We start from the raw sequence: 45,713 nt of genomic DNA on the forward strand, positions 1-45,713 counted from the left end.
CTCTGCCTCTTGGCTTGACTGGAGTTCATAGGTGTGCTCTACCCACCCCCCGCCGACCGCGTGTCGGCGGGCCCCTTCGACGTTCGGACGGCATGCGGAAGGGGCCGGACCGCAGGTGCGGTCCGGCCCCTTCAGGCGCTTGGGATCAACCGCTGTGCTCGATCAACCGATGAGCGAGCGCAGCACGTACTGCAGGATGCCGCCGTTGCGGTAGTAGTCCGCCTCACCGGGGGTGTCGATGCGGACGACCGCGTCGAACTCCTTGTCACCTGCCTTGACCTTGACGGTCTTCGGGGTGCGGCCCTCGTTGAGCTCGGTCACGCCGGTGATGGAGAAGGTCTCCTCGCCGGTCAGGCCGAGGGAGTCGGCGTTCTGGCCCTCCGGGAACTGCAGCGGCAGGACGCCCATGCCGATCAGGTTCGAGCGGTGGATGCGCTCGTAGGACTCGGCGATGACGGCCTTGACGCCAAGCAGCGCGGTGCCCTTGGCGGCCCAGTCGCGGGACGAACCGGAGCCGTACTCCTTGCCCGCCAGGACGACCAGCGGGACGCCGGCGGCCTGGTAGTTCTGCGAGGCGTCGTAGATGAACGACACCGGGGCGTCGGCCTGGGTGAAGTCGCGGGTGTAGCCGCCCTCGGTGCCCGGCGCGATCTGGTTGCGCAGGCGGATGTTGGCGAAGGTGCCGCGGATCATGACCTCGTGGTTGCCACGGCGCGAGCCGTAGGAGTTGAAGTCACGCTTGTCGACGCCGTTGGCGGTCAGGTACTGCGCCGCCGGGGTGCCCGGCTTGATGTTGCCGGCCGGGGAGATGTGGTCGGTGGTGACCGAGTCGCCCAGCTTGGCCAGGACGCGGGCACCGGCGATGTCGGTCACCGGGCTCGGGGTCTTGGCCATGCCCTCGAAGTACGGGGGCTTGCGGACGTAGGTGGACTCGGCGTCCCACTCGAAGGTGTTGCCGGTCGGGACCGGGAGCGACTGCCAGCGGTGGTCACCGGCGAAGACGTCCTGGTAGCCCTTGTCGAACATGGCCTCGTCGATGGAGCCGGCGACGGTGTCGGCGACCTCCTGCTCCGACGGCCAGATGTCGGCGAGGAAGACGTCGTTGCCGTCGGCGTCCTGGCCCAGGGCGTCCTTGGTGATGTCGACGTTCATGTTGCCGGCGAGGGCGTAGGCGACCACCAGCGGCGGGGAGGCCAGGTAGTTCATCTTGACGTCGGGGTTGATCCGGCCCTCGAAGTTGCGGTTGCCGGAGAGCACCGAGACGACCGCGAGGTCGGACTCGTTGACGGCGGCCGAGACCTCCTCGGGCAGCGGGCCCGAGTTGCCGATGCAGGTGACGCAGCCGTAGCCGACCAGGTTGAAGCCCAGCTTCTCCATGTACGGGAGCAGGCCGGCCTTCTCGTAGTAGTCCATGACGACCTTGGAGCCGGGCGCCAGGGTGGTCTTGACCCAGGGCTTGACGCGCAGGCCCTTCTCCACGGCCTTCTTCGCCAGCAGGGCGGCGCCCAGCATGACGGAGGGGTTGGAGGTGTTGGTGCAGGAGGTGATCGACGCGATCACGACCGCGCCGTTGTCGATCTCGTAGGTCGAGCCGTCGGGGGCGGTGACGGTGGTCGGCTTGGAGGCCTCGGCGGAGTAGGTCGGCAGCGCCTCGGCGAACTTCTGGGCGGCCTCGGCCAGGACGACGCGGTCCTGCGGGCGCTTCGGGCCGGAGATCGACGGGACGACGGTGGAGACGTCCAGCTCGAGGTACTCGGAGTAGACCGGCTCGACCGACGGGTCGTGCCAGAGGCCCTGCTCCTTGGCGTAGGCCTCGACCAGGGCGAGCTGCTGCTCGTCGCGGCCGGTCAGGCGCAGGTAGTTGATGGTCTCGGCGTCGATCGGGAAGATCGCGCAGGTCGAGCCGAACTCCGGCGACATGTTGCCGATGGTGGCGCGGTTGGCCAGCGGGATGGCGCCGATGCCGTCGCCGTAGAACTCGACGAACTTGCCGACCACACCGTGCTTGCGCAGCATCTCGGTGATGGTGAGCACCAGGTCGGTGGCGGTGGTGCCGGCCGGCAGCTCGCCGGTCAGCTTGAAGCCGACCACGCGCGGGATCAGCATGGAGACCGGCTGGCCGAGCATGGCGGCCTCGGCCTCGATGCCGCCGACGCCCCAGCCCAGCACGCCCAGGCCGTTGACCATGGTGGTGTGCGAGTCGGTGCCGACGCAGGTGTCCGGGTAGGCCTGGCCGTTACGGACCATGACGGTGCGGGCCAGGTGCTCGATGTTCACCTGGTGGACGATGCCGGTGCCCGGCGGGACGACCTTGAACTCGTCGAAGGCGGTCTGGCCCCAGCGCAGGAACTGGTAGCGCTCCTTGTTGCGGCCGTACTCGATCTCGACGTTCTGGGTGAACGCGTCCTTGGTGCCGAACTTGTCGGCGATGACCGAGTGGTCGATGACCAGCTCGGCCGGGGCCAGCGGGTTGATCTTGGCCGGGTCGCCGCCCAGCTCCTTGACGGCCTCGCGCATGGTGGCGAGGTCGACCACGCACGGCACGCCGGTGAAGTCCTGCATGATCACGCGGGCGGGGGTGAACTGGATCTCCTGGCTCGGCTGGGCGTTCTCGTCCCAGTTGCCGAGGGCGCGGATGTGGTCGGCGGTGATGTTCGCGCCGTCCTCCGTGCGGAGCAGGTTCTCCAGCAGCACCTTGAGGCTGTAGGGCAGCCGCTCGGAACCCTCGACGGCGGAGAGCTTGAAGATCTCGTACGACTCGTCGCCCACCTGCAGCGAGCTGCGGGCGTCGAAGCTGTTCGCGGACACGACTGACTCCTTCTGGGTGCTTCGTGCGATATCCGGCCGCCACGCGGTGGTAAGGTCAGCCTTACTTAGGCCCGCCTCGCCCGCATCGCCGGTGAGCGCCTCTCGGCAAGTATCTTGATGTCGAGATATATCGTAAGGGGCAGTTATCTCGATGTCGAGATAAACCATAGTGCATGCGGCCGCCATCACCACCGCAGGCATGCCCCGATGCGTTTCGGTGCAGGTCAGCGGCCGTCCGGGCCGCGACGCTTGCGCTCCAGCCGGATCAGCCAGACCGCTCCCGCCACGATCGCGGCGGCCAGCAGCAGCACCACCACGAGCTCACCACCGGAGCCGCTGACCGGCGCGGGGGCGACGTCGGCCAGCAGGGTCGTCGTCCTCATATACCTTCACCTCCTTCCGGTCCGTCCGCACCCGGTCGGCGCCGGAACGCCCCTCCGGGCCCCAGGTCATCGCCCAGGTCATCGCCCAGGCCGAGGACCAACATCAGCAGCACCGGGAACTCCAGATACGCGTGGTAGCTGGCCAGCGCCGCGTACACCGAGCGACCCTGGGCGTAATCCACGGCGAACAACAGGGCCAGCAGCGCACCCGCGCCCGCCCCCAGCGCCCACGCCCGCCGACCCCGCAGGCCCGGCACCCGGGCGTCGAAGCGCTCCGCCGCCTCCGGCGCGTACCTCGGCAGGAACCACACCCACACCACGTAGTGCATCGTCTGCAGGAAGGCGAACACCGCCAGGAAGCGCAGGCCCACCTGAGGCGTCAGCCAGCCCGGCGGGGTGTAGACCGCCGCCAGCCGGTCCGTCCAGCCACCCGGCCGCTGGGACAGCAGCCCGTCCAGCAGCCCGCTCAGCAACAGCGCCGGAACCAGCAGCACCCAACCGCACTGCAGCGCCAGGAACGCCGCACGCCCCCGCGCCAGCCTGCGCGACCACTCCGCCAGGAACAGCAGCGGCACCACGTTGTGCAGGTGCGCCAGCACCACGAAGTGGTACGCCGGGAAGGCCAGCGAGGCCGCACCCGCGCCCGCCAGGCCGACGGCGCTCGCCGCCAGCAGCCGCGGCCGGCCGCGCAGCCCGTACCGGCAGGCCGCCGCCAGCAGACCGTAGGCGAGCAGGATCTCCGCCGACTGGGACAGCCGGGACGGCGGCAGCAGCCGGCACAGCACGATCCCGGTCACCAGCGCCAGCAGCAGCCGCAGCAGCGGACCGGCCAGCACCGCGGCGAAACGGCCCGCCACGTAGCGCAGCTCCAGCACGTTGTGCAGCAGGCCGAACACCGCCAGGCCCAGCACCGCCAGACCGGTCGGCGCCCGCAGCGCCAGCACCAGCGCCGAGCCGGCCGCCAGCGCGAAGCCCGTGAACGGCGCGGCGGACAGCCGGGCCGCCGGACCGGGCGCGGGCCAGGTTCCCGGCCCTCCCCCGCAGCCGGCCCGGATCCCCGTGGTCGCCATGCTCCCCCTCCCCGTGGCACGATCCCCGCCGTGCGCTACCCGGTGGCCCTCGCCCTCACCCTGCTGACCGAGACACCCGTCTACACCGCCGCCCTCACCCGGATCGGGCGGGTCCGCCCGGCACGGGCGGCCGCGGCGGGCGTACTCGTCAACCTGGCGACCCATCCATTGCTCTGGTGGACCCTCCGGCACTGGACCGACGGGCCCGCCGCAGCGTACTGGACCGGCTTCGCGCTCAGCGAGGCGGCGGTCTGCGCGGTCGAGGCGCTGCTGCTGTGCCCGATCACCGGACTGCGCCCCCGCGACCCACTCCCCTGGATCGCCTCCGGCACCGCCAACGCCACCTCGCTGCTGGCCGGACTGCTGCTCGGCGGCTGAAACCGGATCCGGGCCGCCCGTAACGCGGACGTCCGGCTCGCGCGTCCAGTCGGGCACAGGGCGGACACGCCGGCGACACGGGGCGGGAACGCCCGCACACGGGGCACGAGGGGAACAGCGTGATCGGGAAGACGCGACGGGCCGAGGAGAGCGCGGAGTTCGAGGACTTCGCGTACAGCCGTGGACAGCGGCTCTTCCGCACCGCGCTGCTGCTCTGCGGCGACTGGCACCTCGCCGAGGACCTCACCCAGGTCACCCTCGCCAAGCTCTTCGCGGCCTGGCCCAAGGTCCGCCGGGCCGACAGCCAGGACGCCTACGCCCGCGGCACCCTGGTGCGCAGCTACCTCTCCCACCGGCGGCTGCGCCGCAGCGGCGAACGGCCCGCGCTCGGCGAACTCCCCGAGGGCGTCGCCCCCGGCGACGACCCGGCGCTGCGGGTCACCCTGCTCGCCGCCCTCGCCGAACTCCAGCCCCGGGACCGGGCGGTGCTCGTCCTGCGGTACTGGGAGGACCGCAGCGTCGAGGAGACCGCCGCCGAACTCGGCGTCAGCGCGGGCGCGGTGCGCGCCCAGTCGGTGCGCGCCCTCGGCCGGCTGCGCGCCGTCCTCGGCCCCGAGGCGGCCGAACACCTCACCCGCTCCTGAGTCCACAGCAACTGCTCCGGAAGGAACGACGACCATGAACGAGCCCGACGTGGACGGCCGCGAGCTGTCCGCCGTCTTCGAGCGCACGATGAACGGCCTCGGCCCCGACCTCGGCCCGCTGGTCGCCGCGAGCGCCCGGCAGGGCCGCTCGATCCGGCGCCGCCGTCGGCTGACCGTCGTCGGCGCGGTGACGGCGGTGGCCGCGCTCGCCGTCGGCGGCAGCCTCGCGCTGCGCGGCGGGGACGGGACCGGGAACGGCGGTCAGGCCGCAACCGCCGCCTCGGCCACCGGTTCCCCGGCCGCCTCCCCGACGGCCTCGACCGCGCCGGCTTCCGGCCGGCGGTACCCGCGACCGGTGGAGCCGACCGACGACAACCCGGAGCAGCCCCAGCCGGGCACCGGCCCCAACACCGGCAAGGTCGCCATGACCGGCCACGCCGCGCTGGCCGCCCTGGCCGAAGCCCTGCCCCCGGACAGGCGGATCTACGACTACTCCGGCTCCTCCCAGCTGACCAGGACCGGCAGCACCGACCCCGGGCACGTGTCGATCGTGGCCGACCTGCTCTACGACGACGGCTCCGGCCCGGCCAACGTCCGGCTCTGGTTCGAGGGCGGCTTCGGCGCCCGCCTGGGGCCCGACTCCCACCCCAGCGCCGACGACGTGTTCAGCTGCGCGAAGGTGAACGCCCACGGCCTGTTCAGCTCCTGCTCCGACAGCGTGCTCCCGGACGGCACCCGGCTGACGCTCACCGAACGGACCTCTCACGGCGCCCTGGAGCGCGAGGTCGACCTGCTGCGGCCGGACCAGGCCAGGGTGACGGTCAGCACCAGCAACGCGGCGCAGGTCGCCGGATCGGACCAGGCCCAGGTCGTCCGGGACGGGCTGCCGCTCAGCCTCGACCAGCTGAAGGCCGCCGCGCTGTCCGCCGGCCTGCAGGAGTGGATCACCCCCGCGCAGGCGCAGCGGGCCGAGCAGACCATCCGGCCGTTCCACAACGGCATGCCGGGGCGGACCCAGCCGTCCGGGACCGCGACCTCCAGGCCCGGCTCCGCCGGGTGAGGGCCGGCCCGGTACGGTGACCGCTGTGGTGACGGGCAGAGGGGGCCGACGATGATCGTGGTGGACGCGTCCGCGCTGGTGCTGGCGCTCGCCGACCGGGGACCGCGAGGGGACCGCGCCCGGGCCGAACTCGCCGTCGACGGCGACTGGGCTGCGCCCGAGCACATCGTGATCGAGGTGATGCAGTCCCTGCGCGGCCTCTACCTCGCCAAGGAGCTGACCGCCGAGCGGGTCGCCGAACTCACCGGCGAACTGGCCGCGGTGACCATCCGCAAGATCGAGGTGGCGCCGCTGCTCGGCCGGATCTGGGAGCTCAAGGACAACCTCACCCCGGACGACGCCGCGTACGTCGCGGTCGCCGAACGGTACGGGGCGCCGCTGGTCACCGCCGACCTGCGGCTGATGCGGGCCAGCGGGCCGCGCTGCGAGATCCGGGGGATCGCGCGCGAGGTCGGCTGAGTGTCCCCGAGGGCGCGGGGCCGTTAGCAGGGCGACCGTCGCCCTGCCCGTGGAAGGCCCGACCCGATGCCCACTCCGCTCGCCGCCGCCCTGCTGCCGCTGGCCCTGCTCGCCCCCGCCGCCTCGCCGGTCTCCGTGACGGAGGCGGCCTTCGACCCGGCGACCGCCTTCGTCCCGCCGGCCGCGATCAGCTACGCCGACGACCTGGTGCCGTACGGCTCGCACGTCCGGGTCGTCACCGACCGCCCGGTGCCCGGGCGGACGGTGCTCACCCTGACGGTGGCCGGGCTCGCCCCCGACCACGAGTTCCCGGTGCACCTGCACACCGGCGACTGCGGGGCCGATCCGGCCTCCTCCGGGCCGCACTACCAGGACGTGGTCGACCCGGTGCAGCCGTCCACCGACCCGGCGTACGCCAACGACCGCAACGAACTGCGGCTGGTGCTGCGCACCGACGGGCGGGGCGGCGCCACCGCGAGGGCCGCGGTGGAGTGGCAGCCGCGGCCCGGCGGGGCGCGCTCGCTGGTGCTGCACGCGGGCACCCCGGCCGGTCGGCACGCGGCCGCCGACCGGGTGGCCTGCGTCAGGCTGGCACGCTGACCCTTTCGCGCGGCTCCTCAGGAGCCGAAGGAGCCGAGGGTGGCGTCAGGAGCCGAGAGTGGCGACCAGGACCGCCTTGATGGTGTGCAGGCGGTTCTCGGCCTGGTCGAACACGATGGAGTGCGCCGACTCGAACAGCTCGTCGGTGCACTCCAGCTCGGTCATGCCGGTCGCCTCGTACATCTGCCGGCCGACCACGGTGCCGAGGTCGTGGAAGGCGGGCAGGCAGTGCAGGAACCTCACGTTCGGGTTGCCGGTGGCCCGGACGGTGTCCATGGACACCTGGTACGGCCTGAGCAGCTCGATCCGCTCGGCCCAGACCTCCTTGGGCTCGCCCATCGAGACCCAGACGTCGGTGTAGAGGAAGTCGGCGTCGGCCACGCCCTCGGCCACGTCCTCGGTCAGGGTGATCCTGGCGCCGGTCTCCTCGGCCAGCGCCTGCGCCGCCTTCCGCACCTCCTCGGCCGGCCAGAGGGTGCGCGGGGCGACGATCCGGATGTCCATGCCGAGCAGGGCGCCGGTGACCAGCAGCGAGTTGCCCATGTTGGAGCGGGCGTCGCCGAGGTAGGCGAGGGCGACCTCGGTGAGCGGCTTGGTGGTGTGCTCGGTGACGGTGAGCACGTCGGCCAGCATCTGGGTGGGGTGCCACTCGTCGGTCAGTCCGTTCCAGACCGGGACGCCGGCGTGCTGGGCCAGCTCCTCGACGATCTCCTGGCCGTGGCCGCGGTACTCGATGCCGTCGAACATCCGGCCGAGCACCCGGGCGGTGTCCTTGACGGACTCCTTGTGGCCGATCTGCGAGCCGGCCGGGTCCAGGTAGGTGGTGCCGGCCCCCTGGTCGCGCGCGGCGACCTCGAAGGCACAGCGGGTGCGGGTGGAGGTCTTCTCGAAGATCAGCGCGATGTTCTTCCCGCGCAGCCGGGGCTGCTCGGTGCCCGCGTACTTGGCCGCCTTCAGACTGGCCGCGAGGTCCACCAGGTAGCGGAACTCCTGGGGCGTGAAGTCGAGCTCCTTGAGGAAGTGCCTGTTCCGGAGGTTGAAGGCCATACCGGGCTCCTGGGGTGACGGGACTGGGGGAAGGTGGCAAGTCTATACGATGACCGGAATTTCTATACAGAATGGTGCCGAGGGAGGGGAGTCCCGGCGCGGGACTCCCCTCCTTCAGCCGGTCTTCACAGGCGCGGGTCGACCGGCTCCGACTCCAGCGCGAGCACCGCGAACACCGGCTCGTGCACCCGCCACAGCGGCTCCCCGGCCGCCAGCCGGTCCAGCGCCTCCAGGCCCAGCGCGTACTCACGCAGCGCCAGCGAGCGCTTGTGGCCCAGCGAGCGCATCCGCAACCGGTCCAGGTGCTCGGTGTAGTCCGGGCCGTAGATGATCCGCAGGTACTCCCGGCCGCGCACCTTAAGCCCCGGCTGCACCAGGCCGCCCGGACGGCCCTCGCCGCGCGCCGTCCGCACCACCGAGGCCAGCGGCTTGACCACCATGCCCTCGCCGCCCGCCGCCGTCAGGTCCTCCCACCAGGCGGTGGCGGCGGCCACCGAGGCCTCGTCCTCGGTGTCCACCAGGACCCGTCCGGTGCGGTGCAGCACGGGCTGCCGCGCGTCGCCGTCCTCCGCCGCGGCCGCCTCGTCGGCGTCCACCAGGCGGTCGATCCAGGCCAGGTGCTCGTCGTGCGGGCGCGCCGCGAGGTTCGCCCCCTCGGCGGCCAGCAGCTGGAACGGTGCGAGCCGGAGGCCCGACAGGCCCTCGGTCGGCCAGCAGTAGCGCCGGTACGACTCGGTGAAGGCCCGCGCGTCGGCGGCGCGGCGGCGCTGACGGGCGGTCAGCTCCCCCAGTTCCAGCCCGCGCGCGGCCGCCTGCTCCAGGGCCGACAGCACCTCGGGCAGCGCGGCGCCGGCCGCCGCGCCGACCGCCGCGTACTGGCGGCGCAGCAGTTCCACCGCCTTCAGCGACCAGGGCATCAGCTCGGCGTCCAGCAGCAGCCAGTCGGTGCCCAACTCCTCGAACAACCCGGCCCGTTCGGCCGCCGACCGGACCCTGCCCAGCACGGCGGCGGTCAGCTCCTCGTCGTCGAGGAAGGCCCGGCCGGTCCGGGTCCAGATCGCGCCCGGGCCCGCCACCCCGAAGCGCCGCTCCAGCGCGGCGCCGTCCCGGGCGACCAGCAGCACCGCGCGCGAGCCCATGTGCTTCTCCTCGCAGACCAGGTGCCGGACGCCGTCCGCGCGGTAGGCGAAGAAGGCCTCCTCCGGGTGCTCCAGGTAGCCCTCCCGGCGGGAGGTCGGGCTCGGCGCCATGGTCGGCGGCAGGTAGGCGAGCAGCCGCGGGTCCAGCGCGAAGCGGCTCATCACCTCCAGCGCGGCCGTCGCGTTCTCCTCCCGGACGGCCACCCGCCCGTGCAGCCCGGTCTCCACGATCCGGCGCCCGGCCACGTCGGCGAGGTCCAGCGGACGGCCCTCGCGGGCACCCGGCGCGTCGGCGAGCAGCGGGCGCACGGGGGCGTACCACTCCCGCTCGGCCTCGACGCTCACCAGCTCGCGCTCCGGGTAGCGCAGCGCGGTCAGGCTGCCGCCGAAGACGCAGCCGGTGTCCAGGCAGATGGTGTTGTTGAGGAAGCTCGCGCTCGGCACCGGGGTGTGGCCGTAGACCACCAGCGCCCGGCCCCGGTACTCCTCCGCCCACGGGTAGCGCACCGGCAGGCCGTACTCGTCGGTCTCGCCGGTGGTCTCCCCGTACAGCGCGTGCGAGCGCACCCGGCCGGAGGCGCGGCCGTGGTACCGCTCCGGCAGACCGGCGTGGCAGACCACCAGGGCGCCGCCGTCCAGCAGGTAGTGGCTCACCAGGCCGCGCATGAAGGCGCGCACCTCGGCCTTGAACTCCTCGGACTCCCCGGCCAGTTGGTCCAGCGACTCCTGCAGGCCGTGCGAGACAGTGACCTTCTTGCCGTCCATCGTCCGGCCGAGCTTGTTCTCGTGGTTGCCGGGCACGCAGAGCGCGTGGCCGGCCGCCACCATGCCCATCACCAGGCGCAGCACGCCCGGGGTGTCCGGGCCGCGGTCGACCAGGTCGCCGACGAACACGGCGGTGCGGCCCGCCGGGTGGGCCGCGTCCACCGGACGGCCCTCGGCGTCCCGGGCGAGGGTGTAGCCGAGGCGGTCCAGCAGGGTCTCCAGCTCGGAGCGGCAGCCGTGGATGTCGCCCACGATGTCGAACGGGCCGGTGAGGTGGCGCAGGTCGTTGTAGCGCTTCTCCAGCTCGATCTCGGCGGCCGCCACCTCGGCCTCGCCCCGTAGGACGTGCACCTTGCGGAAGCCCTCGCGCTCCAGGCCCCGGAGCGACCTGCGCAGTTCACGGTGCTGACGCGGGACCACGTGGGCGGGCAGCTGGCGGTCCGGGCGGGAACGGTTGCGCTCGGCGCACACGCCTGGCGGCACGTCCAGCACGATCGCGATCGGCAGCACGTCGTGCTCGCGGGCGATCGCGACCAGCTGCCGGCGGGCCTCCGGCTGGACGTTGGTGGCGTCCACCACGGTGAGGCGGCCGGCGGCGAGGCGCTTGCCGACGATGTAGTGCAGGACGTCGAAGGCCTCGGCGGAGGCGGACTGGTCGTTGTCGTCGTCGGCGACCAGGCCCCGGCAGAAGTCGGAGGAGATCACCTGGGTGGGCAGGAAGTGGCGGCGGGCGAAGGTGGACTTGCCCGAGCCGCTGGTGCCGATCAGGACGACCAGGGAGACGTCGGTGACGGGGAGGCGGCGGGGGATGGTGGTGCGCTCGGGCGCTTCCGGCTGGGGTGCGTCGGTGTTGGTGGCGTCGGTGCTGGTGGCGTCGTCGGTCATCGGGTCTCGCCTCCTTCGGGCGTCGTGGTGGTCGCGGCTTCGGGCGTCGTGGGGGTCGCGGTGCGGAACAGGGCCAGCTGGGTCGGCGGGCCGACCTCCGGGTCCTCGGGGCCGACCGGGCGCAACTCCACCGTGTACCCGTACGCCGCCGCGACCTTCCCGGCCCAGGCCTCGAACTCGGCGCGCGACCACTCGAAGCGGTGGTCGGCGTGCCGGGCACGGCCGGCCGGCAGGCTCTCCCAACGGACGTTGTACTCGACGTTGGGCGTGGTGACGACCACGGCCCTCGGGCGGGCCGCGCCGAACACCGCGTACTCCAGCGCGGGCAGCCGCGGCAGGTCCAGGTGCTCGATCACCTCGCACAGCACCGCCGCGTCGTAGCCCTTCAGCCGGGCGTCGGTGTACGTCAGCGCGCCCTGCGCCAGCGTCACCCGGGCCGCCTGCCGCTCGGGCAGGCGCGCCAGACGCAGCTTGCGGTTCGCCGCCTGCAGCGCCCGCGCGGACACGTCCACGCCGAGGATCTCGGTGAACCGGGCGTCCTTCAGCAGCTCGCCGATCAGCTCGCCCTGGCCGCAGCCGAGGTCGGCGACCCGGGCCGCGCCGCTGTCGCGCAGGGCGGCGAGGATCGCGGCGCGGCGCTGCTCGGCGAGCGAGGGCTGCCGGGGCTCGGTGGTCTCGGCCGTTTCGGCGGACTCGGCGGACTCGGCGGACTCGGCGGACTCCTCGTCCGGGCGGTCGTCGACCGCGTTGTCGATCTCCTCGACCTCGCGGTCGTCCGCCTCCGCCAGCCGGGCCAGCTCCAGGCGCTCCATCGCGGCCCGGGTCAGCGACCAGCGCCGGGACAGGTAGCGCCGGGCGATCAGGGCGCGCTCGGGGTGGGCGGCCAGCCAGCCCTCACCGGCGGCGAGCAGCTTGTCCACCTCGTCCGGGGCGACCCAGTAGTGCTTGGCGCCGTCCAGCACCGGCAGCAGCACGTACAGCTGCTGGAGCGCGTCGGCGAGCCGGATCGCGTCCGAGGCGAGCACGACCCGCACGTAGCGGGACTCGCCCCACTCCGGGAAAGCCTCGTCCAGCGGGATCGCCGCCGCCTCGACCCGCCAGCCCAGCGGCTCGAACAGCCGGGCCACCATCGCCGGGCCGCCGCCCTCGCCCGCGCCGTTCGCGGGCACGGCGGGCAGCTCGATCCGCAGCGGACGGAGCCGCCCCGGCAGCTCCGGGCGCAGTTGGCAGTCGCCCTTCATCGCGGAGCGGAACACCGTCCGCAGTGCCACCGCGAGCAGCGAGGACGCGGCGTACGGGCGGTCGTTGACGTACTGGGAGAGCGCGAAGTCGGGCGAGCCGCCCCGGCCCTTGCCGTTGCCCCGGCCCTTGCGGACCAGGGCGATCGGGTCGATGTCCAGCAGCAGCGCCGCCGTGCAGACCTCGTCCCCCGCCTCGGGGTAGAAGACGTGGGCCTCGCCGTGCGACGTCGTGAACCGCTGGACCTTGCCGGGATGCTTGTGCAGCAGGAACCCGAGATCCGTGGCCGGGCTCTCGGTGCTGCCGGTGGTGGAAATCGACATGAACACCCGGCCGAGTATTGCCCAGTGGTGAGCGTCCGAGCACCGGGTTTTCCGGCCCGGCACCCCGCTGGCCTGCGGGTCCGACCGGCGTGTCCGGACGCTGGGCGTGTTCGGCAGCGGGGCCCCGCATTGGTTAACGTGCACAGTGTGACTGCTGAATCCACCTCCCCCGCTCCGAACGGCGCCGTCGCCACCGGTCTGGCCACCATCGCCGCCGACGGCACCGTCCTCGACACCTGGTACCCCGCCCCCGCGCTGGCCGCCGAGCCCGGCCCGGCCGGCACCGTGCGCCTGACCCCCGAGCAGGCCGAGGCCGAGCTCGGCGCCGGCGCCGCCGACGCCCTGCGCGCCGACGCCCGCCGCGGCGTCGAGGTGGTCGCCGTGCGCACCACCATCGCCTCGCTGGACGAGAAGCCGCTGGACACCCACGACGTGTACCTGCGCCTGCACCTGCTCAGCCACCGCCTGGTCCAGCCGCACGGCCAGAACCTGGACGGCATCTTCGGCCTGCTCGCCAACGTCGCGTGGACCAGCATCGGTCCCGTCCCGGTGGACAAGGTCGAGCAGGCCCGCCTCGCCGTCCGCGCCCAGGGCGGCCAGCTGGCCGTGTACGGGATCGACAAGTTCCCGCGGATGACCGACTACGTCGCCCCGAGCGGGGTGCGCATCGCCCACGCCGACCGGGTCCGGCTCGGCGCGCACCTGGCGGCCGGCACCACCGTGATGCACGAGGGCTTCGTCAACTTCAACGCCGGCACCCTCGGCACCTCGATGGTCGAGGGCCGGATCAGCGCCGGCGTCGTGGTCGGCGACCACAGCGACATCGGCGGCGGTGCGTCGATCATGGGTACCCTGTCCGGCGGCGGCAAGCAGGTCGTCTCGGTCGGCGAGCGCTGCCTGCTCGGCGCCAACGCGGGCATCGGCATCTCGCTGGGCAGCGACTGCGTGGTCGAGGCCGGCCTGTACGTCACCGCCGGTACCCGGGTCACCACCCCGGACGGCACGGTGGCCAAGGCCGTCGAGCTGTCCGGCCAGGACAACCTGCTGTTCCGCCGCAACTCGCAGACCGGCGCGGTCGAGGTCATCGCCCGCTCCGGCTCCTGGGGCGGGCTGAACGCGGACCTGCACGCCCACAACTGACCTGCGGGCAGCGGGCGTTGACCGCCCGGGGGTCCGGCGCCGAGTGTGCCGGGCCCCCTTCGCCATGCCGCCGGGAGCTCGCGCCGGCGCGGGCTACGGCCGGCGGTGGCGCCCCGGGGCCTTGCGCGGTCGCGGCGCCGAGTAGGGCGGACGCCGGACGCCGTCGCCCTCGATCCCGTGCAGGATCCGCTGGGCGGCGGCGTAGTCCTCGGCCACCGTCTCCGGCAGCCACTGGTAGCCGTCCCAGCGCACGATCAGCCGCGGCCCGTCCGGCGTCACATGGGCGCCGCGCTGCTGCCCGTCCGTGAGCCGTACCACCCTCAACTGACCGACCGGCCGCAGCCGTTGCTCCCGGCGCGCGGCCCACGCCGCCAGCGGTTCGTCCTCGTCCATCGGGCCAGTCTGGCCCGCGGACGCCGGTGACCGACAGCCCCGTCACCCGACCGGGGGACGCGCCGGCCGCCGTACCGCGCGTGGCGCATCAGTTGCTCCGCAGGATGACGAGCTGCCGGGTCGCCCTGGTCATCGCCACGTAGCGGTCGACCGCCCCCTCGACGCCCTCGCCGAAGGCCTCCGGATCGACCAGGACGACCAGGTCGAACTCCAGTCCCTTGGCCAGCTCCGGAGTGAGTGAGCGGATCCGCGACCGCTCCTCGAAGCCCGGAGCGCCGATGACGCAGGCGATGCCCTCGTCGTGCTCGGCGAGCCAGGTGTCCAGCACCTCCGCCAACTCCGCCACCGACCCGTGCCGGACCGGAATGCCGCTGCTGCGCACCGAGGTCGGCACGTTGGCGTCCGGCAGCGCCGCCCGGATGGCCGGCTCGGCCTGCGCCATCGCCTCCTCCGGCGTGCGGTAGTTGATGCCGAGCGAGGCCATGGTGATGCGGTCGAGTCCGATCCGCTCGAGCCGCTCCTGCCACGACTCGGTGAAGCCGTGCCGGGCCTGGGCGCGGTCCCCGACGATGGTGAAGCTCCGGGACGGGCAGCGCAGCAGCAGCATCTGCCACTGCGCGTCGGTCAGCTCCTGGGCCTCGTCCACCACGATGTGGGCGAACGGGCCGGCCAGCGGGTCCGCGTCGACGCCGGGCAGCGCACCCTCGTCGATCAGGGTGTCCTGGAGGTCCCGGCCGCGCAGCATCGTCACCACGCCCTCGCCGTCGTCGTCGGCCTGGAGCAGGTCGCCGATCACGTCCGCCATCCGCTCGCGCTCTGCCGCCACCGAGGCCCGGTGGCGGCCCAGGCGCAGCGTGGCCTCGCGGTCCCCGAGCCGCCGGCGGGCCGCGTCCAGCAGCGGCAGGTCGGAGAGCGTCCAGGCCTGCGGGGCGTGCTTGCGCTGGAGCGTGCGGATCTCCTCGGTGGTCAGGTGGGGCGCGCACATCCGCAGGTAAGCGGGCACCGACCAGAGGTCGCCGACCAGGTCGGTCGCCTCGAGCAGCGGCCAGGCGCGGTTGAGCGTCTCGACCAGCTCCCGGTCCTGGCGCAGCGAACGCCGGAACGACTCGGGCGAGACCTCCTCGTCCTCGTCCTGCTCCAGCTTGTCCAGCAGGATCGCGGCCAGCTCGTCCCAGATCTGCTCGCGCGCCTCGTTGTGCGGGGTGCCCGGGTCCGGGGCGTCGAAGGCCTCGGACCAGTCCTCGGCGCTCAGCCAGAGGTCGGCCCAGTGGGTGGTGACCACCATCCCCTCGGTCGGCGGCTCCTCGTAGAACCGGACGGCCTTCTCGATCGCCCGCACCAGGTCCGCCGACGACTTCAGCCGCGCGACCTCCGGATCGGCCTCCTCCGCCGCCCCCGCGCCCTCCGGCAGCAGATCCCGCAGGGTGCAGGTGCGCACCCCCTCCTCGCCGAGGCTGGGCAGGACGTCGGCGACGTAGTTCAGGTACGGCTGGTGCGGGCCGACGAACAGCACCCCGCCGCGCCGGTGGCCGAGACGGGGGTCGGAGTACAGCAGGTAGGCGGAACGGTGCAGGGCGACCACGGTCTTGCCGGTGCCCGGGCCGCCGTCGACCACCAGGGCGCCGCGCGAGCCGGCCCGGATGATCGCGTCCTGGTCGGCCTGGATGGTGGCGAGCACGTCCCGCATCCGGGCCGACCGGTTGCCGGCCAGGCTGGCGATGAAGGCGGACTGGTCGTCCAACGCGGCGTGCCCCTCCAGGCCCTCCGCGGTGAACACCTCGTCCCAGTAGTCGGCGATCCGGCCGAGGCTCCAGCGGTACCGGCGACGGCTCACCAGACCCATCGGGTCGGCGTGGGTCGCCGCGAAGAACGGCTCGGCCGCGGGCGAACGCCAGTCGACCAGCAGCCGACGGCCGTCACCGTCGGTGAGCCCCAGCCGGCCCACGTACAGGGGTTCGGCGCCCTCCGCGGTCACCACGCGCCCGAGGCACAGATCCAGGCCGTAGCGGCGCAGGGCACGCAGCCGCCCGCTCAACCGGTGGACCTCGATGTCCCGGTCCATCGCCGCCTGCCCGGCACCACCCGGCGCCCGGCGCACCGCGTCCAACTGCTCGGACAGCTCGGCGATCGCCCGCTCCAGGCTCTCCGCGATGGCCGCGAAATGCCGCTCGTCGGCCGCGACGAGCGCGGGATCGGCCTTCGCGGACAGGCGCTCTGGCAGGTCGAAAGCACTGGTGGTCAGGGGGGTCATGGCATCAGCTCCGATCTGAGGCCAGCGATTGTGCGCCCCCAAGGGGGCCTTGCCGCAAGACCCCCCGTGCGCTATACGTTGAGAGTGGCAAGGGGTGGGTTCTCCCCCTTCTCGCTCCTTGGGCGTTGAGTCGGACATGTGTGCGCTGACCGTTTCCCTGGAGCTCTTCCGACCGGACGGCATGGGACTTTCCCCAGGGGCCGGTGCCGCGCGAGCACAGCACCGGGCCCCACTCATTCATGCCCTACCGATTCGACGAGCCCACCCACCCCCTCGCGCGCCTTACTTCCGCAACAGAGCCCCAGCCCCTTTAGAGGCGGCTGCTCTACGCCGGTGCCCTCTCAGCATGCTGAGAGGGCACCGGCAAAACGCATCGAGAAGCCAATATCCGTGAAAGCTGGTGTGTCCAGGCCGCGGTCCGGAACCGACGTGAGGTCACATCACGACTTCTCAATCAATTGTCGAGGCTTGTTCACGGAGATCGTTGAATTCGCCGTCGGCGGCGCCCGCCTTGAACGCGGCCCACTCATCAGCATCGAACGCAAGGATCGACGCTGTGGGATCAGCGCCGTGACGCATCACCACATAGCCCGTGGGGTCGATAGTGCTTTTCCAGGGCCCCTGGCGCCGCGAAGCGCGGCGCCAGGGGCCCTAACGTTGGTCCTCGCCGCTCCGCTGGGGCCCTCCCCCTCCGCTCGCTCCGAGGGTTCTCATGCCCCGCCGCCGCAAGGCGGGATGCGCCCAAAGATCCGGCGATCCGAGGCAGATGGCGCACGGAGCAGGAAGTCGGCCGGGCCGACTTCCTACTTCGGCATGAGATAGCACGTCAGGCGTGATGGTCGAATTCGCCGGCCTTGATGCCGTGGAGAAGGGCGGAGAAGGTCGCGGGGGTGGTGCGGAGGATGAGGTGGCCTTCGTCGGACTCGCGGAGTTCAACTGCCCCGTTGGTCGTACGCACCTCCACGCAGTTCTCGGTCGATCCGCTGAATGTGGACTTCTGCCACTCGATTCCGGTCACAATGGGCCTTTCATAGGTTTCGCGCGATCTTGCGAATCAGGTCGCGGGAGTCGCTTTCGTTCAGCGCGAGCGCTTCAGTCTGTTCGAAGATGGCTCGATAGCTGGCCAGTTCACTGGTCGCATCAAGGTGTTCGGAGTCACGCGAGGACTCTCGCTCGACCGTATCGAGCTCAGAGATGGCGCCGAACGCGTAGGTGAGGTTCTCGACGGCACCAGGGAAGGTCTCGATGTCGAACGGCACGACTCGAATGGACATCTAGGGCAGATCGGAGTCATCGAGCAGGGAGCCGAGTTGCTCCTTGAGGATCTGCGTTCCTCCGAACCGAGTCCACAGCACTGATTCGTAGATGAAGGCCGTCAGCGGTTTCGGATTGCGACGCAGGTCGGTCTTGCGTTGCATTCTGAATGCGGTCCGTGCCTCCACCTCATGCCGAGGGAGTGGAGGGAAAACTCGCCCGAAGACAGCCGAGGCGTAGTTGATGGTCTGACACGGGCCAGGCATGTGGGTGAGGACCCACAGCATGAGCTCGCGGGAGGTCTTCTCCAGCTCGGCGTTCTCAAGGAAGCCGCCCGGCACGGTGCCGCGGTACTCATCCCACCAGCCCTTGGAGCGGTCCTGGACCATGGACTCAAGCGCATCGATCAGGGGCTCGTTCATGCACTTGCAGGCGGCGGCGAATGAGCGGAGCCGCTCCGGGCTCACGCCGACCTTGGCTGCCTCTATCTGGCTGACCTGAGTCCTGTCGATGCCGAGGTCCCTGCTGAGGGCACCGGTCGACAGCCCGGCGGCCTCGCGCATCTTCCGAAGCTCGGTCCCGATCCGGCGTTGACGGAGCGTCGGGTTGAGTCGCGGCGGCATTGGTCCCTTCCTTGCCGATGTGGGCCAAGTCTGCCGCGCCGCCAGGCGTGGGGTCCACTTGAGGGTGAACCTATCCGGATTTGGAATCACACGTGATGCGGCTGCTGAATGGTCGATACCACATCGATCCGACGGATCGTCAGTAATGCCTGCCAGCAGGCACCGCAGAGCAGCCACGCCCATTTGCCTGGCCTGGCTCACGGCGACCCATGTCCGCCGGATCTTCCTTCTCAACCACGCCGGGAGAACTCCCATGCGTCACCTCAACACGCCCTCGCTCACCCTCGCCAAGCAGTCCCTCCAGGACGCCATGACCCGCCTCGGCTGGCCGCCCTCGGACACCTTCGACGCCGAACTCGCCCTCGGCGAGCTGATCGTGAACGCCTGGAGCCACGCGAACACCCCCGCGCCGGTCGTCCAGATCCTCTCCCTCACCGCCAACACCCTCCGGGTCGCCGTCTCGGACGAGAGCCCGATCCTGCCCGACATGCAGCCCCACCACCTCCTCGCCGAGTCCGGCCGGGGCCTCCAGCTCGTCGAGGGCCTCACCGACCGCTGGGGCATCGACCCGCAGAAACGCGGCAAGACCATCTGGTTCGAGTGCGACCTGGGCGGTGCCGAGTGAAGCGCCGCTTCCCCATGAAGCCCACCGACCCCCGGATCCGCGCCTACACCGACGACCACATCCGCACGCTCCTCGCCGAACTCCAGGAGCGCGGCAAGAAGTTCGGCCTCATCTGGCCCTCCGCCGACCTCGACCACACCCTCGACGGCCGGATCCTCGTCCGCTTCAACACGGCGCCCACCTCGACCCTCCTGAACCTCCTTGTGCTGCTCCTCGACGCCGACCGCGAGCACCCGTGCGATTCCTGATCGGGGCGGCCTTCGCCGTCCTCCTCGCCCTCGCGATCGCCACGGTCGCCCTGGGCGTCATCACCGCCCTCAAGGCGACCCCGCCAGACGAGGACGCCTGAGCGCTAACAGCCGAAGAGGGCCGTCACCGCCCCCCGGCGATCACGGCCCCCTGCCCCCGCTGTTCGGCCCGCCCCGCCCCGCCCAGCCCCTCGCCTCAGCTCTTCTTCTCGAACCCCGCCAGCAGCCCGCGCGGGTCGAAGGCCACCCGGATCCGCGCGATCCTCCCGTTCTCCACGTGCATCCAGTTCGCCGTCGGCGCCGGCGGCGCAACCGTGGTGCACAGCTCGAACCAGGTGATCACCTCGTCGCCGTCCGCGACCCGCGCCTTCACGTCGATCTTCTCCAGCACCTGGCCGAGGCCCCTCAGCCCGCCCAGCGCCTCCTCGATCCCGGACGCCGTGCCCAGTGCCCCGACGAAGTCGACGTCCTCGGCCAGCAGGCCCCGGACGGTCTCGAAGTCGCCCGCCTCCCAGGCGGTGAAGTAGGTCTCGGCAAGCTCACGCGCAGTCTTCGTCGTCGTCATGCCTCAATCCTCCGCCCGGGCCAACCTATCCGTCCAACATATAGATCTGATGCCTGATATCACCATTGGTGATGGTAGTGACGCTGAGGGAATGTCAGCTAAAGGTCGCCCAGCGGATGGCCCCGCTCGTGCCGTCCGGGGCCGAGGTCCTGGCCGGCCTGGAGATGGGCGGCATTCCCGTGGTCACCGCGCTCGGCCGGCACACCGGCCTGCCGTGCGCATTCGTGGGCAAGCAGGCCAAGCCGTATGGCACTTGCCGCCTGGCCGAAGGCGCCGATGTGGTCGGCCGCCGTGTGCTGGTGGTCAAGGACGTGGTCACCAGCGGCGGACAGATCGTGCTGTCGACCGCCGACCTGCGCGGCCTCGGGGCCGTCGTGAACGAGGCCCTGTGCGTGATCGACCGTGAGCAAGGCGGTGCCGATGCCCTCGCGGCGGAGGGCATCAGTCTGTTGTCGCTGCTGACCGCAGAGGATCTGCGAACCGCTGCCGCGGGCTGACCGCCGACCTGCCCGCCGGGGTGAAACAGCCGATGCAGGCAAGGGGATCCGAGGCGAGGACCATCGCCGGTGACCCCCTCGCTTGGCCATCGCTGTCACGGACGGTGACGACCTGGCCGGCCCGGCCGTCCGCCGCATCCGCCGGGCGGCCGGCACGCCCGTCGCATGTCGTCACCGGTCATCGGATTCCTTTCGTGGATACCCCCGGCTTCAGCCGGGGGAGGAAACGAAACTCCTGCGGAGCAGGACAGGGGCTGCGATTCGCCGCAAAGGCGGACCGTAGTGCTCTGACCCGCGGGTTTGATCTCTAACCTGTTGTCACATTAGGTTGTGAGCATGACTGGTGGCCATGTGAAGCGGGCGTTCAAGTACCGCTTCCACCCGACCGATGCGCAGGCGGCTGAGCTGTGGCGCACGTTCGGGTGCGTGCGCAAGGTCTACAACCTGGCGTTGCAGGCCCGTACCGAGGCGTGGACGCTGCGCCAGGAGCGGGTGAACTACAACGCCACATCCGCGATGCTGACGGTGTGGAAGAAGACCGAGGAACTGGCCTACCTGTCCGAGGTGTCGTCGGTCCCGTTGCAGCAGGCGCTGCGGCACCTGCAGGGCGCGTTCGCCAACTTCTGGGCCAGGCGGGCGAAGTACCCGACGTTCAAGTCCCGGAAGAAGTCCCGGAAGTCCGCCGAGTACACCACCAGCGGTTTCCGGTACCGGGACGGCCGGCTGACTCTGGCCAAGATGACGGAACCGCTGGCCATCGTCTGGTCGCGTCCGCTCCCCGAGGGGGCTTCGCCGTCCACGGTGACGGTGTCGCAGGACGCGGCCGGACGCTGGTTCGTCTCCATGCTGTGCGACGACCGGCCGGCCATGCCCGCACCGGTCAACGCGGCCGTGGGCATCGACGCCGGAATCACCAGCCTGGTGACGCTCTCCACCGGAGAGAAGATCACCAACCCGAGGCATGAGCGCAAGGACCGCGAACGCCTCGCCAAGGCCCAGCGAGACCTTGCCCGCAAGGCCAAGGGCGACGGTGCGAACCGGGCGAAGGCCCGGATCAAGGTCGGCCGGGCGTATGCCCGGATCGCCGACCGGCGCAGGGACTTCCTGCACAAGCTCACCACTCGACTCGTTCGTGAGAACCAAACGATCGTGATCGAGGACCTGACCGTCCGGAACATTCTCAAGAACCGGACACTCGCCCGAGCGGTCTCGGACGCGAGCTGGACCGAGCTGCGGTCCATGCTGGAGTACAAGGCCGACTGGTACGGGCGTGAGGTGATCACCGTTGACCGGTGGTTCCCCTCGTCCAAGCTGTGCTCGACCTGCGGCACCCTGCGAGGCAGGATGCCGCTCAACGTCCGCGAGTGGACGTGCGACTGCGGAACGACCCACGACCGGGACGTCAACGCGGCGAAGAACATCCTGGCCGCCGGGCTGGCGGTTGCAGCCTGTGGAGACGGTGTAAGACCTCAACGGAGCACTCCGGGCGGGCGGTCGTCGGTGAAGCAGGAAGTCGTCCCACCGCCGCGCTCACGCGCAGCGGCTCAGCCGCGAGGCTGAGGGGAACCCCCCTCCCTTCAGGAGGGGGAGGAAGTCAAGGAGATGCACCAGCTGCGCTACTTCGTCGCCGTGGTCGACGAGGGGTCCTTCACGGCCGCCGCCAACCGCCTGCACGTCAGCCAGTCCGGCATCAGCACCCAGGTGGCCAAGCTGGAGCGGGAGTTGGGCCAGCAGCTGCTGGAACGTTCCGGCCGCCGGGTCCGGCTCACCCCGGCCGGCGAGGCTGTCCTCCCGCTGGCCAAGAGCGCGCTCGCCACCCTGGAAGCCATCCAGCACACCGCCGCCGAGTTCGCCGACGCGGTGCGCGGCCGGGTGCGGCTGGGCATGATCACGGGCTGCTCGATCCCGCCGTTCCTGGACACCGTGGCGGACCTCGGTCGCACCCATCCCGGCATCGAACTGAGCCTGCACGAGGGGCACTCGGACCTCCTCCAGGCGCAGGTCCTCTCCGGCGCCCTCGACCTGGCCCTGATCGGCTACGCGGGCGAGACCGACCCGGGCCTGGAGGCCGACGTCGTCGTGGACGAGCCGATCGCCGCCGTCATCCCGGCCGGTCACCCGCTCGACCGGGACACCCTCCAACTCGCCGACCTGGGCGGGGAGAAGGTCCTCTGCCTGTCTGCGGGCACCGGCATCCGCGCCGCCTACGAGCGCTCCTGCGCCCAGCTCGGCCTCGACGCCCGGGTGGACATCGACGCCAGCTCCCCGGTCGCCCTGCTCCGCCTCGCCGAGCGCGGCGCGGGCGTCGCCGTCCTCAGCACCTCCTCCGCACAGGGCGCCGGCCTGCGGGCCGTCCCGTTCGCCGACGCCGCCACGAACGCCCGTCTCGGGCTGGTCGCCCGCCGCGACCAGCAGTCCCCGGCGGTCCGCCTCCTCCGCGCCAAACTCACCGCGGCCATGTGTCCCGTCTGATCGGCATGTGTGATGGGGTGGCCCTCAGTGTCGAGCCCAGGGAGGTCACCGTGTCCCGAACACCGCAGGAGATCTTCCAGAGTTACGTCCACGCCGGCGCCCTGACCCGGAACGCCGACGCCCTCGCCGAGTGCTTCACCGAGGACGGTGTCTTCGAGGCACCGCTGATGTCCGCCGGTGCCGCCTTCCCCAGGAGGCTGGTGGGCCGCGAGGAGATCCGCAGCGCCATGGCGGCGTACTACGCGCAGCACCCGGTGAAGGGCGCGCGTTCGCCCAACCTGGAGAAGTCCGGCTACGTCCTGCACACCACCTCCGACCCGGACGTGTTCATCGCCGAGATCGACACGGTCTTCGACGGAGCCGGAGACGGAGACGACGTGGTGGTGTCTCTGGTGCAGATTTTCCGCATCCGCGACGGGAAGATCGCTCGGCTGCGCGACTACTTCGCGCCGGAGTTGATGGGCTGAGGCCAGTCCGGTCAGGCCTTCCACCGCGGATCGCGTCCGGACGCCGCCAGCGCGCGCTCCCACGCGGAGGCGTCGTCCGGCACGGCCACCGCCTCCGCGAACCCCGCGTACTGCCGGTACAGTTCGGCGTTCTCCGCGACGATCTCCCCGACCAGCAGGGCGAGTTCCTCGTCGACCGCGATCTGTTCGCCGACCGCCCGCGCGACGTCCCAGCCGTGCAGCACCAACTCCAGGATCAGCATCCGGGCGATCCCCACCGCCGGAACGGGCGACCCGCCGAGGTCGACGTCCCCCTCCCAGGCGGTCGGCTCGCCCCAGGCCGCCACCGCCCGCTCCAACTGCGCGGCGTACGCGGTGCGCCAGTCGGCATCGGCCGTGAACTCGCGGGAGCTCAGCTCCTCCGGCAGCTCGGTGCGCCGGGCCCGGTGCTCCAGGCCGTGCGAGGTGTAGAGCACCCAGTGGTTGATCAGCGCCCGCACGTCGAACTCCCCGCAGGGCGTCGGCGCGTCCAGCGGCTGGTCGGCCGGGACGGCGGCGGCGACGCCGGACGCGGCAGCGGCGGCGCGGACGAGGAACGGGTGCATCGGGTGAGCGTTCATGCCGCCAAGCCTGCGCCGGGCGGCGCTGCCCGGTCTTGAAGAAACGCGACGACTAGCCTGGCCATCATGGATGCTCCCGAACCCGACCTCGGCAGAGGTGTGCTGCATCCCGCCAGGGCAGCCGAGCTGATCAGCGTGGAGCGGTTGGCGCCCGCGGCCGCCGTGGCGCGGTTCGTGGAGTTCTACTGGCTGGTCCGCTGGGACCTGACAGGCCACCCGCCGTACGAGCAGAAGGTGCTCGCCCACCCCAACGTCCACCTCGTCTTCGAGGCCCCCAGGGCCCTCGTCTACGGGGTGGACCGCTCGCTGTTCGTCCGCCGGCTGGAGGGGGCCGGGCACGTGCTGGGGGTGAAGTTCCGCCCCGGCGCCTTCCGGCCCCTCGCCGGGCACCCGGTGAGCGACCTCGCCGACCGGACCGTCCCCGCCGCCGAGTACTTCGGCCCGGAGACGGACCGGATCAACGCCCGGATCCTCGACGCCCCGGACGCCGAACTCGTCGACGACTTCCTCCGCCCCCGCCTCCCCGCGCCCGACCCGGTCGCCGAGGAGGTCGCCGCGATGGTGGAGCGGATCACCGGCTCCCCGGACCTGTGCCGGGTGGACGAGTCGGCCCGCGAGCTGGGCGTGTCCGTCCGCAGCCTCCAGCGGCTGTTCGCCGAGTACGTCGGCGCCTCCCCGAAGTGGGTGCTGCGCCGCGCCCGGCTGCACGAGGCAGCCGAACGCGCCGCAGCAGAAGGAAAGTTGGACCTGGCCGCGCTCGCCGCGGAACTCGGCTACGCCGACCAGGCCCACCTCACCCGCGACTTCACCGCAGCGGTCGGCATCTCCCCGGCCCGCTACGCGAGTTCGACATAGATCAAGCGGCAGCTGCCGCAGCCGCCTCGGCGGCGGCCCGGCCGCGGGCGCTGGCCCGCTTGGCGTAGGTCATCGTCCAGTACACCAGCCCGCCGATCACCACGTACGGCAGGATGTTGTTGATCGTCACCACCGTCCCGTGCGACAGGGTGTAGACGAACACGATCCGCAGCACGGCCTCCAGCACGAAGGCGATGCCCCACACGAGGGTCAGGTTGCGCTGGACCTTGCGGAAGCCCTCGTACTGCCACATCGAGTTCCACCAGGAGATCATCTCCGGGGTGCCGTCGGTGGCGAACTTGCGGCCGAAGTAGAACATGATCGGCTTCGGCGCGGCCAGCGAGACCAGGTAGAGCACGCCGAGCAGGCCGGAGACGAAGGAGTCCTTGGCCAGCAGCATCTTCGGGTCGGTCGGGCCGACCAGCGCGACGACCAGGGTCAGGCCGACGAAGACCAGCGAGACGACGGCGAACTCGTCGATCCGGCGGTGCCAGGCCAGGTAGATGACGCTGTCGACCACCGGGCCGAGGCCGGAGGCCAGGATCGCGGTGGTCTCGCTGTAGCCGGCGTCGTGCAGCTGGTTGTAGATCATGATCGGCGCGACCACGTTGAACGCGATGCTGATCAGCCAGCCGAACGCGGCGGCCTTCCCCTTGCGGGCGGGAGCGGTCGGTGCTGCCGCAGTTGACATGGTGTTGTCCCCCGGGACGATTGTTGTGATTGGCGGCTCATTGTGTCGGAATAGCCGGTCCCCTGCACAACTCCCGGCGAGTCGACATGTCGTCAGTGCGCCGACTACGCCCCGAGGAAGCGCTGCAGCTCGTCCAGCATGAAGTTGGCGCCCGTGTACCCGATCCCCTGGAACCACAGCTGGTCGTCCACCTCGAGCACCCGGTGCGCCTTGACCGCCCCGAGCGCCTGCCAATCCGGGCTCGCCAGCGTCGCGTCGGTGCCCGCCCGCGCCGGGTCGCCGTACGTCGCGTAGAGCAGCAGGTCGCCGTCCGCCTTGGCGAGCTGGTCCAGCGGGATCTCGAAGTCCGACTGGTCGACGTTCTGCGCGTCCGGCCGCGCCACCCCGGCGTCGGCGAGCACGATCCCGGGGAAGCTCTGCCGTCCGAACAGCCGGATCCCGCCGCCCTCGACGAAGCGCACCAGGCTCACCCGGCGTCCGGACAGCTTCGCCTCCGACAGCGTTTGCGCCACCTGCCCGGCGTGCTTCTGGTAAGCGGTGACGAAGGCCGCCGCGGCCGCCACCCGGCTCAACGCCTGGGCGTGCAGCTGGAAGTTCACCTTCCACGGCGCCCCGGAGGTCTGGGTGAGCACGGTCGGGGCGATTCCGCGCAGCTGGTCGTACCGGTCTCCGTCGCGGGACTGGTTGGAGAGGATGAGGTCCGGCCGCAGCGCCCGTACGGCGGCGAGGTCGGGCGCGCCCGCCGGGCCGACCAGCCGGATCTCCGCGGTGCGGGAGGCCGGCCAGTAGTCGGGGAAGCGGGTGTCGGCGGCCGGGAGCGCGGCGCCGACCGGGGTGATGCCCAGGGTCAGCGCGGAGTCCAGCACGTCGGTGTCCAGGACGACCACCCGCTGCGGCTCGCCCGGCACCAGCACCGGCCCGTTCGCGGCGTTCACCGTCACCGGCGGCACCGGGGCGGGGGAGGGCGACCCGGTCGCCTCGATGCCGTCCGGGGTCGGTGGTTGGGAGCCCCCGGACGAGGACGTGCACGCCGTGAGCGCGGCTCCGCCGAGGCCGGCGAGGAGCGTACGGCGGGCGATCCGGGGCATCGGCGGGTCCTCGGGCGGTGAGGCATCGGGGGTGCGTCGATTATGTCCGAAATCAGACGTGAAATGCGGTTAAGCGCACACGGCTGCCGCCCTCTCGGCCCACAGGTGGCCCCCGGTAGCCTGGCGCCATGCCTGCGACCTCACCCGCCCCGCTCACCGTCGGCTTCGACCTCGACATGACGCTGCTGGACACCAGGCCGGGCATCCACGCCACCTACCGGGCGCTGTCCGCCGAGACCGGCACCCACATCGACGCGGACCTGGCGGTCACCCGGCTCGGTCCGCCGCTGCTGGACGAGATCCGCAACTGGTTCCCGGAGGACGAGGCGGAGCGGGCCGCGAACCGCTACCGCGAGCTCTACCGCGACCACGCCTTCGCCCCGACCGTGCCGCTGCCCGGCGCGCACGCCGCCGTCGAGGCGGTCCGCGCCCACGGCGGGCGGGTGGCGGTGATCACCGGCAAGTACGAGCCCAACGCCCGGCTCCACCTGGAGCACGCCGGGCTGAGGGCCGACACCGTGATCGGCGACCTGTGGGCGGAGACCAAGGGCGAGGCGCTGCGGGCGAACGGCGCGAGCATCTACGTCGGCGACCACCTCGGCGACATCGTGGGCGCCCGGCACGCGGAGGCGGTCGCGGTCGCCGTCGCCACCGGCCCGTACGGCGCGGACGAGCTGCGCGCGGCCGGGGCGGACGTGGTGCTGGCCGACCTCACCGGCTTCCCGGAGTGGCTCGACCGGCACCTCGGCAGGCCCTAGCTAGGACTCCCGGGCCTGCGCCCGGTCGCGCTGCGCCCGGGCGTTCAGGAACAGCCCGGTCAGCGCGGACAGGAACCCGGCCGGCATCAGCATGCTCAGCCAGTACATGGCCGTCGGCAGCGGCGTCAGGTGCAGGAACAGCGGAACGAAGGTGACCAGGGTGGCGAGGGCGCCCAAGCCGAAGACGACCGTCCCGGCCTTGACGTACACGTCGCCGGGATCGGCGCTCTGGCTGCTCACGTCCGCTCACTCCTCGGGGCTGTGCCGGGCTGCCCCGGTCGGGCCCCGGTCTGCGCCGTCCAGTCTGGCAGAACGCCCGCCGCAGCGGCTCACCGGAGCGACTCGGTCACGTTGCGCAGTTTCCCGGCAGCGATGCGTTTTGATCCCTGCTGGGCGGGGGTATGCAGGGGGTGCCGAGGGGCGCTACAGGTGCGTCCCGTGTCCTCAGACCCGGGGGTGTGAGCCGATGGACAGCGCCGAACCGCGCCCCGGCCGTGCCAGTACCGGGTCGCCCGCGGCCGCCAGATCCCCGCGTTCCCGTCGCCCCGAACGGGCCTCGGAACGCGGATCCGTCGCGGAACGCGGATGAGGCAGTGACGGACCGTTAGTCTGCTTCTGGCAAAGCACCGGCCGTGAGCGCCCGCGGGCGTCGAGTCGAGGTCGGTCGTCTTCTTCCCACCCCAACCCAGTGATCGCCGGCCCGGGCCGGGATCCCTCACACCCATTCGAGGACTGTTCGAGATGCCCACCGGCCAGGTCAAGTGGTTCAACGAGACGAAGGGCTTCGGCTTCCTGTCGCGCGACGACGGTGGCGACGTCTTCGTCCACACCAAGGCGCTGCCCGCCGGTGTCACCGTGCTGAAGCCGGGCCAGCGGGTCGAGTTCGGCGTGGTCGCCGGTCACCGCGGGGACCAGGCGATGGCCGTGCAGCTGCTGGAGGCGCTGCCGTCGGTGGCCGCCGCCCAGCGCCGGAGCGCCGACGACATGGCGCCGATCGTCCAGGACCTGATCACCACCCTGGACGCGGTGCTGCCCGGCCTCCAGCGCGGGCGCTACCCGGCCAAGCCGACCGGCCAGAAGCTGGCCGGCCTGCTGCGCGCGGTGGCCGACCAGTTCGACGTCTGAGCCGTCTGAACGGTCCCTACGACGGGAACGCGAGCGCACCCGGGTCGAGCGGGGGCACCAGCCCCTCCGCGGCGGCCCGGGTGAGCAGCGCGCGGACGGCTTCGTAGCCCTCCTCGCCGAGGTCGGCGGTGAACTCGTTCACGTACAGCCCGATGTGCTGGTCGGCGACGGCCGGGTCCATCTCCTGGGCGTGCGCCAGCACGTACTCCCGGCTGGCCGAAGGGTCCGCCCAGGCCTGCCGGACGGAGGCGCGGATCGTCGCGGCGAGTTCGCGCAGCCGCTCGGCGCCCAGCGAGCGCCGGGCGACGATCGCGCCGAGCGGGATCGGCAGGCCGGTCTCCCGCTCCCAGGCCTCGCCCATGTCTGCCAGGCTGTGCAGGCCGTACTGCTGGTACGTGAAGCGGGCCTCGTGGATCACCAGGCCGGCGTCCACCCGACCGTCCTGGACGGCGGGCATGATCTCGTGGAACGGCAGGACGACGATCTCGCCGAAGCCGCCCGGCACGGCCCGCGCCGCCCAGAGCCGGAACAGCAGGTAGGCGGTGGAGCGCTCGGACGGCACCGCGACCGTCTTCCCGGCGAGGTCCGCGGGGGAGCCGACGCCCGGCAGGGTGAGCACCAGCGGGCCGCAGCCGCGCCCGAGCGCGCCGCCGCACGGCAGCAGGGCGTACTCCGCCAGGACCCAGGGCAGCGCACCGTAGCTGATCTTCAGCACGTCCAGCTCGCCGCGCTCGGCGAGGCCGTTGGTGACGTCGATGTCGGCGAAGGTCACCTCGGGGGCGTCCGCCCCGGGGACCTCGCCGTGCGCCCAGGCGTGGAACACGAAGGTGTCGTTCGGGCAGGGCGAGTACGCGATGCTCAGCCGTTCAGCCACGGCCGGCCTCCTCGATCAGTTCTCGGACGGGCAGGGCCGCGAAGGCCTTCTCCAGGGCGGCCAGCGCCTCGCCGATCCGCCAGGCGGTCCGGTCGCGCGGGCCCACCGGGTTGGACACGGTGCGCAGCTCGAAGGCCGGCACGCCGTACCGGACGGCGGCCTCGGCCACGCCGAAACCCTCCATCGCCTCGGCCGCGGCGCCCGGGTGACGGGCGGCCAGGGCGGCGGCCCGCTCGGCGCTGCCGGTGACGGTGGAGACGGTCAGCACCGGGCCGGTCACGGCGCGGACCTCGCGTGCGGCCAGCGCCTTCGCGGCGAGCGCGACGGCGACCGGGGGCGGGGTGTGCCGGACGGTGCCGAAGCCCAGCTCGGTGACGTCGGCGAAGCCCTCGGGGGTCTCGGCGCCGAGGTCGGCGGCGACGATCGCGTCGGCCAGCACGGTGGTGCCGACCGGTGCGTGCGGGGCGAACCCGCCGGCGATCCCGGCCGAGGCGACCAGGCCGTACGGATTCGCGCCGGGCGGCGCGCCGGTGCCGGAAGGCAGAAGGGCCAAGCCGCCGACGGAGGAGGTGGCGCAGTGCCCGCCCACCGTCGGCGCCGGGTCAGGAGCGCCCCGGAGGCGAGCGCGCGAGTAGCCGGCCGCCAGGGCGGAGGCGGCGGCGGCCGCGGCGGCGGCCGGTCCGACCCCGGCGGCCAGGACGTCCACCGGCGCGCCGGCGCAGCGGTGCAGCACCCCGCCGGGCAGCGTCACGGCGCAGGCCTCGCCGGCCAGGCCGCGCAGCACCGCCTCGGCCTCGGCCGGGACCGCGACGACGACGAGCAGCCGAGCCCGTTCGGGGCCCGGCTGCCCGGGGTGCGCGTCGGCGACGTGCGCGGTCATCGCGGGACGTCAGCCGTTGCTGGAGTCCTGGGTGGTGTCGGTGGCGTTCTTGCCGTTCAGCTGGAAGTACCAGACGGCGACCGGGGCCTCGGCCTTCCGGTCGATCTCGACCACGGTGACCAGGGTGTGGCCGCTGGCGTTCAGCACCGAGCCGGCGGTCTGGAGGCCGGAGAAGGTCGGGCCCTGGGCGTACGAGAACAGGCTGGTCTGCCCGCCCTGGGTGGACGAGCCGCCGTTCGTGGAGGCCCACCAGCCGGTCTCGGCCACGTTCGGGCTGACGCCGACGCCGATCCGGTCACTCGGCACCACGTCGGAGGACGGCAGCTTGCCGTCCTTCAGGGCCTGCTTGGCATCGGTCTTGCACTTGTCCTGCTGCTCGTCGGTCAGCGGGCTGCCGTTGTTCCAGCAGAACGGGTCCGCCGCCTTCGACGTGGTGCCGACCGTCAGGGTGGCCCGGTGGCTGATGTGCTCGGTCTGATCGGCGGCGATCGCGACGGAGGTGCCCACCGTGGCGGCGCCGACCACGACGACGGCGCCGAGGGCGGCGATGGCACGGGTATTGAGGCTCATGCGTCAGAATCTACCGGGCTCGGCCGATCACGCTACGCGGGGGTCGGCCACCGCGTGTTGTCGCGTGCCGCCCGGTCAGCGGGGTCAGGCCACCCGGGGCGCGGCCGGGTGCCGCCGCAGGCCCAGCCGCAGCAGCGAGTGGACCGTCCACAGCAGCACCAGGCCGACCACCGTGGCGGCGATCGACAGGCCCAGCACCCCGTTCAGCGGCAGCACGATGCCGACCCCGCCGCCCACCACCCAGGACAGCTGCATCAGCGTCTCCGAACGGGCGAACGCCGAGGTCCGCACCGCCTCCGGGACGTCCCGCTGGATCAGCGCGTCCAGCGCCAGCTTGCCCAGCGAGGCCGCCATCCCGGCCACCCCGGCGACCAGAACCACCGTCACCACGCCGTACCAGAGCGCGGACGCCGCCGTCACGCAGGTCGCCAGCAGCAGCATCGCGGAGACCGTCGCCTCCGGGCCGCGGGTGCGCAGCCAGGAGCCGAGCACCGACCCCAGCGCGTTGCCCGTCCCGGCCGCCAGCGCCACCAGGCCCAGCGCCAGGGTCGGCCGCAGGCCGCCGATCGGGTCGGTGCGCAGCAGGAAGGCCAGGAAGAACACCAGGAAGCCGACCAGCCAGCGCATCCCCGCCATCGCCCGCAGGGCCAGCACCACCGACGGGCCGACGGTGCGCAGCGAGGCCTTGACCTTCGGGGGCTTGTGGTGGATCAGGTGGGAACCCCGGCCCTCGCCGGGCAGCTCGGCGTGCAGCACGGCCCGCTGCTCGCCCTTCGCCGAGTCGACCGTGTGCGGCAGGTGGAAGGCCATCAGGGTGCCGACCACGAAGACCAGGAAGGCGCCGCGCAGCGGCCAGCCCGGCCCGATCAGGTGCAGCGCCCCGCCCACCGCGGCCGCCACGCCGGTGGCCAGCAGCCCGGCCAGGGTGACCCGGGAGTTCGCCTTCACCAGGGACAGCCGGCTCGGCAGCAGCCGGGGCACCACCACGCTGCGCACCACCCCGTACGCCTTGGACGCCACCAGCACGCCCAGCGCCTCCGGGTAGAGCGCGATGCCGCCACCGGAGATCACCCCGGCCATCGTCCAGGCCAGCACGGCCCGGGCCAGCATCGACATCGCCATGGCCGCCCGACGGCCGTGCGGCAGCCGGTCCAGCAGCGGGCCGATCACCGGGGCCAGCAGGGCGAACGGGGCCATCGTGATCAGCAGGTAGAGGGCGACCCGGCCGCGGGCCTCGCCGGTGGGGACGGAGAAGAAGATGGTGGAGGCCAGCGCGATGGTGATCAGCATGTCGCCGAAGGAGTTCAGCGCGTGCAGTTCGATCAGCTTCGCCAGGCCGGACTCGCCGGCGCCCTCGGCGGAGGTGGCCCGGCGGATCCGGCGGCCGGTGCCGTGCACCAGCCGGCCGGTGCCCAGGCCGGCGGCGGAGGCGGTGCGGACCAGGAAGTGGCGGCGCGGCTCGGGGTACTCCTCGGCCTCCTCGGCGAGGTCCTCGTCGAGCGCGTGGAGGTGGCGGGTGTGGACGTCCTGCGGGCCGGTTCCCGGGGCCCCGGCGGCGGGCGGACCGGACTTCTCCAGGCTGACCCGGGAGGTGGACGCCCGGTCGCCGTCCGCCGGCTGCGGTTCGCCCGCAGCGGGGACGGGAGGCTGCTGTCGCGGCGCCGCGTCCGCCTCGTCGGGGCTGCCGGCCTGCGAGGCGCGCAGTGCGTGCTGCGACGGGTCGTCGTCCGCCACAAGCCCATCCTGCCCCAGAATCGCCGCCGTGACGCGGGATTCGGACCCGCTCGGCGCGGCCTCCGGAGGGGTCGGCTCCGCCCCGGACTGTGCCGGGGCGCCGACCGGCGGGTAGCCTGCCCCAGGGTCCGCCCGCCGGGGCGCAGGGGCGCCGGCAGGCCGGACGAGCGGCGCGGCCGGTACCCGCGGCGGCCCCGGGTCGCGCAGAATGGATGAGGGACTACCGAGCCGCGACGGAGAAGGCAACACGCCGTGGGCGACAGAAGAACTGGGAGAGAATCGACGCCGTGAGTGCTGCGATGCGAAGCCGTACCCCCGACCGGCTCTGTGCCGAGGCCGTCGAACTCGCCCGCCAGGCTGCCGAGGAGGCCGTCGGAGCGGAGGCGGTCGGGCCGCACCTGGGTGTGCAGGCGGACGCCGACCGCGTCGTCACCCACAGCTTCGAGTGCCTGGACGCGGCCTACCGCGGCTGGCACTGGGCGGTCACCGTCGCCCGCGCGCCGCGCGCCAAGAACGTCACGCTGGACGAGGTCGTGCTGCTGCCCGGCCCGGACGCGGTGCTGGCGCCGGAGTGGGTGCCGTGGAGCGAGCGGCTGCGCCCGGGCGACATGGGCCCCGGCGACCTGCTGCCGACCGGTGCCGACGACGTGCGGCTGGAGCCCGGCTGGAGCGGCGAGGACGAGCCCGCGCCGAACTCCGTGGTCGCCCTCGCGGCCGAGGAGGACGTGGTCGTCACCGACCCGCACGTCCAGCCCGCGCCGGCCCGCGCCCAGATCAACGCGGTCGCCGACGAGCTCGGCATGGGCCGCAGCCGGGTGCTCTCCCGGCTCGGCCTGCACCTGGCCGCCGACCGCTGGGAGAAGGCGCACGGCCCGCAGACCCCGATGGCGCAGGCCGCGCCGGCCGCGTGCAGCAGCTGCGGCTTCCTGATCCCGATCGGCGGCTCGCTCGGCCAGGCCTTCGGCGTGTGCGGCAACGAGTTCGGTCCGGCCGACGGCCAGATCGTCTCCTTCGCGTACGGCTGCGGCGGGCACTCCGAGGCGGCCGTCATCCCGGCCCCGCCGGCGCCGTCCGAGCTGATCCTGGACGAGCTGGTGGTCGAGCCGCTGCAGCTCCACCCGGACCGCGCCTCCGGCTCGGTCGAGCCGGACGCCCCGGCGGAGGAGCTCGGCCACTCCTGAGGTCTCCTCGCGGCCCGTCCCACTGAACCGGTGGGGCGGGCCGCGGCATTCCTCCGGACGAGGGGCCCGACCACCGCGGGCCCCGGCCTTCCTGCCGTCCGTGGGGACCCCCGGGTCCACGGGGCGGCGGCGGGGCGGGCCGTCGGTCCGGCAGTGGGGTGCCGGCCCGGCGGCCGTGGTGGTCCAGGCGTCGTCAGGGCCCGGGCCGTTCGGCGGCCGTGGTCGTTTCCGCCCCCACCGGGGCGCCTTCCGCCGCTCCGCGGCCTGCGGATTCGACGGGTGGGGGCGCCGTCGGACCGGGGCGTGGTCGGGAGCAGTCAGTGGGGCAGGGAAGAATGCCCCTACGACGTACAGGGCGGCGGAAGGCGGCAGGTCCAGTGGAACCTCGGATCATCGGCAGCGGCGCGGACGAGCACCCCGCGGACCCGTTCGGGAGCGCCGCGCTGCGCCGACGGGTGCTGGACGCCTGGGCCGCCTCGCCGGCCCGGTTCCGGGAGGACGCCAACGCCGAGGAGGAGCTGGCGCTCGGCGGCTACCGGGACCGTCTGGTGGTCGAGTTGGCGCAGAACGCGGCCGACGCGGCGGTCCGGGCCGGGCACGGCCCCGGGCGGCTGCGGCTGACCCTGGCCGACGGCGTGCTGGCCGCCGCCAACACCGGCGCCCCGCTGGACGCGGCGGCCGTCGAGTCGCTGTCCACCCTGCGCGCCTCCTCCAAGCGCGGCGAGGAGCCCGCGGTCGGCCGGTTCGGCGTCGGCTTCGCCGCCGTCCTCGCCGTCACCGACGAGCCGGCCGTGCTCGGCGCCGCGGGCGGGGTGCGCTGGTCGCTGGGCGAGGCCCGGGCGCTCGCCGCGGCGCAGCCCGCGCTGGCCGACGAGCTGCGGGCCCGGGACGGCCACGTGCCGCTGCTGCGGCTGCCGTTCGCGGCCGAAGGCCCGGCGCCCGAGGGCTACGACACCGTGGTGGTGCTGCCACTGCGGGACGCCGCCGCCGAGGACCTGACCCGCCGTCTGCTGGCCGGGATCGACGACGCCCTGCTGCTCACCCTGCCGGGCCTGGCCGAGGTCGTGGTGGAGACCCCGGAGGGCACCCGGACGCTCACCCGCAGCGCCGCCGAGCCGCGCCCGGACGGCGTCACCGAGGTGACCGTCACCGACGACGCGGAAGGGCGGCTGCGGCGGACGGTCTGGCAGACCGTCGGCGCCTCCGGCCGGCTGGACGCCGAGCTGCTCGCCGACCGGCCCACCGAGGAGCGCGCCCGCCCGTACTGGACGGTGACCTGGGCCGTCCCGGTGGCGGAGGACGGCAACCCGCAGCGGCCCGCCATCGCGCCGGTGCTGCACGCGCCGACCCCCAGCGACGAGCCGATCGGCCTGCCCGCGCTGCTGATCGCCTCCTACCCGCTGGACTCCACCCGCCGGCACATCGCCCCGGGTGCGCTCGCCGACTTCCTCACCGAGCGCGCCGCGGACAGCTACGCCGACCTGCTGCGCGCCCGCGGTGCCTCGCTCGGCTCGCTCGGGCTCGTCCCCGGGCCGCTCGGGCAGGGCGCGCTGGACAACGCGCTGCGCGGGGCGGTGCTGTCCCGGCTGCCGGGCACGCCGTTCCTGCCGCACCCGGGCGGCGTCGAGGAGGGCACGCCCGCGCTGCGGCCCCGGGACGCGACACTGCTGGAGGGCGCGGACGGCTCGGTGGTGGCCGCGCTCGCGCCGATCTTCCCCGGGCTGCTGCCGGCCGGTCTGGAGCGCCGCACCGAGCTGCGGGTGCTGAACGTGCGTCGGGTGCCGCTGGCCGAGGTGGTGGACCAGCTCGGCGGGCTGGACCGCGAGCCGGCCTGGTGGCGCAACCTGTACGCGGCGCTCGGCGCGGCCGACCCGGAGGCGCTCGGCGCGCTGCCCGTGCCGCTCGCCGACGGGCGGACCGTCACCGGGCCGCGGCGGGTGCTGCTGCCCTCCGAGGACGCCGACTGGGCGGCCTTCCCGGGCTACCCCGAGTCGCTGGCCGGGGCGCTCGCCACGCTCGACCTGCGGCTGGCCCACCCCGAGGCCGCCCACCCGCTGCTGGCCAAGCTGGGCGCCGGCACCGCCACCCCGGCCGGGGTGCTGGACACCCCCGAGGTGCGCGCGGCGGTCGCCCGCTCCTACGAGCTGGCCGACGACGACCCGGACGCCGCGCTCGAACTGGCCGACGCCGTTCTGGCGTTGGTGAAGGCCGCCGCCCCGGCCGCCGGTGAGCACCCGTGGCTGGCCCGGCTGGCGCTGCTGGACGACGAGGGCGAGCCCGCCCGGGCGGGCGAACTGGTGCTGCCCGGCAGCCCGTTCGCCGCGCTCGCCCGGGAGGAGGACGCCGGCTGGGTGGACGACGAGCTGCTGGAGCGCTGGGGCCCCGAGGTGCTCACCGCCGCCGGCGTGCTGGCCGACTTCGTGCTGGTGCGCGCCGAGGACGTGGTGCTCGACCCGGACGACCTGGAGCGGCTCGACCCGACCGTGCCCGCCGACCGGGCGGCCGGCGGCCACCCCACCGGGCTGCTGGACGAGGCGCCGGACGGGCTCGCCGAGTGGGCCGAGGACGCCCTGGAGGCGCTGCACGCCGACGATGTGGTCGGCGTGCCGCCGGTGGCCGCCGAACTGCTGGCCGTGCGGGACCTCGACCTGGTGGACGACGACGCCTGGCCGGAGGCGCTCGCCGCGCTCGCCCGCCCGCCGTACCGGGACGCCGTGGTCAACCCGGTGCGCACCCTGCTGCCGGACGGCTCCTACGCCGACCTGCCGCCGTACACAGCCTGGTGGCTGCGCGACCACCCGGTGCTGGCCGGCCGCGAGCCCGCCGGGCTGCGCGCCGCCGGGGCCGACCCGCTGCTGCGCGGCCTGTACGACGAGGCCCGCACCACCCTGGACGAGCAGTTCCTGCACGCGCTCGGGGTGCGCACCACGCTGGCCGCGCTGCTCGCCGAGGTGCACGGGCCGGACGAGCTGCTGGACCGGCTCACCGACCCGGACGTCGAGGTCGGACACCGTCAACTGCACGGGATCCACAGCGCGTTGGCCCGGGTGGAGCGCGAGCGGATCGAGCCGCTGGACGTGGTACGGGCGTTGCCGCCGCTGGACCCGGCCACCGGGCGCCGCCCGGCCCACACGGTGGTGGTGGACGCCACCGAGGCGGTCGTCGCGGACGCCCCCGATTTGGTCCAACTGCTGCACCCGTACCCGCTGTTGCCGGTCGCCCCGGCGCTCGCCGCGGACCTCGCCGAGCGGCTGCACGTGTCGCTGGCCAGCGAGGTGGCCGGCGGACGGGTGCTCTCCGAAGGCGTGCTGCACCGCGTCCCGGCCGTGGTGCGGGAGCTGCTGCCCGGCTGCCCGGTCGCCTACGAGGAGCACGAGGAGCTGCTGGTGGTCGGCCCGGACGGCGGCGAGGCCGCGGTCGACTGGCGGTGGGACCACGAGGCGGACGCCCCGGAGCCGCCGTACGACCCGGAGCTGGCCGAAGCCGCCGACGAGGACGACGAGTTCGAGGTCCCGCCGGTGCCCGGACTGCTGCACGCGGCCACCCCGGAGGGCCTGGCGGCCGGGCTCGCCTGGTCGGTCGGGCAGTGGCACCGGCGCTTCGAGGTGCTGGCCGCGCTCAGCGAGCCGGACCGGGCGTACGAGCTGTCCGCGGCCCGGGACTTCGAGGGCTGAGTTCAGCTCCTGGGCTTGAGCCGCAGGTAGACGGTGGTGGTGACGGTCAGCCAGACCGCCCCGAGCGTCACCAGCGCCGCCGTCTTCACCGCGGGTGTCGGCCTGGCCGCCAGGCCGACGCCCGCCATCGCCAGCGCCACCAGTCCGGCCGCCAGCAGTCCGCCCAGGAAGGCGATGAACGCCTCCAGTTCCCCACCCTTGCGCGCCATTCGGCACCCCCTCTCGGGGAGATGCTAGGGCGTGTCTGACGATTCGCGTCGGATCAGCGCGCGGCGAGAATCGTCAGACACGCCATGGGGCCGGACAGGCCCTGGGGGGCGTCATTCCAGTCCGCGGCGCTTCATCCAGCGCCAGGCGAGTTCCAGGGCGATGCTGCAGATCACGGCGATGCCGACGCCGATCCAGGGATCGCGCAGGCCGACCAGGCGGAGCTGGAAGAAGTCGGACAGCGGGGGGATCAGCAGCACCAGCGCGAAGGCGAGGCCCATGGTGCCGATCAGCAGCAGCCGCCACCAGTTGTACGGGCGGGCGACGAGGGCGAGCACCCAGATGGCGATCAGGAACAGCGTCAGGGTGGCCACGCTGGTGTCGGCCTTGAGGTCGGTCGCGTGGTCGGCCCGGGCGAGCGAGTAGGCGACGAAGGTGCCGGTGCCGGCGATGGCGCCACCGGGGACCGCCAGCCGCAGCACCCGCTTCACGAAGCCGGTGCGGGCGCGCTCGTTGTTGGGGGCGAGGGCGAGGAAGAAGGCCGGCACGCCGATGGTGAGGGTGGACAGCACGGTGGAGTGCCGGGGCAGGAACGGGTACGGCGAGTGGGTGAAGATCACCAGCAGCGCCAGCAGGACCGAGTACACCGTCTTGACCAGGAACAGTCCGGCCACCCGCTCGATGTTGCCGATCACCCGGCGGCCCTCGGCGACCACCGAGGGCAGGGTCGCGAAGGAGTCGTTGAGCAGCACGATCTGGGCGACGGCCTTGGTGGCGTCCGAACCGGTGCCCATCGCCACGCCGATGTCGGCGTCCTTGAGCGCGAGCACGTCGTTGACGCCGTCGCCGGTCATCGCCACGGTGTGGCCGCGCGACTGCAGCGCGCCGACCAGCAGGCGCTTCTGCTGCGGGGTGACCCGGCCGAAGACGCTGGTCCGGTCGGCGGTCTCGGCGAGCCGCTGCGGGTCCTCGGGCAGGGTGCGGGCGTCCAGCGGGTGGTCCGCGCCGGGCAGCCCGAGGTGCCCGGCGACCGCGCCGACCGAGACGGCCGCGTCGCCGGAGATCACCTTGGCCCGGACGTCCTGCCCCTCGAAGTAGCGCAGGGTCTCGGCGGCGTCCGAGCGCAGCCGCTGCTGCAGCACCACCAGGGCCAGCGGGACGAGGCCGGAAGCCGGGTCGGGGGAGTCCAGCGGGACGGGCGTGCGGCCGAGCAGCAGCACCCGCAGGCCCCGGGTGCCCAGCTCGTCCACCTCGGCGAGCGCCGGGTGCCCGGCGGGCAGCAGCACGTCCGGGGCGCCGAGCAGCCAGCTGGCCTCACCGCCCTGGGGCTCCAGCAGCTGCACGCCGCTCCACTTGCGGGCGGAGGAGAAGGGCATCGCCTCGATCACCCGCCAGCCGTTGCCGCCCGGGCCCGCGCCCTCGCCGCGCCCGTAGGCGTCGATCACGGCCTGCATGGACGGGTTGGGGCGGGCGTCGGCGCCGGCCATCACGGCGAGCGCCTGCTGGATGGTGTCCTTGTCGACCGGGGCGGGCTCGTCGTCGGAGATCATCCGCAGGTCGATCACGTCCATGCCGCCCTCGGTGAGGGTGCCGGTCTTGTCCAGGCAGACGGTGTCCACCCGGGCCAGGCCCTCGATCGCCGGGAGCTCCTGGACCAGGCACTGCCTGCGGCCCAGCCGGATCACGCCGATCGCGAAGGCGACCGAGGTCAGCAGCACCAGGCCCTCGGGGACCATCGGCACGATGCCGGCGACCATCCGGCGCACGGCCTCGCGCCAGTCGCGGCCCTCGACGGCCAGCTGGCTGACGATCAGACCGAGGGCGGTGGGGATCAGCAGGTAGGTGATGAACCGCAGGATGCTGTTGATGCCGCTGCGCAGCTCCGACTTCACCAGGGTGAACTTGCTGGCCTCCTCGGCCAGCTGGGCCGCGTAGGCCTCGCGGCCGACCCTGGTGGCGGTGAAGGCGCCCGCGCCGGCCACCACGAAACTGCCGGACATCACCTGGTCGCCGGGCTGCTTGAGGACGGGGTCGGGCTCGCCGGTGAGCAGCGACTCGTCGATCTCCAGGCCGTCCGCCTCGGTGACCTCGCCGTCCACGATCACCTTGTCGCCGATGCCGAGCAGCACGGTGTCGTCGAGGACGATCCCGGAGACGGTGATCTGCTGGACGCTGCCGTCCCGGCGGACCTGCGGACGGGCCTCGCCGATCAGTGCCAGGCTGTCCAGGGTCTTCTTGGCACGCAGCTCCTGGAGGATGCCGATCGCCGTGTTGGCCACGATGACCAGGCCGAACAGGCCGTCCTGGAGGGGGCCGACGATCAGGATGATCCCGAACATGATGCCGATGATGGCGTTGAACCGGGTGAAGACGTTGGCCCGGACGATCTCCTTGGCGGACCGGCTGGAGCGCACCGGGACGTCGTTGACCTGCCCGTTCGCGACGCGTTCGGCCACCTCGGCGGCGGTCAGGCCGCCGCGCCGGCCGGGCAGCAGTCCGAGCGGGTGCGCTCCGTCGGGGCGGGCCGCGTCGCTCGGCTGCTCTTCCGCGGGCTGGGCAGGCTGCGTCATGGCACCGACTCTACGGGTGCCTTTTGTCCGATGCGTGCTACTAAAGGACCATTCAGTCCGACTGGGTGGCCGGGCCCGCGCCGTTGTCCGCGCCGTCGTTCTCCGCCTCCCGCGCGGCCGCCTCGGCGGCGCGGCTGCGGGCGATCGCGTCCCGCCGGGCGCGGCAGTACCAGAGGCCGATCAGGCCGAGCAGGCCGCCGGAGAGGCAGATCCAGGGCCAGGTGCCGTGGCCGTGGTCGGAGAGGGTGCCCTGGAAGGGGAGCAGGGCGAGGAAGGCGACGAACCACAGCACCGTGCCGCCGCCGACGATGGCGACGTCATTGGCCTCCAGCGGAGGGGGCGAGGGGTGCAGCGGCGTCTTGGGCATGGGGCCAAGCGTACGGTGCGCGGGAGGCTCCGGGGTCGTGGTGGGGGCACTGCCGACGCCGGCCGGGCTCTACGCGCGAAGATAGCGCGTGTGCGATGCGGAAACCATACTTGAAGGTCCACGCCCGGTCACCGTCGCCACGGGCGTTCCCCCTCCTCAGCTCCCCCACAGAGGACGCACGAATGCCTGTGGTCCAGCCGACCACCGAGTCGCCCGAACCCGCGGCCCCCGCACCGATGCCCCCCGCCGGCGCCCTGGACCGCTACTTCCGGATCAGTGAGCGCGGCTCCACCCTGCCGCGCGAGATCCGCGGCGGTGTCGCCACCTTCTTCACCATGGCGTACATCCTGGTGCTGAACCCGATCATCCTGGCCAGCGCCACGGACATGACGGGAGCCCACCTGGACAGCGCCCAGCTGGTCACCGCCACCGCCCTGACCGCGGGTCTCACCACCCTGCTGATGGGCGTGATCGGCAATGTGCCGATCGGCCTGGCGGCCGGCCTCGGCGTCAACACCATCGTGGCGCTGCAGCTCGCACCCAAGATGACCTGGCCGGACGCCATGGGCATGGTGGTGCTGGCCGGCTTCGCGATCATGCTGCTGGTCGCCACCGGTCTGCGCGAGCGGGTCATGAACGCGGTGCCGCTCGGGCTGCGCAAGGCCATCGCGATCGGCATCGGCCTGTTCATCAGCCTGGTCGGCCTGGTCGACTCCGGCTTCGTCAGCCGCATCCCGGACGTCGCCCACACCACCGTCCCGCTGCAGCTCGGCGGGAACGGGCACCTGCTCGGCTTCCCGGTGCTGGTCTTCGTGTTCGGCCTGGTGCTGACGCTGATCCTGGTGATCCGCAAGGTGCCCGGCGCGATCCTGATCAGCATCGCGGCCTCCACCGTGCTCGCCGTGGTGATCGACGAGGTCGCCGACGTCCCGGCGCTCAAGTGGGGCCTCACCGTCCCCACCTGGCCCGGCAACCCGGTGGCCGCCCCGGACTTCGGGCTGGTCGGCAAGGTCAGCCTGTTCGGCGGCTTCGAGAAGGTCGGCGTGCTGACCGGCGTGCTGTTCGTCTTCACCGTGCTGATGTCCTGCTTCTTCGACGCGATGGGCACCATCCTCGGCGTCGCCGACGAGGCCCACCTGCTGGACGAGAAGGGCGACCTGCCGGGCATCAACCGGATCCTGATGGTCGACGGCATCGCCACCGCGGCCGGCGGCGCCGCCTCCGCCTCCGCCAACACCTGCTTCGTCGAGTCCACCGCCGGCGTCGGCGAGGGCGCCCGCACCGGCTTCGCCTCGATCGTCACCGGCCTCCTCTTCGTGGTGGCGCTCTTCCTCACCCCGCTGGCCACCATGGTCCCCGCCCAGGCCGCCACCCCGGCCCTGGTCACGGTCGGCTTCCTGATCCTGGCCAACTCGATCAAGGAGATCGACTGGGCGGACTACACCATCGCGATCCCGGCCTTCCTGACCATCGTGATGATGCCGTTCACCTACTCGATCACCAACGGCTTGGGTATCGGGTTCATCACCTTCTGCGTCCTCCGCGTTGCCGCTGGCCGGGGACGTGAGGTGCCGGTCGCGATGTACGCGGTCGCCGGAGTTTTCACCTTCTACTACCTGATGCCGGCCTTCGGCCTGCTCTGACCCGGACCGCCCCGAAGGGCCCTCCCCGCGCCGCGGGGAGGGCCCTTCGGCGTACTCGGTGGGCCGGGTCAGTGGACGCAGAACTCGTTGCCCTCCGGGTCCCGCATGACGGTCCACTCCCCGGCCGGCTCCCTGACCTCGTGCAGGACGGTGGCGCCGAGGACTTCGAGGCGGGTGACGGTGGCCGCGCGCTCGCCCGGCCCGGGGTGGACGTCCAGGTGGAGGCGGTTCTTGGGCTGCTGCTTGGCCTCGGGGACGGCCTGGAAGAGGATGCGGCGGCCCAGGCCGGTGTCCGAGGCCGGGTCGTACGGGTCCTCGGGGTGGCGGACGGCCGCCAGGGTGCGCCAGGCGGGGTGGCCGTCGACCTCGGTGAGGGCGTCCGGGGTGGTCGCGCCGGCGGCCAGGAGGCGGGTGATCAGCGTGCTGTGGTCCTCGACAGCGTAGTCGAGGGCGGCGCCCCAGAAGGCGGCCTGGCGGTGCGGGTCGGCGCAGTCGATGACGAGCTTCCAGTGCAGCGGCATGTAACCGTTTATATAGGTTACGCGGGCGACGGAGCAATCGGACGCGGTCGGAAAGTGTCAAAAAGGCGACTGTGTAGGCCAGTTGGCGGCGGGCATACTGCCTGGACGGAGACGGGGAGGGGACTCGACCGATGGTGCAACAGGATCCGCCCGGGGGAGTCGAGGCGCGACTGCTGCCGGAGTTGTTCTGGCGGGCGGACCGGGCCTCGCTGGACGGACAGCGCGAGACGCTCCGCTGGCACCGCGGACTGATCGCGATGCTGGTGGTCGCCGCGCTGATCGGGTCGCTCCCGGGCCCGGACCACAAGGGCGACAGCGACATCAAGCCACTGTTCTCGGTGGCGGCCTTCCTGATCGCCGGCTACTTCTGGTCCCGGCTGCGCCGCAGCAACCCGCAGGGCCGGTGGTACGAGGCCCGGGCGGCCGCCGAGTCGGTCAAGACGCTGGCCTGGAAGTACAGCGTCCGGGCCCGGCCCTTCGACGGCGAGGCCGAGTCGGCGGACGCCGACCGCGGCTACCTGCTGCAGGTCGAGGACGTGCTGCGGGCCTTCGAGGACCCGGAGATCGTGCCGCCCGGCAGCGTCCCGGAGATCACCGAGGAGATGCGACGTGCCCGGGCCGACAGCCTGACCGCCCGGCGCACCCTCTACCTGCGCACCCGGGTCGAGGGCCAGCGCACCTGGTACCGCTCCCGGGCCGAGTCCTGCGAGTCCCAGTCGGTCTCCTGGGGGCTCGGCATCGCGACGCTGATCATCATCGGCGCGGCGGCGGCGATCGCCCAGGCCACCGGCGCCCTGGAGGTGCACATCTTCGGCGCCAGCTCGGCCGCGGCGGCCGCGATCATCGCCTGGACGCAGCTCAAGCAGTTGCGCCCGCTGGCCGCCGCCTACCAGCTGGCCGCGCGCGAGCTGGAGAACGTCGGCAACCAGCTCTCCGACCTCGATCTCAAGGCGCCGGACGCGGAGGCGCGCTGGGCCCGGCTGGCCGCCGAGGCGGAGGACGCGGTCTCCCGCGAGCACACCACCTGGCGGGCCCGCCGGGCGTTCCCGCGTTAGGGCTTGTCTGACGAGCCCTGGTCCGACTGCGGGGAGGGGCTGGGGAGATCCGGCGAAAGCGTGTGGGGGGTGCGTGAGGGTCGGGCGCCGGGGCGCGAACCGTAACCATTACGTGTCCATGCCCTGGTTTCATCGCCTCCGCGCGACCCGCAGTCCCCTGCCCGGAGGCCCCCTGTGCGCATTCTCCTGATCGCCACCGCGTTCAACAGCCTGACCCAGCGCGTCCACACCGAGCTGCGCGAGCGCGGCCACCAGGTCGCCGTCCAACTCGCGCTCGGCGACGAGCAGATGAGGGACGCGGTGGCCCGCGTCGACCCGGAGCTGATCATCTGCCCGATGCTCACCCGGGCCGTCCCGGCGGACATCTGGTCCACCCGGACGGTGCTGATCGTGCACCCGGGCCCCAAGGGTGACCGCGGCCCCTCCTCGCTCGACTGGGCGATCACCGAGGACGCCCGGCGCTGGGGCGTCACCGTGCTGCAGGCCGTCGAGGAGATGGACGCCGGTGACATCTGGGCGTCCGTCGAGTTCGCCGTGCCGGACTGCGGCAAGAGCGAGCTGTACCGCGGCGAGGTCGCGGACGCCGCCGTCGAAGCCGTCCTGCTGGCCGTCCAGCGCTACGAGGGCGGGCTGTTCACCCCCGAGCCGCTCGACTACGCCCGACCCGACGTGCGCGGCGAGCTGCGGCCGTTCCTCAAGCAGGAGGTGCGCCGGATCGACTGGCAGCAGGACGACACCGCCACCGTGCTGCGCAAGCTGCGCGCCGCCGACTCCCAGCCCGGCGTGCTGGACGAGCTGTACGGGCGCGAGTTCTTCCTGCACGGCGGCCACCCCGAGGACGAGCTGCGCGGACCGGAGCCCGGAGCCGTCCTCGCCACCCGGGACGGCGCGATCTGCCGGGCCACCGTGGACGGCGCGGTCTGGATCCCGCAGCTGCGCCCGCGCCGCACCCCCGGCGGGCCGGTCACCTTCAAGCTGCCGGCCGCGACGGTGCTCGCCGACGAGCTGCACCGGGTCCGCGAGGTGCCGGTGACCCCGGCGCAGGCCGCCCGCCGCGAAACCTGGTCGGAGCTGCGCTACCGGGAGGAGGGCGACGTCGGCTTCCTGGAGTTCGCCTACCCCGGCGGGGCGATGAGCACCGAGCAGTGCCGCCGGCTGCTGGCCGCCTACCGTACGGCCGCCGAGCGGCCCACCTCGGTGCTGGTGCTGGGCGCGCCCCGGGACTTCTACTCCAACGGGATCCACCTCAACGTCATCGAGGGCTCGGCCTTCCCGGCGCTGGAGTCCTGGGAGAACATCAACGCGATGGACGACCTGGTCGAGGCGATCCTGACCACGAGCGACAAGCTGACCGTCGCCGCGCTGGCCGGGAACGCGGCGGCCGGCGGCCTGATGCTGGCGCTCGCCGCCGACGAGGTGTGGTGCCGGGACTCGGCCGTGCTCAACCCGCACTACCGGCTGATGGGCCTGTACGGCTCCGAGTACTGGACGTACACCCTGCCGGCCCGGGTCGGCGCCGAACAGGCCGAGCGGCTCACCACCGAGGCGCTGCCGGTCGGAGCCCAACACGCCCGCCGGATCGGCCTGGTGGACCGCACGGTCGGCGGGGACGCGGCCGACTTCCGCCGCTGGGTGGCCCGGGAGGCCGCCCGGCTGGCCGACTCGCCCGAGCTCACCGGACGGCTGGTGGACAAGAAGCGCCGCCGCGCCGAGGACGAGGAGGCGAAGCCGCTGGCCGAGTACCGGGCGGAGGAACTGCGCCGGATGCACGCCAACTTCTACCGGACGGGCGAGCCCTACCACGCGCTGCGGCGGGACTTCGTGCACAAGGTCTGCCCGGTGGCCACGCCGGAGCACCTGACGGGGCTGCTCGGCAAGCCCGAGTAGCTCCCCACGCGAAGACGTCCGGCCGGGGACGGTGCCGTTCTCCGGCTTGGTCAGCGAGGCGACGCCGTCACGGGCGCAGGCGTAGACGATCGGGAACTC

The 45,713-nt window shown here is 72.9% G+C and carries 43 protein-coding genes and 1 pseudogene; 20 read left to right on the forward strand and 24 right to left on the reverse strand.

What is annotated here, in order from left to right:
- Nucleotides 1-162: 162 nt before the first annotated feature.
- From acnA to ACWCYO_RS28675, 3 genes are all read right to left on the reverse strand, one after another.
- Nucleotides 163-2,808, reverse strand: coding sequence for an aconitate hydratase AcnA (gene acnA / locus ACWCYO_RS28665; RefSeq protein WP_270146962.1), 2,646 nt, complete (start codon nucleotides 2,806-2,808; stop codon nucleotides 163-165).
- Between the two features lie 224 nt (nucleotides 2,809-3,032).
- Nucleotides 3,033-3,191 (reverse strand): hypothetical protein, encoded by a 159-nt coding sequence (locus ACWCYO_RS28670; RefSeq protein ID WP_270146961.1) that lies wholly within the window; start codon nucleotides 3,189-3,191, stop codon nucleotides 3,033-3,035.
- Complete coding sequence (locus tag ACWCYO_RS28675) at nucleotides 3,188-4,261, reverse strand: hypothetical protein (RefSeq protein ID WP_449785811.1); 1,074 nt, start codon at nucleotides 4,259-4,261, stop codon at nucleotides 3,188-3,190. The genes ACWCYO_RS28670 and ACWCYO_RS28675 overlap by 4 nt, the downstream gene beginning before the upstream one ends.
- A gap of 30 nt (nucleotides 4,262-4,291) precedes the next feature.
- On the opposite strand from ACWCYO_RS28675, the gene ACWCYO_RS28680 reads away from it, so the two are divergent.
- The 5 genes from ACWCYO_RS28680 to ACWCYO_RS28700 all read left to right on the forward strand — a co-directional run bounded on the left by ACWCYO_RS28680 (nucleotide 4,292) and on the right by ACWCYO_RS28700 (nucleotide 7,402).
- Nucleotides 4,292-4,639 (forward strand): hypothetical protein, encoded by a 348-nt coding sequence (locus ACWCYO_RS28680; protein ID WP_270146959.1) that lies wholly within the window; start codon nucleotides 4,292-4,294, stop codon nucleotides 4,637-4,639.
- 119 nt (nucleotides 4,640-4,758) lie between these two features.
- Entirely contained in the window at nucleotides 4,759-5,283 is a 525-nt protein-coding gene (locus ACWCYO_RS28685) for a SigE family RNA polymerase sigma factor (protein ID WP_449785812.1), read from the forward strand.
- Between the two features lie 34 nt (nucleotides 5,284-5,317).
- Nucleotides 5,318-6,343, forward strand: coding sequence for a hypothetical protein (locus ACWCYO_RS28690; RefSeq protein ID WP_449785813.1), 1,026 nt, complete (start codon nucleotides 5,318-5,320; stop codon nucleotides 6,341-6,343).
- A gap of 51 nt (nucleotides 6,344-6,394) precedes the next feature.
- Entirely contained in the window at nucleotides 6,395-6,802 is a 408-nt protein-coding gene (locus tag ACWCYO_RS28695; RefSeq protein ID WP_270146956.1) for a type II toxin-antitoxin system VapC family toxin, read from the forward strand.
- 66 nt (nucleotides 6,803-6,868) lie between these two features.
- Complete coding sequence (locus ACWCYO_RS28700) at nucleotides 6,869-7,402, forward strand: superoxide dismutase family protein (RefSeq protein ID WP_449785814.1); 534 nt, start codon at nucleotides 6,869-6,871, stop codon at nucleotides 7,400-7,402.
- Between the two features lie 45 nt (nucleotides 7,403-7,447).
- On the opposite strand, the gene argF is transcribed toward ACWCYO_RS28700, so the two are convergent.
- The 3 genes from argF to ACWCYO_RS28715 all read right to left on the reverse strand — a co-directional run bounded on the left by argF (nucleotide 7,448) and on the right by ACWCYO_RS28715 (nucleotide 12,806).
- Nucleotides 7,448-8,449 carry an ornithine carbamoyltransferase gene (gene argF, locus ACWCYO_RS28705; protein WP_449785815.1) on the reverse strand — a complete coding sequence of 334 codons (1,002 nt, stop codon included), beginning with the start codon at nucleotides 8,447-8,449 and terminating at the stop codon, nucleotides 7,448-7,450.
- Between the two features lie 125 nt (nucleotides 8,450-8,574).
- On the reverse strand, nucleotides 8,575-11,238 hold the full coding sequence (locus tag ACWCYO_RS28710) for a polynucleotide kinase-phosphatase (RefSeq protein WP_449785816.1): 2,664 nt from the start codon (nucleotides 11,236-11,238) through the stop codon (nucleotides 8,575-8,577).
- Nucleotides 11,235-12,806: a 3' terminal RNA ribose 2'-O-methyltransferase Hen1 gene (locus ACWCYO_RS28715; RefSeq protein ID WP_449785817.1), complete on the reverse strand. Its 1,572-nt coding sequence runs from the start codon at nucleotides 12,804-12,806 to the stop codon at nucleotides 11,235-11,237. The genes ACWCYO_RS28710 and ACWCYO_RS28715 overlap by 4 nt, the downstream gene beginning before the upstream one ends.
- A gap of 141 nt (nucleotides 12,807-12,947) precedes the next feature.
- Here ACWCYO_RS28715 and dapD point away from each other — a divergent pair, with 141 nt between their 5' ends.
- Nucleotides 12,948-13,940, forward strand: a complete 993-nt coding sequence (gene dapD, locus ACWCYO_RS28720) for a 2,3,4,5-tetrahydropyridine-2,6-dicarboxylate N-succinyltransferase (protein WP_270146951.1) — start codon at nucleotides 12,948-12,950, stop codon at nucleotides 13,938-13,940.
- A 93-nt stretch (nucleotides 13,941-14,033) separates the two neighbouring features.
- On the opposite strand, the gene ACWCYO_RS28725 is transcribed toward dapD, so the two are convergent.
- The 5 genes and pseudogenes from ACWCYO_RS28725 to ACWCYO_RS28745 all read right to left on the reverse strand — a co-directional run bounded on the left by ACWCYO_RS28725 (nucleotide 14,034) and on the right by ACWCYO_RS28745 (nucleotide 18,716).
- Complete coding sequence (locus ACWCYO_RS28725; protein WP_270146950.1) at nucleotides 14,034-14,333, reverse strand: DUF6087 family protein; 300 nt, start codon at nucleotides 14,331-14,333, stop codon at nucleotides 14,034-14,036.
- Nucleotides 14,334-14,421: 88 nt separating this feature from the next.
- Nucleotides 14,422-16,584 (reverse strand): RNA polymerase recycling motor ATPase HelR, encoded by a 2,163-nt coding sequence (gene helR / locus ACWCYO_RS28730; protein ID WP_449785818.1) that lies wholly within the window; start codon nucleotides 16,582-16,584, stop codon nucleotides 14,422-14,424.
- A 450-nt stretch (nucleotides 16,585-17,034) separates the two neighbouring features.
- On the reverse strand, nucleotides 17,035-17,169 hold the full coding sequence (locus ACWCYO_RS28735) for a DUF397 domain-containing protein (RefSeq protein WP_270146947.1): 135 nt from the start codon (nucleotides 17,167-17,169) through the stop codon (nucleotides 17,035-17,037).
- Between the two features lie 241 nt (nucleotides 17,170-17,410).
- Nucleotides 17,411-17,602: a DUF397 domain-containing protein gene (locus tag ACWCYO_RS28740; RefSeq protein ID WP_270146946.1), complete on the reverse strand. Its 192-nt coding sequence runs from the start codon at nucleotides 17,600-17,602 to the stop codon at nucleotides 17,411-17,413.
- Between the two features lie 10 nt (nucleotides 17,603-17,612).
- Nucleotides 17,613-18,716, reverse strand: a pseudogene (locus ACWCYO_RS28745) (helix-turn-helix domain-containing protein).
- On the opposite strand from ACWCYO_RS28745, the gene ACWCYO_RS28750 reads away from it, so the two are divergent.
- Nucleotides 18,715-19,086: an ATP-binding protein gene (locus tag ACWCYO_RS28750; protein WP_449785819.1), complete on the forward strand. Its 372-nt coding sequence runs from the start codon at nucleotides 18,715-18,717 to the stop codon at nucleotides 19,084-19,086. The pseudogene ACWCYO_RS28745 and the gene ACWCYO_RS28750 sit on opposite strands and share 2 nt — an antisense overlap.
- A gap of 14 nt (nucleotides 19,087-19,100) precedes the next feature.
- A complete protein-coding gene (locus ACWCYO_RS28755; protein WP_449785820.1) occupies nucleotides 19,101-19,334 on the forward strand; it encodes a hypothetical protein in 234 nt (77 codons plus the stop codon).
- 196 nt (nucleotides 19,335-19,530) lie between these two features.
- Here ACWCYO_RS28755 and ACWCYO_RS28760 read toward each other — a convergent pair whose 3' ends face one another.
- Nucleotides 19,531-19,899: a nuclear transport factor 2 family protein gene (locus ACWCYO_RS28760; protein WP_449785821.1), complete on the reverse strand. Its 369-nt coding sequence runs from the start codon at nucleotides 19,897-19,899 to the stop codon at nucleotides 19,531-19,533.
- Between the two features lie 116 nt (nucleotides 19,900-20,015).
- Between ACWCYO_RS28760 and ACWCYO_RS28765 the strand changes: the two genes are divergently transcribed.
- From ACWCYO_RS28765 to ACWCYO_RS28780, 4 genes are all read left to right on the forward strand, one after another.
- On the forward strand, nucleotides 20,016-20,396 hold the full coding sequence (locus tag ACWCYO_RS28765) for an orotate phosphoribosyltransferase (RefSeq protein WP_449785822.1): 381 nt from the start codon (nucleotides 20,016-20,018) through the stop codon (nucleotides 20,394-20,396).
- Nucleotides 20,397-20,732: 336 nt separating this feature from the next.
- A complete protein-coding gene (locus ACWCYO_RS28770; RefSeq protein ID WP_270144917.1) occupies nucleotides 20,733-21,956 on the forward strand; it encodes an RNA-guided endonuclease InsQ/TnpB family protein in 1,224 nt (407 codons plus the stop codon).
- A gap of 42 nt (nucleotides 21,957-21,998) precedes the next feature.
- Nucleotides 21,999-22,868, forward strand: a complete 870-nt coding sequence (locus tag ACWCYO_RS28775; protein ID WP_449785823.1) for a LysR family transcriptional regulator — start codon at nucleotides 21,999-22,001, stop codon at nucleotides 22,866-22,868.
- A gap of 50 nt (nucleotides 22,869-22,918) precedes the next feature.
- Nucleotides 22,919-23,335, forward strand: a complete 417-nt coding sequence (locus tag ACWCYO_RS28780) for a nuclear transport factor 2 family protein (RefSeq protein WP_270144914.1) — start codon at nucleotides 22,919-22,921, stop codon at nucleotides 23,333-23,335.
- An 11-nt stretch (nucleotides 23,336-23,346) separates the two neighbouring features.
- Here ACWCYO_RS28780 and ACWCYO_RS28785 read toward each other — a convergent pair whose 3' ends face one another.
- Nucleotides 23,347-23,934, reverse strand: a complete 588-nt coding sequence (locus ACWCYO_RS28785) for a TIGR03086 family metal-binding protein (protein ID WP_449785824.1) — start codon at nucleotides 23,932-23,934, stop codon at nucleotides 23,347-23,349.
- 66 nt (nucleotides 23,935-24,000) lie between these two features.
- On the opposite strand from ACWCYO_RS28785, the gene ACWCYO_RS28790 reads away from it, so the two are divergent.
- Complete coding sequence (locus tag ACWCYO_RS28790) at nucleotides 24,001-24,789, forward strand: AraC family transcriptional regulator (RefSeq protein ID WP_449785825.1); 789 nt, start codon at nucleotides 24,001-24,003, stop codon at nucleotides 24,787-24,789.
- A 1-nt stretch (nucleotide 24,790) separates the two neighbouring features.
- Here the strand turns inward: ACWCYO_RS28790 and ACWCYO_RS28795 are convergent, their stop codons facing one another.
- Together ACWCYO_RS28795 and ACWCYO_RS28800 are read right to left on the reverse strand one after the other, a co-directional pair.
- Nucleotides 24,791-25,480 carry a VC0807 family protein gene (locus tag ACWCYO_RS28795; RefSeq protein WP_449785826.1) on the reverse strand — a complete coding sequence of 230 codons (690 nt, stop codon included), beginning with the start codon at nucleotides 25,478-25,480 and terminating at the stop codon, nucleotides 24,791-24,793.
- Between the two features lie 104 nt (nucleotides 25,481-25,584).
- A complete protein-coding gene (locus ACWCYO_RS28800) occupies nucleotides 25,585-26,568 on the reverse strand; it encodes an ABC transporter substrate-binding protein (RefSeq protein WP_270144907.1) in 984 nt (327 codons plus the stop codon).
- 128 nt (nucleotides 26,569-26,696) lie between these two features.
- Between ACWCYO_RS28800 and ACWCYO_RS28805 the strand changes: the two genes are divergently transcribed.
- Nucleotides 26,697-27,326 (forward strand): HAD family hydrolase, encoded by a 630-nt coding sequence (locus ACWCYO_RS28805; protein ID WP_449785827.1) that lies wholly within the window; start codon nucleotides 26,697-26,699, stop codon nucleotides 27,324-27,326.
- Here the strand turns inward: ACWCYO_RS28805 and ACWCYO_RS28810 are convergent, their stop codons facing one another.
- The gene (locus ACWCYO_RS28810) at nucleotides 27,327-27,566 is read right to left on the reverse strand and encodes a hypothetical protein (protein ID WP_270144903.1); all 240 of its coding nucleotides are present in this window, start codon (nucleotides 27,564-27,566) and stop codon (nucleotides 27,327-27,329) included.
- A 501-nt stretch (nucleotides 27,567-28,067) separates the two neighbouring features.
- Between ACWCYO_RS28810 and ACWCYO_RS28815 the strand changes: the two genes are divergently transcribed.
- Nucleotides 28,068-28,451 (forward strand): cold-shock protein, encoded by a 384-nt coding sequence (locus tag ACWCYO_RS28815; RefSeq protein WP_270144901.1) that lies wholly within the window; start codon nucleotides 28,068-28,070, stop codon nucleotides 28,449-28,451.
- A gap of 16 nt (nucleotides 28,452-28,467) precedes the next feature.
- Here the strand turns inward: ACWCYO_RS28815 and ACWCYO_RS28820 are convergent, their stop codons facing one another.
- From ACWCYO_RS28820 to ACWCYO_RS28835, 4 genes are all read right to left on the reverse strand, one after another.
- Nucleotides 28,468-29,325 (reverse strand): 1,4-dihydroxy-6-naphthoate synthase, encoded by an 858-nt coding sequence (locus ACWCYO_RS28820; protein ID WP_449785828.1) that lies wholly within the window; start codon nucleotides 29,323-29,325, stop codon nucleotides 28,468-28,470.
- Complete coding sequence (locus tag ACWCYO_RS28825; protein ID WP_270144898.1) at nucleotides 29,318-30,205, reverse strand: futalosine hydrolase; 888 nt, start codon at nucleotides 30,203-30,205, stop codon at nucleotides 29,318-29,320. Before ACWCYO_RS28825 ends, ACWCYO_RS28820 begins: the two co-directional genes overlap by 8 nt.
- Nucleotides 30,206-30,214: 9 nt before the next feature.
- A complete protein-coding gene (locus tag ACWCYO_RS28830) occupies nucleotides 30,215-30,775 on the reverse strand; it encodes a hypothetical protein (protein WP_270144897.1) in 561 nt (186 codons plus the stop codon).
- 84 nt (nucleotides 30,776-30,859) lie between these two features.
- Nucleotides 30,860-32,218, reverse strand: a complete 1,359-nt coding sequence (locus ACWCYO_RS28835) for an MFS transporter (RefSeq protein ID WP_405000815.1) — start codon at nucleotides 32,216-32,218, stop codon at nucleotides 30,860-30,862.
- Between the two features lie 590 nt (nucleotides 32,219-32,808).
- On the opposite strand from ACWCYO_RS28835, the gene ACWCYO_RS28840 reads away from it, so the two are divergent.
- A complete protein-coding gene (locus tag ACWCYO_RS28840) occupies nucleotides 32,809-33,690 on the forward strand; it encodes a DUF3027 domain-containing protein (RefSeq protein ID WP_270151075.1) in 882 nt (293 codons plus the stop codon).
- 377 nt (nucleotides 33,691-34,067) lie between these two features.
- Nucleotides 34,068-37,364: a sacsin N-terminal ATP-binding-like domain-containing protein gene (locus tag ACWCYO_RS28845; protein ID WP_449785829.1), complete on the forward strand. Its 3,297-nt coding sequence runs from the start codon at nucleotides 34,068-34,070 to the stop codon at nucleotides 37,362-37,364.
- A 2-nt stretch (nucleotides 37,365-37,366) separates the two neighbouring features.
- Here ACWCYO_RS28845 and ACWCYO_RS28850 read toward each other — a convergent pair whose 3' ends face one another.
- The 3 genes from ACWCYO_RS28850 to ACWCYO_RS28860 all read right to left on the reverse strand — a co-directional run bounded on the left by ACWCYO_RS28850 (nucleotide 37,367) and on the right by ACWCYO_RS28860 (nucleotide 40,508).
- Entirely contained in the window at nucleotides 37,367-37,573 is a 207-nt protein-coding gene (locus ACWCYO_RS28850) for a hypothetical protein (protein WP_270144893.1), read from the reverse strand.
- Nucleotides 37,574-37,684: 111 nt separating this feature from the next.
- Nucleotides 37,685-40,141 (reverse strand): HAD-IC family P-type ATPase, encoded by a 2,457-nt coding sequence (locus tag ACWCYO_RS28855; RefSeq protein WP_270144891.1) that lies wholly within the window; start codon nucleotides 40,139-40,141, stop codon nucleotides 37,685-37,687.
- A 52-nt stretch (nucleotides 40,142-40,193) separates the two neighbouring features.
- The gene (locus ACWCYO_RS28860) at nucleotides 40,194-40,508 is read right to left on the reverse strand and encodes a DUF2530 domain-containing protein (protein ID WP_270144889.1); all 315 of its coding nucleotides are present in this window, start codon (nucleotides 40,506-40,508) and stop codon (nucleotides 40,194-40,196) included.
- A 236-nt stretch (nucleotides 40,509-40,744) separates the two neighbouring features.
- Between ACWCYO_RS28860 and ACWCYO_RS28865 the strand changes: the two genes are divergently transcribed.
- Nucleotides 40,745-42,151: an NCS2 family permease gene (locus ACWCYO_RS28865; protein ID WP_449785832.1), complete on the forward strand. Its 1,407-nt coding sequence runs from the start codon at nucleotides 40,745-40,747 to the stop codon at nucleotides 42,149-42,151.
- Nucleotides 42,152-42,219: 68 nt separating this feature from the next.
- Here the strand turns inward: ACWCYO_RS28865 and ACWCYO_RS28870 are convergent, their stop codons facing one another.
- Nucleotides 42,220-42,672 (reverse strand): VOC family protein, encoded by a 453-nt coding sequence (locus ACWCYO_RS28870; RefSeq protein ID WP_449785830.1) that lies wholly within the window; start codon nucleotides 42,670-42,672, stop codon nucleotides 42,220-42,222.
- A 131-nt stretch (nucleotides 42,673-42,803) separates the two neighbouring features.
- Between ACWCYO_RS28870 and ACWCYO_RS28875 the strand changes: the two genes are divergently transcribed.
- The gene (locus ACWCYO_RS28875) at nucleotides 42,804-43,727 is read left to right on the forward strand and encodes a DUF4231 domain-containing protein (RefSeq protein ID WP_270144886.1); all 924 of its coding nucleotides are present in this window, start codon (nucleotides 42,804-42,806) and stop codon (nucleotides 43,725-43,727) included.
- A 174-nt stretch (nucleotides 43,728-43,901) separates the two neighbouring features.
- Nucleotides 43,902-45,614: a hydrogenase maturation protein gene (locus ACWCYO_RS28880; RefSeq protein WP_449785831.1), complete on the forward strand. Its 1,713-nt coding sequence runs from the start codon at nucleotides 43,902-43,904 to the stop codon at nucleotides 45,612-45,614.
- Nucleotides 45,615-45,713 lie beyond the last annotated feature (99 nt).

The organism is Kitasatospora sp. NPDC001683, assembly GCF_053596495.1.

Bases quoted from the DNA above. Each gene is read 5' to 3' on its own strand.
- ACWCYO_RS28755 (WP_449785820.1), top strand. From the start codon at position 19,101: ATGAAGCCCACCGACCCCCGGATCCGCGCCTACACCGACGACCACATC.
- ACWCYO_RS28870 (WP_449785830.1), bottom strand. From the start codon at position 42,672: ATGCCGCTGCACTGGAAGCTCGTCATCGACTGCGCCGACCCGCACCGC.
- ACWCYO_RS28765 (WP_449785822.1), top strand. From the start codon at position 20,016: ATGGCCCCGCTCGTGCCGTCCGGGGCCGAGGTCCTGGCCGGCCTGGAG.
- ACWCYO_RS28850 (WP_270144893.1), bottom strand. From the start codon at position 37,573: ATGGCGCGCAAGGGTGGGGAACTGGAGGCGTTCATCGCCTTCCTGGGC.
- helR (WP_449785818.1), bottom strand. From the start codon at position 16,584: ATGACCCCCCTGACCACCAGTGCTTTCGACCTGCCAGAGCGCCTGTCC.
- ACWCYO_RS28860 (WP_270144889.1), bottom strand. From the start codon at position 40,508: ATGCCCAAGACGCCGCTGCACCCCTCGCCCCCTCCGCTGGAGGCCAAT.
- ACWCYO_RS28760 (WP_449785821.1), bottom strand. From the start codon at position 19,899: ATGACGACGACGAAGACTGCGCGTGAGCTTGCCGAGACCTACTTCACC.
- ACWCYO_RS28725 (WP_270146950.1), bottom strand. From the start codon at position 14,333: ATGGACGAGGACGAACCGCTGGCGGCGTGGGCCGCGCGCCGGGAGCAA.
- ACWCYO_RS28700 (WP_449785814.1), top strand. From the start codon at position 6,869: ATGCCCACTCCGCTCGCCGCCGCCCTGCTGCCGCTGGCCCTGCTCGCC.
- ACWCYO_RS28790 (WP_449785825.1), top strand. From the start codon at position 24,001: ATGGATGCTCCCGAACCCGACCTCGGCAGAGGTGTGCTGCATCCCGCC.
- ACWCYO_RS28865 (WP_449785832.1), top strand. From the start codon at position 40,745: ATGCCCCCCGCCGGCGCCCTGGACCGCTACTTCCGGATCAGTGAGCGC.
- ACWCYO_RS28690 (WP_449785813.1), top strand. From the start codon at position 5,318: ATGAACGAGCCCGACGTGGACGGCCGCGAGCTGTCCGCCGTCTTCGAG.
- ACWCYO_RS28825 (WP_270144898.1), bottom strand. From the start codon at position 30,205: ATGACCGCGCACGTCGCCGACGCGCACCCCGGGCAGCCGGGCCCCGAA.
- ACWCYO_RS28775 (WP_449785823.1), top strand. From the start codon at position 21,999: ATGCACCAGCTGCGCTACTTCGTCGCCGTGGTCGACGAGGGGTCCTTC.
- ACWCYO_RS28800 (WP_270144907.1), bottom strand. From the start codon at position 26,568: ATGCCCCGGATCGCCCGCCGTACGCTCCTCGCCGGCCTCGGCGGAGCC.
- ACWCYO_RS28750 (WP_449785819.1), top strand. From the start codon at position 18,715: ATGCGTCACCTCAACACGCCCTCGCTCACCCTCGCCAAGCAGTCCCTC.
- ACWCYO_RS28670 (WP_270146961.1), bottom strand. From the start codon at position 3,191: ATGAGGACGACGACCCTGCTGGCCGACGTCGCCCCCGCGCCGGTCAGC.
- argF (WP_449785815.1), bottom strand. From the start codon at position 8,449: ATGGCCTTCAACCTCCGGAACAGGCACTTCCTCAAGGAGCTCGACTTC.
- ACWCYO_RS28830 (WP_270144897.1), bottom strand. From the start codon at position 30,775: ATGAGCCTCAATACCCGTGCCATCGCCGCCCTCGGCGCCGTCGTCGTG.
- ACWCYO_RS28785 (WP_449785824.1), bottom strand. From the start codon at position 23,934: ATGAACGCTCACCCGATGCACCCGTTCCTCGTCCGCGCCGCCGCTGCC.
- ACWCYO_RS28840 (WP_270151075.1), top strand. From the start codon at position 32,809: ATGCGAAGCCGTACCCCCGACCGGCTCTGTGCCGAGGCCGTCGAACTC.
- ACWCYO_RS28855 (WP_270144891.1), bottom strand. From the start codon at position 40,141: ATGACGCAGCCTGCCCAGCCCGCGGAAGAGCAGCCGAGCGACGCGGCC.
- ACWCYO_RS28805 (WP_449785827.1), top strand. From the start codon at position 26,697: ATGCCTGCGACCTCACCCGCCCCGCTCACCGTCGGCTTCGACCTCGAC.
- ACWCYO_RS28815 (WP_270144901.1), top strand. From the start codon at position 28,068: ATGCCCACCGGCCAGGTCAAGTGGTTCAACGAGACGAAGGGCTTCGGC.
- ACWCYO_RS28695 (WP_270146956.1), top strand. From the start codon at position 6,395: ATGATCGTGGTGGACGCGTCCGCGCTGGTGCTGGCGCTCGCCGACCGG.
- ACWCYO_RS28675 (WP_449785811.1), bottom strand. From the start codon at position 4,261: ATGGCGACCACGGGGATCCGGGCCGGCTGCGGGGGAGGGCCGGGAACC.
- ACWCYO_RS28710 (WP_449785816.1), bottom strand. From the start codon at position 11,238: ATGACCGACGACGCCACCAGCACCGACGCCACCAACACCGACGCACCC.
- ACWCYO_RS28770 (WP_270144917.1), top strand. From the start codon at position 20,733: ATGACTGGTGGCCATGTGAAGCGGGCGTTCAAGTACCGCTTCCACCCG.
- ACWCYO_RS28875 (WP_270144886.1), top strand. From the start codon at position 42,804: ATGGTGCAACAGGATCCGCCCGGGGGAGTCGAGGCGCGACTGCTGCCG.
- ACWCYO_RS28795 (WP_449785826.1), bottom strand. From the start codon at position 25,480: ATGTCAACTGCGGCAGCACCGACCGCTCCCGCCCGCAAGGGGAAGGCC.